50 protein-coding genes and 2 pseudogenes (1 of these 52 only partly in view) are annotated in these 57671 nt (G+C 48.3%); 46 read left to right on the top strand and 6 right to left on the bottom strand.

Translation table 11 applies throughout. The annotated features are described in order from the left end of the window. The 7 genes from WH37_RS13480 to WH37_RS13455 form a co-directional block, all read left to right on the top strand. Window positions 1-483, top strand: the 3' portion of a protein-coding gene (locus WH37_RS13480; protein ID WP_052736964.1) for an outer membrane protein assembly factor BamB family protein. Its footprint begins 873 nt before the window's first position; the window shows 483 of its 1356 coding nt (coding positions 874-1356); its start codon lies beyond the left edge, outside the window; it ends in the stop codon at window positions 481-483. A gap of 720 nt (window positions 484-1203) precedes the next feature. After that, window positions 1204-2823, top strand: a complete 1620-nt coding sequence (locus tag WH37_RS13475) for a response regulator (RefSeq protein WP_046231074.1) — start codon at window positions 1204-1206, stop codon at window positions 2821-2823. 33 nt (window positions 2824-2856) lie between these two features. Further along, window positions 2857-4701, top strand: a complete 1845-nt coding sequence (locus WH37_RS13470) for a cache domain-containing sensor histidine kinase (protein WP_046231073.1) — start codon at window positions 2857-2859, stop codon at window positions 4699-4701. Window positions 4702-4797: 96 nt separating this feature from the next. Further along, window positions 4798-5466, top strand: coding sequence for a VOC family protein (locus WH37_RS13465; RefSeq protein ID WP_046231072.1), 669 nt, complete (start codon window positions 4798-4800; stop codon window positions 5464-5466). A 156-nt stretch (window positions 5467-5622) separates the two neighbouring features. Continuing rightward, window positions 5623-5826, top strand: coding sequence for an HAD hydrolase-like protein (locus WH37_RS36425; protein ID WP_231594225.1), 204 nt, complete (start codon window positions 5623-5625; stop codon window positions 5824-5826). Beyond that, a complete protein-coding gene (locus tag WH37_RS13460; RefSeq protein ID WP_231594234.1) occupies window positions 5795-6118 on the top strand; it encodes an HAD family hydrolase in 324 nt (107 codons plus the stop codon). Before WH37_RS36425 ends, WH37_RS13460 begins: the two co-directional genes overlap by 32 nt. Before the next feature lie 14 nt (window positions 6119-6132). Continuing rightward, complete coding sequence (locus tag WH37_RS13455; protein ID WP_052736963.1) at window positions 6133-6963, top strand: GNAT family N-acetyltransferase; 831 nt, start codon at window positions 6133-6135, stop codon at window positions 6961-6963. Between the two features lie 96 nt (window positions 6964-7059). Here the strand turns inward: WH37_RS13455 and WH37_RS13450 are convergent, their stop codons facing one another. Then, window positions 7060-7239, bottom strand: coding sequence for a hypothetical protein (locus WH37_RS13450; protein ID WP_046231071.1), 180 nt, complete (start codon window positions 7237-7239; stop codon window positions 7060-7062). Window positions 7240-7461: 222 nt separating this feature from the next. Between WH37_RS13450 and fabI the strand changes: the two genes are divergently transcribed. The 22 genes from fabI (at window position 7462) to WH37_RS13345 (ending at window position 34359) form a co-directional block, all read left to right on the top strand. Continuing rightward, complete coding sequence (fabI, locus tag WH37_RS13445) at window positions 7462-8238, top strand: enoyl-ACP reductase FabI (protein ID WP_046231070.1); 777 nt, start codon at window positions 7462-7464, stop codon at window positions 8236-8238. Between the two features lie 29 nt (window positions 8239-8267). Continuing rightward, on the top strand, window positions 8268-8948 hold the full coding sequence (gene rpiA / locus WH37_RS13440; RefSeq protein ID WP_046231069.1) for a ribose-5-phosphate isomerase RpiA: 681 nt from the start codon (window positions 8268-8270) through the stop codon (window positions 8946-8948). 206 nt (window positions 8949-9154) lie between these two features. Continuing rightward, complete coding sequence (locus WH37_RS13435) at window positions 9155-10246, top strand: endospore germination permease (RefSeq protein WP_046231068.1); 1092 nt, start codon at window positions 9155-9157, stop codon at window positions 10244-10246. Next, window positions 10243-11718 carry a spore germination protein gene (locus WH37_RS13430; protein ID WP_046231067.1) on the top strand — a complete coding sequence of 492 codons (1476 nt, stop codon included), beginning with the start codon at window positions 10243-10245 and terminating at the stop codon, window positions 11716-11718. The genes WH37_RS13435 and WH37_RS13430 overlap by 4 nt, the downstream gene beginning before the upstream one ends. 1 nt (window position 11719) lies before the next feature. After that, window positions 11720-12868, top strand: coding sequence for a Ger(x)C family spore germination protein (locus WH37_RS13425; protein WP_046231066.1), 1149 nt, complete (start codon window positions 11720-11722; stop codon window positions 12866-12868). Between the two features lie 117 nt (window positions 12869-12985). Then, on the top strand, window positions 12986-13204 hold the full coding sequence (locus tag WH37_RS34645; protein ID WP_056040585.1) for a cold-inducible protein YdjO-related protein: 219 nt from the start codon (window positions 12986-12988) through the stop codon (window positions 13202-13204). Window positions 13205-13287: 83 nt separating this feature from the next. Beyond that, a complete protein-coding gene (locus tag WH37_RS13420) occupies window positions 13288-15243 on the top strand; it encodes an ATP-dependent DNA helicase (RefSeq protein WP_046231065.1) in 1956 nt (651 codons plus the stop codon). A 65-nt stretch (window positions 15244-15308) separates the two neighbouring features. Further along, entirely contained in the window at window positions 15309-16514 is a 1206-nt protein-coding gene (locus WH37_RS13415; protein WP_046231151.1) for a Bcr/CflA family multidrug efflux MFS transporter, read from the top strand. Window positions 16515-16940: 426 nt separating this feature from the next. After that, window positions 16941-18395 carry a spore germination protein gene (locus WH37_RS13410; protein ID WP_082110790.1) on the top strand — a complete coding sequence of 485 codons (1455 nt, stop codon included), beginning with the start codon at window positions 16941-16943 and terminating at the stop codon, window positions 18393-18395. A 4-nt stretch (window positions 18396-18399) separates the two neighbouring features. Further along, a complete protein-coding gene (locus WH37_RS13405; RefSeq protein WP_046231064.1) occupies window positions 18400-19524 on the top strand; it encodes a spore germination protein in 1125 nt (374 codons plus the stop codon). Further along, on the top strand, window positions 19508-20719 hold the full coding sequence (locus tag WH37_RS13400) for a Ger(x)C family spore germination protein (RefSeq protein ID WP_046231063.1): 1212 nt from the start codon (window positions 19508-19510) through the stop codon (window positions 20717-20719). Before WH37_RS13405 ends, WH37_RS13400 begins: the two co-directional genes overlap by 17 nt. A 170-nt stretch (window positions 20720-20889) precedes the next feature. Beyond that, window positions 20890-21819 carry a tyrosine-type recombinase/integrase gene (locus WH37_RS13395; RefSeq protein ID WP_046231062.1) on the top strand — a complete coding sequence of 310 codons (930 nt, stop codon included), beginning with the start codon at window positions 20890-20892 and terminating at the stop codon, window positions 21817-21819. 273 nt (window positions 21820-22092) lie between these two features. After that, entirely contained in the window at window positions 22093-22602 is a 510-nt protein-coding gene (locus WH37_RS13390) for a DoxX family membrane protein (protein ID WP_231594224.1), read from the top strand. 252 nt (window positions 22603-22854) lie between these two features. Next, window positions 22855-23232 carry a BlaI/MecI/CopY family transcriptional regulator gene (locus WH37_RS13385; RefSeq protein WP_046231060.1) on the top strand — a complete coding sequence of 126 codons (378 nt, stop codon included), beginning with the start codon at window positions 22855-22857 and terminating at the stop codon, window positions 23230-23232. A 65-nt stretch (window positions 23233-23297) separates the two neighbouring features. Next, window positions 23298-25475 (top strand): M56 family metallopeptidase, encoded by a 2178-nt coding sequence (locus WH37_RS34640; protein ID WP_082110788.1) that lies wholly within the window; start codon window positions 23298-23300, stop codon window positions 25473-25475. Window positions 25476-26327: 852 nt separating this feature from the next. Then, window positions 26328-26870: a DoxX family membrane protein gene (locus tag WH37_RS13375; RefSeq protein WP_046231059.1), complete on the top strand. Its 543-nt coding sequence runs from the start codon at window positions 26328-26330 to the stop codon at window positions 26868-26870. 190 nt (window positions 26871-27060) lie between these two features. Beyond that, window positions 27061-27816, top strand: coding sequence for a Crp/Fnr family transcriptional regulator (locus WH37_RS13370; protein WP_052736962.1), 756 nt, complete (start codon window positions 27061-27063; stop codon window positions 27814-27816). A 191-nt stretch (window positions 27817-28007) separates the two neighbouring features. Next, a complete protein-coding gene (locus WH37_RS13365; protein WP_046231058.1) occupies window positions 28008-28913 on the top strand; it encodes an SDR family oxidoreductase in 906 nt (301 codons plus the stop codon). A 19-nt stretch (window positions 28914-28932) separates the two neighbouring features. Beyond that, window positions 28933-29895 (top strand): helix-turn-helix transcriptional regulator, encoded by a 963-nt coding sequence (locus WH37_RS13360; protein ID WP_046231057.1) that lies wholly within the window; start codon window positions 28933-28935, stop codon window positions 29893-29895. A gap of 112 nt (window positions 29896-30007) precedes the next feature. Continuing rightward, window positions 30008-30481, top strand: a complete 474-nt coding sequence (locus tag WH37_RS13355) for a ferritin-like domain-containing protein (protein WP_046231056.1) — start codon at window positions 30008-30010, stop codon at window positions 30479-30481. Between the two features lie 188 nt (window positions 30482-30669). After that, window positions 30670-33384: a WG repeat-containing protein gene (locus tag WH37_RS13350; RefSeq protein ID WP_063838019.1), complete on the top strand. Its 2715-nt coding sequence runs from the start codon at window positions 30670-30672 to the stop codon at window positions 33382-33384. 90 nt (window positions 33385-33474) lie between these two features. Beyond that, window positions 33475-34359, top strand: a complete 885-nt coding sequence (locus WH37_RS13345) for a radical SAM/SPASM domain-containing protein (protein WP_046231055.1) — start codon at window positions 33475-33477, stop codon at window positions 34357-34359. Between the two features lie 783 nt (window positions 34360-35142). Here WH37_RS13345 and WH37_RS13340 read toward each other — a convergent pair. Then, a complete protein-coding gene (locus tag WH37_RS13340; protein WP_082110786.1) occupies window positions 35143-36387 on the bottom strand; it encodes a chloride channel protein in 1245 nt (414 codons plus the stop codon). 197 nt (window positions 36388-36584) lie between these two features. Between WH37_RS13340 and WH37_RS13335 the strand changes: the two genes are divergently transcribed. The 3 genes from WH37_RS13335 to WH37_RS13325 all read left to right on the top strand — a co-directional run bounded on the left by WH37_RS13335 (window position 36585) and on the right by WH37_RS13325 (window position 39515). Continuing rightward, window positions 36585-37367 (top strand): PhzF family phenazine biosynthesis protein, encoded by a 783-nt coding sequence (locus WH37_RS13335; protein WP_046231053.1) that lies wholly within the window; start codon window positions 36585-36587, stop codon window positions 37365-37367. Window positions 37368-37510: 143 nt separating this feature from the next. Then, the gene (locus WH37_RS13330; protein ID WP_046231147.1) at window positions 37511-38545 is read left to right on the top strand and encodes a M42 family metallopeptidase; all 1035 of its coding nucleotides are present in this window, start codon (window positions 37511-37513) and stop codon (window positions 38543-38545) included. A gap of 13 nt (window positions 38546-38558) precedes the next feature. Then, window positions 38559-39515, top strand: coding sequence for a phosphotransferase family protein (locus tag WH37_RS13325; RefSeq protein ID WP_052736961.1), 957 nt, complete (start codon window positions 38559-38561; stop codon window positions 39513-39515). Window positions 39516-39595: 80 nt separating this feature from the next. Here WH37_RS13325 and WH37_RS13320 read toward each other — a convergent pair whose 3' ends face one another. Next, window positions 39596-39802: an alpha/beta-type small acid-soluble spore protein gene (locus tag WH37_RS13320; protein WP_046231052.1), complete on the bottom strand. Its 207-nt coding sequence runs from the start codon at window positions 39800-39802 to the stop codon at window positions 39596-39598. 301 nt (window positions 39803-40103) lie between these two features. On the opposite strand from WH37_RS13320, the gene WH37_RS13315 reads away from it, so the two are divergent. Next, window positions 40104-40736, top strand: a complete 633-nt coding sequence (locus WH37_RS13315) for an ATP-dependent DNA ligase (RefSeq protein WP_052736960.1) — start codon at window positions 40104-40106, stop codon at window positions 40734-40736. 20 nt (window positions 40737-40756) lie between these two features. On the opposite strand, the gene WH37_RS13310 is transcribed toward WH37_RS13315, so the two are convergent. Together WH37_RS13310 and WH37_RS13305 are read right to left on the bottom strand one after the other, a co-directional pair. Then, a complete protein-coding gene (locus tag WH37_RS13310) occupies window positions 40757-41170 on the bottom strand; it encodes a ribosomal maturation YjgA family protein (protein WP_046231145.1) in 414 nt (137 codons plus the stop codon). A gap of 28 nt (window positions 41171-41198) precedes the next feature. Further along, window positions 41199-42026 (bottom strand): AraC family transcriptional regulator, encoded by an 828-nt coding sequence (locus WH37_RS13305; protein WP_046231051.1) that lies wholly within the window; start codon window positions 42024-42026, stop codon window positions 41199-41201. A gap of 138 nt (window positions 42027-42164) precedes the next feature. Between WH37_RS13305 and lacZ the strand changes: the two genes are divergently transcribed. The 13 genes and pseudogenes from lacZ to WH37_RS37385 form a co-directional block, all read left to right on the top strand. After that, window positions 42165-45293: a beta-galactosidase, LacZ type gene (lacZ, locus tag WH37_RS13300; protein WP_046231050.1), complete on the top strand. Its 3129-nt coding sequence runs from the start codon at window positions 42165-42167 to the stop codon at window positions 45291-45293. 241 nt (window positions 45294-45534) lie between these two features. Further along, a complete protein-coding gene (locus WH37_RS13295) occupies window positions 45535-46743 on the top strand; it encodes an MFS transporter (protein WP_046231049.1) in 1209 nt (402 codons plus the stop codon). A gap of 70 nt (window positions 46744-46813) precedes the next feature. Then, window positions 46814-48148 carry a sensor histidine kinase gene (locus WH37_RS13290; RefSeq protein WP_046231048.1) on the top strand — a complete coding sequence of 445 codons (1335 nt, stop codon included), beginning with the start codon at window positions 46814-46816 and terminating at the stop codon, window positions 48146-48148. Next, window positions 48145-48789, top strand: coding sequence for a response regulator transcription factor (locus WH37_RS13285; protein WP_046231047.1), 645 nt, complete (start codon window positions 48145-48147; stop codon window positions 48787-48789). The genes WH37_RS13290 and WH37_RS13285 overlap by 4 nt, the downstream gene beginning before the upstream one ends. 123 nt (window positions 48790-48912) lie before the next feature. Next, entirely contained in the window at window positions 48913-49365 is a 453-nt protein-coding gene (locus WH37_RS13280; RefSeq protein WP_046231046.1) for a thiol-disulfide oxidoreductase DCC family protein, read from the top strand. After that, a pseudogene (locus tag WH37_RS35545) lies at window positions 49355-49972 on the top strand (DoxX-like family protein); the annotation flags it as partial. The gene WH37_RS13280 and the pseudogene WH37_RS35545, both read left to right, overlap by 11 nt. A gap of 10 nt (window positions 49973-49982) precedes the next feature. Further along, window positions 49983-50561: a DUF4166 domain-containing protein gene (locus WH37_RS34635; protein WP_074904649.1), complete on the top strand. Its 579-nt coding sequence runs from the start codon at window positions 49983-49985 to the stop codon at window positions 50559-50561. Between the two features lie 96 nt (window positions 50562-50657). Then, entirely contained in the window at window positions 50658-50951 is a 294-nt protein-coding gene (locus WH37_RS13265) for a DUF3817 domain-containing protein (RefSeq protein ID WP_046231044.1), read from the top strand. 729 nt (window positions 50952-51680) lie between these two features. Next, a complete protein-coding gene (locus tag WH37_RS35995) occupies window positions 51681-52307 on the top strand; it encodes an HD-GYP domain-containing protein (RefSeq protein ID WP_197091364.1) in 627 nt (208 codons plus the stop codon). Between the two features lie 29 nt (window positions 52308-52336). After that, window positions 52337-53227, top strand: coding sequence for a GGDEF domain-containing response regulator (locus tag WH37_RS13255; RefSeq protein WP_046231043.1), 891 nt, complete (start codon window positions 52337-52339; stop codon window positions 53225-53227). Between the two features lie 27 nt (window positions 53228-53254). Then, entirely contained in the window at window positions 53255-55054 is a 1800-nt protein-coding gene (locus tag WH37_RS13250) for a sensor histidine kinase (RefSeq protein ID WP_046231042.1), read from the top strand. Continuing rightward, a complete protein-coding gene (locus WH37_RS13245) occupies window positions 55054-56736 on the top strand; it encodes a thiamine pyrophosphate-binding protein (protein WP_046231041.1) in 1683 nt (560 codons plus the stop codon). Before WH37_RS13250 ends, WH37_RS13245 begins: the two co-directional genes overlap by 1 nt. A gap of 132 nt (window positions 56737-56868) precedes the next feature. Continuing rightward, window positions 56869-56967 (top strand): annotated as a pseudogene (locus tag WH37_RS37385) (MBL fold metallo-hydrolase); the annotation flags it as partial. Between the two features lie 156 nt (window positions 56968-57123). Here WH37_RS37385 and WH37_RS36420 read toward each other — a convergent pair. Next, window positions 57124-57486: a hypothetical protein gene (locus WH37_RS36420; RefSeq protein ID WP_143088382.1), complete on the bottom strand. Its 363-nt coding sequence runs from the start codon at window positions 57484-57486 to the stop codon at window positions 57124-57126. Window positions 57487-57671 lie beyond the last annotated feature (185 nt).

The raw sequence follows: 57671 nt of genomic DNA, 5'->3' as shown, positions 1-57671 counted from the left end.
CAATCCGGCGGCGCTTATGGCTCAGCATTTCTGGATGGGAATGACCTGTATATTTATCAGGGAAATGCGGTTGCCAAATACAATTTCTCCTCGTATACCCCAAACGGTAAAGCCGTTCAGCGGTGGAATGCGCCAAATCCGAAAGAATTTCAACCGCTCTATAGCATTCATGGAGGCAAGCTGCTCTACCAGAGCTTCAGCGATAATTCCATTCTCGCTTTAAAGACGACGAGCGGGCAAGGAATCCATTTCCCAAGCGGTATTAAGCCCGTACAGACGGATTTATTCGCCAATGGCCTGTTTGTCGCACGCGCAGATGGGACGCTGGATGCGTATAATTTTGCAACTACAAAGCCCGTTTTCAGCGTGAAAACCGGTTCGCGCGAGTTTGATTCGACGTTGAAGTCTGGCGATATGATATATGTTCGCTCTGGCGGCACGCTGCTTGCCGTAAAGCTGCCTGCAGGCCTGATAAAAAATTAAATAGAGATAGGTTAATAGACGCCTCGTTGAGAGAGCGTCTATTTAGGGTGTGTATGCAAACCGGAGTCGGCATGTCGAGCCTTGCTTAGCGCTTAATCGAGGCAAATTTCCTCTTGCGATTCAAGGCTGGGAAACCGTAGCATGCGATTGTGGCTGAGAACACTGTGGCTGAGACCATGCAGCTTGGGACGCACACTCCTTTTTTGAAGGACTGAGGTTCCGCTATTCTGGCTTTTGAACCGATTTCAGGCCGCACGCGGACAGGAAATCCGTTATTGCCCTCCTCAACCCGTCAAAATGGCTTTTGGCAGCGCATTAGCGGCTCCTGAGTCCGCAGCCTGTCCCATAACCCGTGATTCTGTTGAAATAGCGGCTGCTGTGTCCACCAAGTCTATCTTTGAGCTATGAATAAGCCCCTGAAATGAAGAGCATGAAGCTGTCTTTCGATATGTATGTCCACATTCATGAAGGGTGACATTCCCGGTAGTAGCGGGCTTATGTTTGACGCTGAATTCGATCAGGATCTGGCTCGCTTACGTTTGCATACACGCCCTAGTCTATTATCGTTTTTGTTCATCTTTACTCCCGTTGTTCATCCTAGACTTTCCCTCCGCAAAATCAGTCATTTTTCTACAAAATCTCCGCTTGCAATCGGAAATCAGACAGAAGTACGATAAAGGTATTCTCATGCCCAAAATGAAACGAACAGGAGCGCTGTCCATGTACAACATTTTGCTTGTGGATGATGAACCGGGGCATTTGGCGGGGCTATCCAAAATGCTGCAAAAGCTCCGCCCTCAATATGCGATTTCTACAGCGCGCAATGGAAAGGAAGCGCTGTCAAAATGCCGGGAGCAGCCGTTTCAGCTGATCATTTCCGACATTCAAATGCCTTTGATGAACGGCCTTGATTTTCTGGAGCAGCTTCCCCCATCGAATCAGCCGCAGAAATTTATTTATTTGAGCGGCTATGACTATTTCGATTATGCCCAAAAAGCGATTGGGCTCGGCACCTTTGATTATTTGCTAAAGCCCGTCGATCAGGAAAAATTCGCGCTTGTGTTGGAGAAAGCCGAGCGAAGCCTAAAAACCGAGCAGGAGGCACAGCTTGAAAATAGCCGGCTCGCAGTAAAGCTGAACACGATTGCGCCATTGTATCGCAGCCGTGTAATGAAGGAATGGCTGCACAACCAGGCGTTATCCAAAGCTGAGAGCAAAGAGCTGGAAGAATTGCTCGGCTTCGGTGGACCCGGCATACTGCTGTTAACCGAAATTCGGCTGAACAGCAGGGCGACATCGCAGCCGGAGGAAAGGCTTTTACCCCGCATACAGCAGGAATTGGAAGCTTGCCTTGCGCCATCAGGCGGTGCTATCAGCAGCATTCCGCTGCATGAAGCAGAGGGAGGAAGGACTGGCAGGCTGATTACGGTCACGAATGCTTCAATAAGCGCGCAGCAGCTGCAAGCGATACAGCAGAAAATACAACAGGCTGTTCCCAGCTTCTATCAAATAACGATTGGCGTGAGCAGGCAGGAGGAGGATGTGCTAGCTTCCGCTTCGCAGATGTATGTAGAGGCAGGACTAGCCTTATCCGAAAGCTTTTATGACGAGGTGCAGACGGTATTCCATGCGTGGCAGACGAAGGTGAGTGCAGAGCTTACGATTAAGCCGGATGCTCGGCATGAGGCCATGCTACATGAGGCCGTTGTCCATGGACAGGAGCAAGGGCAGCTTAGGCTCACCGCAGGCGAGCTGCTGCACAAGCTGCTCGGGGAAGCGGGCAGCGGGCTTCCACGCCCAGAGCGGCTGACGCTTTCCGTCCAGAAGCTGCTTGCCCGGCTATCCGAAAGCTTGACCATGCCGGAGCATCAGACGGTGGAGGAGTGGGGGCTGCGCATGGAAAGGGCTTTGGGTGAAGCCGACAGTCTAGGCGCTCTGCAAACCGTAATCGCGGAACAGCTGGGCTTACTGGCATCCGCTCATGCTGAGGCCAAGCGGGAGCATAAGGAGCAGTTGATTTACAAATGCATCGCTTATATTGACGAGCATTATATGGACGATTTGTCACTGGAGTCGGTTGCGGCCGTCTTTCATTTTAATGCCAGCTATTTCTCCCAATATTTCAAAAGCAAGCTGAACATTAATTTCAGCCAATATGTCACGCAGGTTCGGCTCACAAAGGCGAGGCAGCTGCTGGAATCAAGCAACGATAAAATTTATCAGGTAGCTGGAAGCCTCGGCTATCATGATGTGAAATATTTTAATCGCGTGTTCAAAAAGGAATTTGGACTGACGCCAGAGGAATACCGGTCCATAGCCCGTCATATGAAGCGCTCCTGACCGTGTCAGAAGCCGGAGGAAGCAGGGAACATTTTGCGGAAAATTCGCGAGCGTGTACGGGATATGAAATTCAGAACGAGGCTCATTTTATTTTTTGTGCTTCTGATTACGCTGCCATCCGTACTAAACGGCATTTTGCATTACAACGCAAGCTCGGACATTATTGTCACGAATGCGCGCGACAGCATGCTGGAAATTGTGAAAAAAAACAATGAAATCGGCGATATCGTATTCAGCAATATTGAAGAGCGCACGGTTTCGCTCATTTCCGACCCGGACTTATATCGGCTGTTCAACCGCCCTAAGCCGCAAAACGATTACGAGCTGGTCCAGATGGACCGGCAGGCAACGGTTATTTTGAATAAATATTTTGGACATGATCAGGATTTATATACCGCTCAGCTCGTGACGAGCTATTTCAGCTTTGGATCGGGCAGCGGCATGTATACGTCTTCCTCCCCATTCGTCTCGGTAGATCCGCAGGGCTTCCTCCAGTCGGCCATTTACAAGGAAGTGCTGGCCAGCAAGGGCAGCCTTATTTGGGTGCCAACCTACGATTTAACCCGGGCATTCCGCCAGGAGGCGCTATATGACATGGATGCCAAGTTCCGGATGGTGTTTTCCTGCGCCCGCCTGCTCAATAGCTCGCCCATTATTGACGGTGCCAGCTACACTTGGCCGAGGCAAATCGAGCGTCCCGTACTGCTGCTTAATTTCAATGAATCGTTTTATCAGCGAAACCAGGAACAAAGCCTCTCTTCGGTGCAAGGCTCTTATTCTTATATTGTTTCGAAGGATGGCACAATCGTTACACACCCGGAAATAGCCAAGCTCGGAACGCTTGACAGCAATCATTGGTATGATACGGAATTTGGGCAGCCGTCCGGCACCTCGCTTGTAAAAGAAAAAGGGGAGGATGTGCTGATCAGCTATGATACGTCCGAGATTACGGGCTGGGTGACGGTGAATGTGACGCCTTACAAGCAATTGCTCGGCAATTTGCCAGCCATTCGCTATATGGATATATTTTCAGGCGTGGCGCTGCTCATTATATCCATCGTCATTGCTTCTTTCATTGCGGGCCGCCTGACCCAGCCGATCAAAAAAATGCTCGTTGCCATTCAAATGACCGGAGCAGGCGATTTTACGGCGAAAATTCCTGACCAGCCGCAGCTGGAATTCCGCATTTTAACGAAAAAATTTAATGTGATGAATGATAAAATTCGCGAGCTGATTCAAGAAAACTACGAAAGCCAGCTGCGGGAGAAGGAGGCGGAAATTATGGCGCTTAATCTCCAGCTGAACCCGCATTTTTTGTACAATACGCTTAACATTATGAACTGGATGGCGATTGACCGGGACCAGCCTGCCATTAGCCGAATGATCGTCAGCCTGTCTTCCATGCTGCAATACACGGTGAAAAACAAGCAGGAGATGGTGCGGCTGGGCGACGATTTAAATTGGTTGAAAAGCTACACGCATATTATGGAAAATCGCTTTGATGGCATTTTTAAAGTGGCCTATGATGTAGAGGGGCTGCCGGAGGATTGCCTCGTTCCGAAGCTTTTTCTCCAGCCGCTTGTAGAAAATGCGATGATTCATGGCTTTGAATCCGCTGAACCGGGCGAGCAGGGCGGTCTTGTGAAAATTAGCGGCCGGATGGCGGAAGGCCGATTGTTGTTCGAGGTAAGTGATAATGGCAAAGGCATGAGCCCGCAGCAGGAGGCAGATACACGGGGGAAGGAAGGCGCAGGAATAGGAATGAGCAATGTTATTTCCCGCCTGTCTTTGCTGTACGGAGAGCATGCTGAGCTTAGTGTGCGATCTGCAGCCGGTGCAGGCACGACGATAACCGTCGTCATTCCCTTGCAGCGTTAAAGCTAAAGGGCAGGCAGCGGACTATGGTAAGATAGACTATAGAAATGTTTGTTATATGCAGGCAATAATGCTTCGCTTTAGGGAGGAATAGGCACGATGAAATTTGAACAAATCACATTATGGACAAGCAGGCTGGACGCGCTGTATTCCTTTTATAACGAGCAGCTTGGTTTCCCGGTGCTAGATCGAAACGAGCAGTCCTTCACCACAGCTATTGGGAGCACGCAGCTCACTTTCCGAGCGACAACGGACCAGACCGAGCCCTTCTATCATTTTGCCGTCAATATACCGGAAAACAAGCTGGTGGAAGCGAAACGCTGGTTAAAGGGGAAAGTGACGCTTATTGAGGAGCAGGGCAGAGACGAGGTGTTTTTCGCTTCATGGGATGCAGGGGCCGTTTATTTCGCTGATCCTGCTGGAAATATAGTCGAGTTCATTGCCAGACATCAGTTGAAAAATAGTACCGCGCACCCGTTCGCCATCGCCGATTGCATCGAAATCAGTGAGCTTGGCATCGTCGCCGCAGAGGTCATCCCTGCCGTTCGGGAGCTAAATGCGCTTGGCGTTCCCAATTGGCGTGAGGATAGCGAGGGGCTAACTCCTGTCGGCGATGAGCACGGGCTATTTATTGTGGTGAAGCAAGCCCGGGAATGGTATTTCTCAGGCGGCAGACAGGCGCAATTTTATCCGGCAGAAGTGGTAGTCGCTTCAATAGGACGATTCGAGTTTCCGCGGATTTCGCACATTCACTTGCTGCAGACTTAAGCCCATTGTTTATAATCGGCTATCGCCGCAGTATACGATTTACTGTAGCATAAAGGGAATAGCAAGAGCGTATTTTCTGAATAGTCTGAAATCAATTATTAAGTTACATAAAAATAATTATGTAAACAAAAAATAAAACAGAATGGAAAGAGCGCGATGAAAGCATTTATTTTCGATATGGATGGTGTCATTATTGATAGTGAGCCATTGCATTTTGAAGTCGATATCGAGACGATGGAGTATTTGGGCTTCAAGGTCACGCAGGACGACTTGGAAAAATACGTTGGCATGACCAATCCGGCCATGTGGCGCCTCATTCGTGTGGAATATGGCCTCTTCCTCACCGCGGATTTTTATTGAAGAGGTGCTGCGCAAGTTTGATATTGCCGATTATTTTGCAAGTATCGTAAGCGGAGAAGAAGTGCCTAGCGGCAAGCCAGTGCCTGATGTTTATTTGGAGGCAGCTTTGCAGCTTGGCGTGTCTCCAGCAGATTGCGTCGTATTGGAGGATTCCCGCAACGGAGTAATCGCAGCTAAAGAGGCGGGCATGCGCTGCATTGGCTATATTAATATTCATTCCGGCGATCAGGATCTTTCCCGCGCAGATTGGATCATCAAAGAAATCAAGGATATTCCGTTATTACGATTATAAGGAGGCTTTACTTGTTGAATACGTGGATGACTACCCCCGAGCTCGTGGAGCGCGTTGAGAACTCCGAGCTTGTATATATGCTGGATCGAATGAAAGCCATTCAGGAACGGGAAAATAACCCGATGGGAATAGCACTTCAGCGCTTCGGCTCAGCGCTGGCGCTCGCCAGCCGTCAAATGCCATGGCCGCAATTTAATACGGTTAAAGGCTTTGGCAGCGCAGGCGCAGCACAGCTGGATGAAGTGCTAAAGTGGTATAAAGAGCAGGGCGGGAGTCCGCAATTTGAAATCGTGCCGTCACGCACAGATGGGGAGACGCTGCTGGCGCTTGCCAAGCAAGGGTTTTACCAGTCGGGCTTTCATGCGAACATGGCAGGAAGCATCGCTGAACAAGCAGACGTGAAGCTGGAGCAGCGTCAGACGGGAATAGTCGTACGCAGGCTGAGTGAGAACGAGATTGATCTTTACGCGGAGCTGCATGCGTTTGGCAGCGGGCTGCCGATTGCTGGGAAAAATCATATTGCGGACAATAACCGCATGCTGTTCAGCCGGGAAGGCTGGCAGTTTTATGCTGCTGAGCTCGATCATGTCGCTGTTGGGGTCGGCGTCATGCATATACATGAACATACCGCATCCCTTACATTTGCCGCTACATTGCCGGAATATCGGCAGAGAGGTGTTCAAGCGGCGTTAATTGCATCCCGCTTACGTGCTGCTGCCCAAGCGGGATGCAGCCTCATTGTCGGACAAGCCGCCTATTGCTCTAGCAGTCATCGGAATATGGAACGCGCGGGCATGAGCCTTTGCTATACGCGCGGTACATGGAGCAGGCTGCCATTCTCTTAAATCTGCCTTCCATCTACCCTCAGTAGAGCAGACGAGCAGACGAACTGACGAGCTAAAAAAATAAGGCAGCAAACCGTTCATTGACGGTCTGCTGCCTTATCCTTTGTCCTTGGCTTCAAAGTTCAGGCAAGGCTTCCCGGAGGAAGCTAGCACAACCTGGCTTGGCATAGCCTGCGATTTAAAGCCGAATGCCCTGCAGCCTCTCGGTGCGCCGGGGTCCCAAGTCACATAATAATGGCGGCATTTCATGCAATTCATGCGCTCCTGCTCTATCATTATAATAAATCATCCTTCTATGAATAAGATGCTAACGTTCATTATAGCATTACTTAAGAGCAAGTATTTTAAAATATAAGAAAGTATAAGTTTTTGCCATACTGTGCTTCTATTTCTCGGACTGAAACGCGTCGCGCCGCCAAAGGACGACGACAGCCGTTTCACCTTGTTTTGTGCTATAATGGCAAAAGATTTATGGATTTAGCTAATGGAGGGATTATTTTGTCTGGAATGATGAACAACAAAAAAATCGTAGTAATGGGCGTCGCGAATGAGCGCAGCATTGCTTGGGGAATCGCCAAGTCGCTGCATCGGGAAGGGGCGCAGCTTATTTTTACATACAGGAAGGAACGTTCTTTCGAGAAGCTGAAGGGTTTGCTGGAACAGACAGGCATTACTCCGCTGCTAACGGTATCCTGCGATGTGTTGGATGATGAAAGCATAAGCGCAGCTTTTGCCCATATTAAAGAGCAGGCCGGTAGCATTGACGGAATCGTGCATTCCCTTGCTTTTTCGGATAAGGATGAGCTTAAGGGCGAGTACCTGGAAACATCGCGTGAAGGCTATCTGCTTGCACAAAATTCCAGTGCTTTTTCGCTTGTGGCGATCGCAAAGCAGGCGAAAGGCGTTATGTCCGAGGGCGGAAGCATCGTTACCCAATCGTATATCGGCGCAGAGCGCGTTGTGAAAAATTATAATGTCATGGGCGTTGCCAAGGCTGCGCTTGAAGCAAGCGTACGATATTTGGCAGAGGATCTTGGCAAATATAATATTCGTGTTAATGCTATTTCTGCAGGGCCGATCAAAACATTATCCGCAAAAGGCGTATCTGGCTTCAATGACATTATGCAGACGATTGAGGAGCGTGCGCCGCTTCGCCGCAACATCGACCAGGAAGAAGTCGGTGATGCGACGCTATTCCTTCTTAGCCATCTGTCACGCGGAATAACCGGCGAAGTGCTGCATGTCGATGCAGGCTATCACATATTAGGTTTATAGAACTTTTAGCAGAGAGTGGAGGGAATCGATTGAACGTCAAGCAATTGGCAGCAGAGAAAGCCGTCCAGCTTGTGCAGGATGGCATGCTTATTGGGCTTGGAACAGGCACGACGGCGTATTGGGCGATTTTGAAGCTGGCACAAAGAATGAAGCTGGAGGGACTGGACATTAAAGCCGTTGCCAGCTCCAAGCAGTCAGAGGATTTAGCGGCTGAGTATGGCATTCCGTTAGTTCCGCTCGCTGAAATTACGGCGATTGATTTAACGATTGACGGTGCGGACGAAGTAGACGGCGAGCTTCATCTGATTAAAGGTGGTGGCGGTGCGCTTTTGCGGGAAAAAATTCTTGCTGCCCACAGCAAAACATTTATCGTGATCGTGGACGAGTCCAAAAAAGTAAGCCAGCTTGGACATTTTCCGCTTCCGGTGGAAGTCGTGCCCTTCGCCTCTAATTTGACGCTACAAAAGCTGAGGGAGCTTGGCTGCACCGCTGAGCTGCGGGCATCGGCAGACGGCATCTTTGTAACGGATAATGGCAACTATATTGCCGATTGCCGTTTCGGCAAGATTGCTTCACCTTCCGAGCTGCATGAACAGCTGAATGCGATTCCCGGCGTGGTGGAGAATGGTTTGTTCATCTCTATGGCTAGCCAAGTTATCGTTGGCTTCAATACGGGTGAGACCGAGATTTTAGCTCCGGTTAAACGTTAAGACATTTACATGGGAATGCTGCCTTAAAGGTGGTGTTCCTTTTTTATGTCATCAGGGAGCAGGGGAATTATGGCTTTCAGTAAATCAGGGCAATTGGAGGATGGGAGCAGCATGCTTGCCGCATAATGATGCGTATAAAATTGGATCAATAAGGAAACCTATAAGCGCTATTATCGTTTAAATAAACGCTTTGGGTGGGATTTGAGATGGTTAAGACGCTTCATAAAGTAAGCTTCCTGCAAATTTGCATGATTCTCATGATGACGGTCGGTTTAATGAATCATGTCATTGTGAATCCTTTAATTTTGGATGCTTCCGGCAGGGATGCATGGATTTCCGTATTATTGGCAGGTATATTATTTCTTCCGTGGTGTTTTTTGCTGGTTCTATTTATGAAGAAATCTGGTCAACAGAAATTGCATCCTTGGCTGGCGTCCAAGACGAATCCGTTCATAGCTTGGCTGATGATTATCCCGATCTGTCTGCAATTGCTTTTCATCGGGGGATTTACATTGATTGATACGGTCAGATGGGCCACGACCAATTATATGCCTGGCACGCCCAGATCGGCATTAATTATCACCCTATGTCTAGTATGCTGCTATTTCGCAATATCCGGCATTCGCATGATTGCGATTGCTGCGGGCATTATGCTTCCCATTGTAATTGTGCTGGGTTACTTTGTGGCGATAGCCAATACGCCAGAGAAGGATTACCGTCTTTTGCAGCCGGTCCTTGAAAATGGCTGGCAGCCCGCCATTCATGGCATGATTTATGTCGGTGGAGGATTTGTAGAAATAATTATGGTTTTAGCTATCCAGCACCGCATCAAGTCCCGCGTTAAGGCATGGCAGCTTCTCATCTTGGCCGTTCTCTTAATTTATATTACACTTGGGCCTATTATCGGAGGTATTACGGAGTTCGGACATATAGAAGCGGCGAAACAGATGGAATCCCCTTTTGAGCAATGGAGGCTTGTAAAATTCGGCAACATTGAGCATGTGGATTTTTTATCGGAATTTCAATGGCTGTCTGGAGCCGTTATTCGTACAAGCTTTGCGATGTTTTTATTGGGAGAGCTCATACCCTTTCGGAAAAAGAAGGCGACGCGTCAACTCATTCAGTTGCTGACACTCGGTTATATTCTCTTAGGATTCATACCGATTAATGGTTATTCCTCGTATCTATGGCTCTATCACTATTACTTCCCTGTTACGCTGGCCACGGTTTTGGTTCTTTCGGCCTTATTCATTGCAATCGCTTTGCTGAAGCGGCAGAGGAAGGGGAGCTTGGCATGAACGAAACAAAGATTGAGCCTGCTGAGCCATGGAACCTGCAGTCGATTTCCGCCTTATTTCCTCATTCTGCAGATGTGTTAATCCAGCGATTTCAATTTGATGAAGATGTACGATCAGAGGTCATACTTGTATATAGCGAAGGATTATGCGATACCTCTCAAATTGGAAAATATATTCTTCCGGATCTAGAACAGCTATATCTTAAAAATGGGTTTGCTCATTTGCAAAAGGGTAAATTATACGGGACGCTGCCGCTCATTCCAGCAACTACGGACGCGCTGCCAGAGCAGCTTTGCGAGTGGATTTTTCAGGGTGATTTGCTGCTCCTGTTTAATGAGCCAAATGCGTTATTTCGAATGACGCTCGGCCATCACCCACATCGTACACCGGAGGAATCGACAACAGAAGTATCGATTAAAGGGCCTAGAGATGGCTTTGTGGAGGATGTTGGCATTAATGTGGCTCTCATTCGCAAACGAATTCGCAGCCAATCTTTATGCTATGAGACGGTAACACTTGGCAGGCGAACGAGAACGAAGGTTGGTTTATTGTACATCGACGACATGATTTCGCCAAATGTGCTGAGCGAGGTTAGGAATCGATTAAATAGCATTGATGTGGATGGGCTTTATAGCATTAACCATTTGGAAGAGATGATTGTTAAAGAGAAGTATAGCTTGTTTCCTTTGCTCGACTTTACGGGCCGACCGGATTATGCAGTAAGCAGCTTGCTGGCAGGCAGATTTATCGTTATCGTGGATGGCAATCCAATGGTCTTAATTGGGCCAAGCAACTTTTTACTCATGCTGAAATCACCAGAAGACTTGTATTTTAATTTTCAATACGTTTCGTTTGCGCGCTTGCTGCGCATTTTCAGTTTTTTTATTTCTATTTTGCTGCCGGGGCTGTGGATTGCGCTTTCCACGTTTCATCAAGATCAAATACCGTTTAGGCTGATGGCAACGATTGCTGCTGCACGAATTGGACTGCCCTTCTCTGGAGCATTGGAGTTTTTAATTTTGCTCCTGCTGCTGGAAATATTCAGAGAGGCCGGCGTTCGTCTACCAAGCTCCATCGGTCAAAGCCTAACCGTCATTGGAGGATTAATTATAGGGGATTCTGCTATTCGGGCAGGCTTTGTTTCGCCAAGTGTCGTCGTTGTGGGCGCGATTACGGCAGTAGCCGGAGCGACACTCGTTAACCAATCGTTAAGTACGACGGTGAGCGTCATCCGTTTTCTGCTGTTTATAGTTGCTTCACTACTGGGAATGTTCGGATTCATTCTAGGAATTGTCGTGCTTATCGGATATATGGGACGGCTCAGCTCCTTTGGAGTCCCTTATCTGTCGCCGTATTCTCCTCCTATTATGAAGGAGCTTCTTGCGGCTACGCTTCGGCTGCCCTGGGTAAAGCAGAAACAAAGGCCGGAAACATTGCATACGGTTGATTCGGATAAGCAAGGAGAAGATTAGCATGAATGTATGGATAAAATGGGGCCTTATTGCTGGTTTGTTGCTGCTAAGTCCAGGCTGCTTTGATTCAAAGCCGATACAAAACATGGCTTATGTTACAGCTATCGGACTTGATTATAAGGATGGACATTTTATTACTTACGCGCAGGTGCTGAACTTCTTAAATGTAGCCAAATCCGATAAAAACGAAATAGGGAAAAACATACCGGTATGGATCGGCCGCGGCACAGGAAAGACGGTGACAGAAGCATTGTCCTCGCTGTCCGAAACATCGCAGATCAGAATGTTCTGGGGGCATGTCAAAGCCATTGTAGTAGATGAGGAGCTTCTAAAATCGAAGGCGATTGTTCGCCAAAGTTACGAAGCGATCAATCGATATCGTGAAGTTCGTTATAATATATTGCTCTATTCAACGAAGACGCCGATGATAGACATTTTTAAGCAAAAATCTATTTTTAATCTGCCTGCATTGGATTCCATTTTGGATACCCCAGAAGATGTCCATGCCCAGCGCTCCAACATTGATCCCCAATATGGGTACAAATTTATTGCCGAATTTAATGAGCCGGGTATTACCGCCATGATTCCTACGATTGGCATAACGAAGGAGGTATGGAGGGAGGATGCGCAGAAAAAGCCGATGTTCAAAATTACTGGAGCCTTTTTCATTCGGCAAAACGAGAAAATAAGCTGGTTTTCTGAAACAGAATTGCTCGGAAGAAAATGGGTACAAAAAGAAAATAAACGCTCCATTCTTCTAATCGGAAATAAAGAAGAGCCGACTGCTACCCTCGTTATTATTAAACCGCACTACCGGATACGGCATGTTAGGAACAACAAACAATTGCAGTTTAAGGTTGAACTTAAGGCGAGAGCCTTTGTGGAGGAAATGATTAAAGATGCAACAGTAAAAGAGATGGAGGCTCTTGCGGCGAAAGCCATTCGCGATGAAATGATGGCTACATATGAGAAGGGCCTTGCGACTCAAACCGATCTATTAAATTTATTTGCCGAGCTTTATCGGAGTGACGCCAAGCTTTGGCATCAGCTGCACAACAGCAAACAGCTTCTGCTAAACCAAAATACACTAGGCCAAATCGACGTGAAAGTAACGATTTCCAATACTGGGAAATACAAAGGGAGGCTGTAACGTTTTTTGGTAAGAGAGGGGAAGCTGGCGGGTTTGAGAGTCTTGACTTAAGCGTCCATGAAGTGATATATTATGTCAGATTGCCTGAACGTGTAAATGAAAGGGATGTAAAATATATTGGCTACAAGCGAAGACATTACGAAACCGAAATTATTACCTACCAAAATTTTGAAATGTAAAAACCCCGAATGCAAAGCGTGGGTAAGAGATGAATTCGCTTCGGCAGAGCAAACCTGCCCGATATGCAAAGGACCGATGCTAAGAAGCATGAAGCATTTGCCAGCCGTGCAGAACAAGCCAAAGCCACAGCCTAGAAAACCGAAATCCGACTTTTAATTTCAATTTGAAAAAAAACCGCCCGAACGGCTGCGTGATTTTAGCGCAGCCGTTCGGGCGTCTATTTGGAGGCGCTGCAAAGTATGACACAACACCATTATCCGTTTGAATTTGACCCGTCGCAGCCTTACATGCAGCAGGCAAGCGACTGGATCGCGGATGTTTTTTACGAGAAGCTTCCTGAAGCCGGGCTTGAGCTGCGCGATGAGCAAATTTATATGGCGTTTCAGCTTGAGCGGGCTTATGCGGACAAGCAGACGATTTTCGCCGAGGCTGGCGTCGGCACAGGCAAAACCTTCGTTTATTTGCTTTATGCTATCAGCTACGCGCGTTATACCCGCAAGCCGGCTATTATTGCCTGCGCCGATGAATCGCTCATCGAGCAGCTGGTAAAGCCGGAAGGCGATATTGCCAAGCTGTCCCGCCATTTGGGGCTGACGATTGACAGCAGACTGGGAAGATCGCCTGATCAGTATGTCTGCTTGAACAAACTTGATGATGCACGGGGCGACGCTCAATTAGAGGGTGCGGAGCATTTTGACGACATTTACCGCAGCTTGCCGGATTTTGTTCATAAGCCGGAAACGATGCAAAGCTTTTACCCTTACGGCAACCGCAGAGATTACCCGGAGCTCAGCGATGAAGTATGGGACCATGTCGGTTGGGACGTCTTTCAGGATTGTATGGTATGCAGCCGCAGACATCGCTGTGGACAGACGCTGTCGCGTGATCATTACCGTAAATCGACGGATTTAATTATTTGCTCGCATGATTTTTATATGGAGCATGTATGGACCTATGAAGCACGCAAACGCGAGGGCCAGCTGCCCTTGCTGCCGGAGCATAGCTCAGTCGTATTCGACGAAGGGCATTTACTGGAGACAGCGGCGCAGCAGGCGTTAACGTATAAGCTCAACCACGCGGTATTTGAGAGCATTATTACGCGATTGCTGGAAGGGGAAATCCGCGAATCGCTGGCACTGGCAATTGAGGATGCGATTGTGCAAAGCGAACAGCTATTTGAACGTATCCAGCAAAGCAGCCGCGCTGTAGCAGCATCTGATCGTCGTGAGCTGCTGTGGGACAACACGCTTATACAGGAAGTGAACCGACTGCATCAGCTGCTTGATCTCATTGAAGAGGAGCTTGTATTCGAGAGCGGCTTGTTCACGCTTGATGAATATCAGCTCAAAATCGTCGAGGAGCATTTGGAGATGATCCAATATGCACTCTCGCTGTTCCGCAAACCCGAAAAACCGATTAGCTGGGTGATGGAGGACAAGTCGGGCATTTCACTCGTGATTATGCCTAAGCTGGTGAAAGAAGTGCTGGAAGAGCATGTGTTCTCTCGCAAAATGCCAATCGTGTTCTCATCCGCTACGCTGTCGGTTGACGGTTCTTTCGAATATACGATGGACAGCCTTGGCATTAAGCAGGCCGAGTCGTTCTCCGTTGCTTCGCCTTATGATTATGAAAATAAAATGCGGGTGCTTACTTCCGATTCTGAAGCATTGGACGAGTTTGTGAATCAGATGCAGGCAACGGTGAAGCTGCTTGGGGAAGCAGAGGGCGGCACCCTTGTGTTGTTCCCTTCTCGTGAAGAGCTCGCTCGCTTCAAGCAGGCGATGAATGACGAGCCGCTTGCGCAGCAAAGACGTTTTCTTTATGAAGGAACGTCGGAAATTAGCCATTTGATAGAGGCATTTCAAGCCGATGAGTCCAGCGTACTGTGTGCAGTGACGCTTTGGGAGGGGCTGGACATACCGGGGCCTTCTTTATCGCAGGTCATTGTATGGTCGCTGCCATTCCCTCCGAACGATCCAGTGTTTGCTGCAAGGCGTGCGGATGCCAAGCTGCCTTTCGAGGAAGTGGATATGCCTTATATGCTGCTGCGGTTAAGACAGGGCATGGGCCGTTTGATTCGTACAAGCAGCGACCAAGGTACGGTCGTCATTTTTGGCGAGGAAATGCGCCAGCCGGCTGTTAAAGAGCGGATTAGCGCCATTATGCCGAAAGGCGTTAAGCTTCAGGCTTTATAATCGTTTAAACCCATACCATTTTTATTTTCATACGACACCAGAGAGGAATTAAGCTCCAAATGAATATGAATATGAAACAGAACCATAATCGGCTCAGGCTCGCCTTGCTGCTCGGTTCTTTCTCGGCTTTGGGCCCGCTGACGATTGATATGTATTTGCCATCGTTTCCGCAAATAGCCGAGGATTTCGGTACGAAGGCTTCACTCGTGCAGTTGAGCTTGACCGCTTGTTTAGTCGGCCTTGGCCTCGGACAGCTGGTCATGGGACCGATGAGTGACGTTCATGGCAGGCGCAAGCCGCTGCTGCTGTCCTTGGTCGTTTATTTAATAGCTTCGCTAGCCTGTGCGCTGGCACCGAATATTACTTTGTTTATCGTCGCCCGTTTTATACAAGGCTTTGCTGCTTCATCGGGCATTGTTATTTCAAGGGCCATTGTCCGTGATCTGTATAGTGGACATGAGCTGACCAAATATTTTGCACTTATCATGCTTGTGAACAATGTTATGCCTTTGCTGGCACCTGTTGCCGGAAGCGGAATTATTTCCTTTACGACTTGGATCGGCGTGTTTATCGTACTCGGGGCGATTGGCCTTGCATTGGCGCTCATTGCAACGTGGCAGCTGGAGGAAACACTGCCGCGTGAAAAGCGAATTTCGAGTAATTTCGGCGAGCTGCTGCGCAATTTCGGGCAGCTGCTTAAGGATCGCGAGTTCACAGGTTATGCGTTGACGCAAGGACTGATGATCGGCGGCATTTTCGCTTATGTCTCAGGCACACCATTTATTTATCAGCATATTTATGGCACCTCGCCGCAAGTATTTGCCTTTTTGTTCGGCACCAATGGCCTCAGCCTTATTTTGGGCTCGCAGATCGTCGGACGGCTCAGCCACAAATGGTCGGAGCAGCAGTTTTTGCTGCTCGGGCTGCTGCTCTCTGGGGCATCGAGCGTTTCGTTGCTGATTGCAGTGCTTGTGGAGGGGCCGCTGTGGTCGCTCGTCGTTCCTTTATTTTTCTTTGTATGCTCGATCGGTATTACAGCTACTGCTTCGTTTTCGCTTGCTATGGAAAATCAGGCTCATATTGCTGGCAGTGCATCGGCCTTGCTTGGCCTGCTGCCGTTTGTGCTTGGCGCTGTAGCGGCTCCACTCGTCGGCATTGCCGGAGAGGAAACGGCTGTGCCGATGGGCGTTATTATTTTCACCGCCAGCATGCTCGGAATGGTTGCTTATTTCGGCCTTGTTCGCTCTAAGCAGCGTGCTTCAGGAAAATAAGCTGACGTACAAGGGAAGCTAGATTAGCAAGCAAAAAATAAAGCTAGCCTTATTAATGAGGTACCTATAGTCAGGACACTTTGAAAAAAGTGATCGGACTGTGGGTACCTTTTTTTTGAAATATAAGAAAGTATATGCTTTACCATACTTGTTCTTCTATTTCTCGGACTGAAACGCGCCGCGCAGCCAAAGGACGGCGCCAGCCATTTCACCTTGATTTTCACAGTTAGTGGTTAAAAACAGGGAAATCAGGAAAACATACACTTTATTCAATCAAGGGCAATACAAAAGGATGGCGGTGCAATGAAGGCATTTCTAGCCTATATACCAGAATACCCCGTGTTCCTTCAGGCGCTGGCCGTGCTTATCGTTCCGGTCATACTATCCGCCTTATTCACATGGGCTGAGTCGGAAAGGAATTGAGTCATGAATAGGGAAAACAGCATTGAAAGCCGTATAGAGGCCATAAGAGAGCAGATAAAGGAATATGGGGATGTCAACATACGGAAATTTGAACTGGGGCAGACAGCAGTCAAAGCGGCAATTATGTATTGTGATGGACTGACGGACAGGGAGCAAATTGATTTTCATGTATTAAAAGCATTAATGTCCTATTCGTTTGACCAACGGCCGATTTCGAAGGAGCTCATTCAAAACACGCTGTTATCAACAAGCGAAATTATTGAAGTGGAAACGCAGGAAGAGATGCTTTCCAAAGTGCTTACAGGATTTACGGCCTTAATGGTTGATGGGATTAATGAAATCACATTAATCCACGCGCTGGCGGGCAAAAGCCGCAGTATTGAAGAGCCTATTTCGGAAGCATTGGTTCGCGGGCCAAGGGCCGGATTCAATGAAAATATTTCCGACAATATCGCCTTACTGCGCAAACAGGGTGAAAATAAAGACTTGTGCTTGCTCAAGCTCCAAGTGGGCGAACGGGCAAAGAAGGATCTGTATATCGCTTATATGAAAGGAATCGCGAATCCCGCTCTAGTGGAAGAGGTACACCGGCGGGTAGCAAAAATCCGTATCGATAACGCGCTGGAGTCGGGCTATATCGAGCAGCTAATTGAAGATAATTATTTAAGCCCATTTCCGCAAATTCAAAACACAGAGAGGCCAGATAGAGTGACAGCGGCACTAATGGAGGGGAAGGTAGCGATTTTGCTTGACGGTACGCCATTTGCTCTAATCGCACCTGTAACCTTCAGCATGCTGCTGCAGTCGCCAGAGGATTATTATGAGCGCTGGCTGGCAGGAACGCTGCTAAGGATTATGCGCTTTTTCGCCGCAATCATGGCGTTGTTTGTTCCGGCTACTTATATTTCCTTTATCTCCTTTCACCCTGGCTTAATTCCAACTAAATTGGTCATTTCCATCATTGCTACGAGAGTTGGCGTGCCTTTCTCATCCCTGCTTGAAGCATTGATCATGGAAATTGCCATTGAAATTTTGCGGGAAGCGGGCCTCCGTCTGCCGAAACCGATTGGTCCGGCGATGGGAATCGTAGGCGGCCTCATCATTGGGGAAGCTGCTGTTCAGGCGGGAATCGTCAGCCCGATTCTCGTCATCGTCGTGGCACTGACCTCGATCTGCTCGTTTTCGATACCGCAGTATAGTGCTGGAATTTCTTTGCGGATGCTGCGCTTTCCAGCGATGTTTTGTGCAGCTGCCTTCGGCATGTATGGCGTTGTCTTGTATGCCCTGCTGCTTGGTGCGCATATTTCGAGGCTGCAAAGCTTTGGCGTCCCTTATGCCAGCCCGGCTGCTCCATACCGATTAGGGGAGTGGAAGGATTTCCTTATGCGCGCGCCGCTGCGGATGATGAAACGGAGGCCAAAGCTGCTTTATCCGCAGGATTCTACTAGAAAAAGGTGAGGCAATGAGCGGGACCCAACAGGCCAAAGGCGGCCTTCCCCAAGAAAAACTCACGACCATCCAGGTCGCGGTTATCATTTCTAACTTCATGCTAGGTTCCGGCATTTTATCGCTCCCCCGGGTATCAGCGGAAAAGGTGGGCACTCCGGACGCTTGGATATCGGTCTTATTGGGCGGGCTTGTAGCAATTGTGGCGGGGGTCATTATGGCGCTCTTATCGCAAGCTTATCCAGGTCAGACCTTTTATGAATATAGTCGAAAAATTGTAGGCTCGTGGCTGGGACATTTGCTAGGTCCAGTCATGATTTTATATTTTGCAGCGACTGCAGCTTTTCAAGTGCGCTCTTTATTCGAGGTTTCCGGCTTTATATTATTAGAGGGAACACCGCAATGGGCGATCACTTCCGTATTTTTGTGGGTGGGGCTGTATTTGATGCTAGGTGGACTTGGCGCTATTGCCCGCCTGTTTGAACTGATTTTACCACTGACTATTTTCATCTATTTACTGGTAACGTTAATGGGGTTTACTATATTTGATCTAGATAATTTGCGTCCTCTATTGGGGCAAGGCATCTGGCCCGTTCTAAAAGGGGTTCAGACGACCTCGCTCGCCTTTACAGGCTTTGAAGTCATTATCCTATTGACAGCCTATATGAAAAATCCTAATAAAAATATTAAAGCAGTGACCGCAGGAATAGCCATTCCGCTCGTCATTTATATCGTGACCGTTTTTATGGTCATTGGCGCATTGTCCGTTGATGGAACCTTAACGAAAAACTGGCCTACACTTGATATGGCCAGAAGCTTCGAATTGTCTGGCTTGATTTTTGAAAGATTCGAATTTCTGCTGTTGATTATTTGGATTATGCAAATTTTCTCCAGCTTCACAACCGCCTTTTATTTTTCAGCATTGGGCATTTCCCAGCTGTACAAGCGCAAAATGAAAACCTGCCTTTATGGGCTGCTTCCATTCGTATACATTTTCGTTGCTGTTCCGAGAAAATTAGATGACGTGTTTACACTGGGAGACTGGATTGGGAAAGTAGCGCTGTATTTGTTTGGGGTCATTCCGATTGTTTTATTGATTGTGACGAAATGGAGGTCGAGCAAGCATGCGAATCAGACATAAAGCCAAGCGCTCGCTCCTTATCGCTATATGTGCGCTAGCACTGCCCCTGCAAACGGGCTGCTGGAGCAAGGATGAGATCGAGGATCAAAGCATCTATGTCGGCATGGGCCTGGATCCAGCAAGTGAAACGAAACTGGAAAAAACATTTCGTAAAGAAGGAGACGACTACCGCAAGCGCAAGCTTCTAACCTATACCCTGCAGATTATTAATGTGCAATCTGAAAGCCAGCATGGCGGCGGACAGGCTCCAGTCTCAGAGAAGCCTTATTTTAATATTTCCGAAACCGGAGATTCCATGTTTCAGCTCATTCGTGAGTTTTCGGCGCGAATGGAACGTCCAGTCATTGGCCATCATTTGAAGGTCATTGTCATTAATGAGAAGCTTTCCCGAAAATACAGCATGAATGAGCTGCTCGATTTTTTCCTGCGTGACAATGAAATTCGGCCAAGTTGCCTCGTTCTGATTAGCAAAGGGAGTGCGCGCGGCACAATGGTAGCGAAAGACAATTCGATTATTCCGTCCTTTCGGCTTACAGGACTTGTGGACAATCGCTACCGGTCCTTGAAAATTTTGGAGCCGATGACATTATCAAAGTTGGAGGGGAAAATATATGGCAAGCAAAGCTATTTGCTGCAAAATGTCATTTCCGCAGAAGGCGAGGTCAAATTTTCCGGCGGGGCCGTTATTAAAGGCAAAACGCAAAAACTGCAAGGGTTATTGACCGAAGAAGAAACGATTGGCTGCGTATGGCTGACAGGGAAAGGACAAGGCGGCTTGGTCAAAAGCTATCATGAGGACAACCACCAGCCGATTGTCTATGAGGTCAAAAGCATGAAAAGCAAAATTGACGCCAAAGTAGCAGGGGATGAAATTTCCTTCCATGTCAGTATTAAGTCGAAGGGAAGGCTGACCGAAGAATGGTTGAATAATAATGAACCGATTGATCCTGCTTTCAAAAAACAGGCGGAGGCAGGCAGTCAGAAAGAAGTGCGGAGACTAACCAATTTGGCATTGAAAAAGCTTCAGAAGCAATATGGAACAGATGTGCTTGGCTTCGGCAAGCAGCTCAGTATTCAGCATCCTCGCAAGTGGGAGAAGATAAAAGACCGCTGGGAAGAGATGTTTCCTGAAATTCCGATTACGGTGAGTATCGATATGGAAATTACCGAATATGGGGCTAAAATTACGCGTTAGTACCGGATAAAGCAGCATTTTGGGCCTATTTAATCGCTAAAAAAACTGCGTGAAATACATATTTCACGCAGTTTCACTTTACGGGCATTATATTTATCAGCTATGATAAGGAATATATCAAATTTAAGCTTTAAAAGTTTGGATTTGAGGAGCTGGAGGTAGCAAGCAGCATGTGGCAGCATGAAATTATCGATACGTATACGCAGGAGCTAGAGCTGTTCTCCATCTGGATGAAAAACAAAGGGATGACGGCAGCGACGCAGCGGGCCTATTTGAGTGACACCCAGCATTTTTTACATATGGTACATCCGAAAGCACTGGATCAGGTTGGAAAATTGGATATGGTGCGATTTATGTCGGCTTGTCGTGAAAAAGGGGCAGGGGATGAAGCGCGCAATCGCAAGCTTTCTTCCTTGCGCTCATTTTATAAAGCGCTGATCGAGCTAGAGGCTCTCAGCGTTAATCCGGCTGCACTTATTGCTAAGTCGAAGCAGGAGAAAGGGCGCATCCCTGTCTACTTAGAGGAGGATGAGCTGGAGCAGCTTGTTTCTGCGGTCGGCGGAAAATATTATGAGCGAAATTTAGCGATTATGCTGCTCATGTGTTATGCGGGACTGCGGGTAGGCGAGGTCCATCGTCTGAACTTGCAGCATTTTCACTCCGATGGTTCGCTTCATATTCTCGGAAAAGGACGGAAATGGCGGGTTGTTCCGCTGCCAGCACCGCTTCAGGAGGTGCTTCGCCGAGCGCTGGAGGCGCGAAAGGCGCCGGGACAATTGAAGGAGCAGGCGATGTTCGTCTCGCAATTCGGCAGACGACTATCCATTCGCATGATTCAGACCGTTGCGGATGAGACGATTGAGCTGTTGAAGGAAAGACTGCCAGAGCTTGAGGGCAAAAAAATTTCCAGCCATAAGCTGCGGCATTCCTTTGCCACGCTGCAAATTCGCAGCGGTACGGATATTCGTACGCTGCAGGAGCTTATGGGCCACGCGAGTATAGCGACGACGCAAATTTATACGCATATAGACAACAAACAACTGCAAAATGCGATGAATAATATTGCGGGTAAAATGAAGATTGGCAGCAGAAAAGCTTAGTCGTCTGGTATAGCACAAGAAGGGAAGCGTTGCATCTTTGATGCAGCGTTTTTTATGGTGTGGATGTCGGTTGAAAATGAGCCGCTTATAGCTTGCGGTTTTCTACACCATTAAGTTTACATAATTAAAATTACGGTAACTAAAAGTAATATCCTCAAATTGTATTAAAAATCAATAAAATTCAATTTGTTTAATTTTTAATAAAATTACGTACATTATTCATAATTTCCTATATAATGAAAATATTCGACAAAATTAGACGAAAGGATGTTAATGATGATGGTACTAACATGGATGAAGGAGAGCCGGATTGCGGCGGGGATTTTCGTATTTCTTCGCTTGTATATTGGGGTGAAGTGGCTTTCGGCTGGCTGGGGCAAGCTGACTGGAGAAGGTTTTAGCTCGGCAGGCTTCATGGCGAATGCCGTCGAAAATCCGATCATGGATAAAGCGACAGGCCAGCTTGTTTATCCTATGTACACGGGGTTTTTGGAGAATTTCGCCTTGCCCAACGCAGGCCTATTTAATCTCATTATTCCCATTGGTGAATTTCTTGTGGGCCTGGGCCTAATTGTAGGTGCATTCACCACGACGGCCGTATTGTTCGGATTGCTCATGAATTTCATGTTTTTATTTGCAGGGTCTATATCCACCAATCCTTGGATGGTGCTGCTGGGCGGCATTATTCTAATCGGAGGAGCCAATGCGGGCAAGTTCGGGCTGGATTATTTCATCTTGCCCTACTTGGGGTACCGACAACAAAACGCGGAAAACGTACGCTAAGCAATTCGTTACATAAAAAAGCGAGCCCTCCCTTACTCTACAAGGGGGGGCTCGCTTTTAGTAAATCGTAGCTGAGCAAAGTTCAACTAACGTTCTTCGTTAGCGTAAAAGTAATCACTCTGTTAACTACTGATAGTCGTAACCATACTCTTCACTGCTGGGGACTTTTCCGCTTGACTTACTTTGTTTACAAGCATAAACTATAAATAACGTTTACGCTTGTAAACAAATCATATAAAAAAGGTGAAGAAGATGAGCAACTCTCCCCACATAACCGAAGCCGAAAGCCAAGTAATGAAGCTTCTATGGCAGAAGGAACCTTTGTCTGCTTATGATATCATTTCGAAGTTGTCGGATCAGATGAGCTGGACGGATCAGACGATCAAAACCTTCCTTAACCGCCTGCACAAGAAGAATGCGATCCGTTTTGAAAAGGCCGGCAGAAATTATCTCTATTATTCGTTGGTTTCACATGAAGAATACTTAAAAGCCGAGAACCGATCCTTTCTAGACAGAGTTTATAACGGGGCTGTAGGCATGCTTTGTACGAAATTTCTTGAGGAAGAGACTCTATCCGAGAAAGATATCGAGGAGCTTCAACAACTGCTGGAAAAGAAGAAGAACTCATGATATTCATGAAGACGATGTTCACCCTTATTTTGAATGCATCGTTGGCGTCGACGGCAATCATCTAGCTGCACCTCTTCATTCGGAAGTTGTTCCATCTGCGGCTTACACCTAGATTCATTCATGTCTTGTGGTTCCTTGTATTAATTAAACTGCTTGTACCTGTTGGTCCGTCGAGTTCTATCAGTTTGTTTAATCTGGTGCCGCAAGCGATAGCAGATAAATGGACAACCGATCAAAGCCATCCTGCTGACAATTCCGGATCCGTGAAGCAAAGAGAGGACACTTTCGAATCCGGCGACGAAACGAAGGCAGCCTTACAACAACGCGCAGAAGAAACTCTGCCTTCCGATTTATCGGCATCCCGGCTTGAGGATTCTGATTTGGTAACAGCAACTCCTCTCTCTCACAGCGGCGAGGAAAATCGGGGTGGGTCCAGTATACTTAAAATCGGCTTATTGATATGGCTTGGAGGATTAGTATTCCTCGGTATTTATTACCTGGTTGTGACACTAAGATTCAGAAAACAACTCCGATTCGCCCGCCGGATCAACAATGAAGAGGTACTTTCTGTTCTTAAAGCGTGCAGTGAACAACTGGGTATTAAACCAAACATTCCGGTTTATGAGATAAGCGGTTTTCAGAGCCCATGGATCTACGGAATGTTAAAGCCTAGAATTTATTTGCCGGAAGATATTGTTGTCATCGCAGATTCCCGGCAATTGAGACATGTTCTTCTACATGAGCTGGCACATTATAAACGCAAAGATTTATGGTTCAATTCCTTATGGACGTTAGCGGTATGGCTACATTGGTTTAATCCTTTGGTTTGGCTGGCGCGGCAAAAAATGGCCTCCGATCGGGAAATGGCCTGTGATGCGGTCGTGCTTGAAGCGCTGGGTGAGCGGGAATCTTCGTCATATGGCATGACACTTCTTATGCTGTCGCGTTTTTTTTCCCGAAGCTCTTCTCCACGGGTTAATCTTTCATATTTCTTCAACAACAAGAATGAGACGAAACGGAGAGTTATGATGATTACGAAGTTCAAACAAGGTTCATACAAGCTGTCTGCAACGGCTATTTTGTTGATATTAGTCTTGAGCGCAGTTTTGCTTACCAACGCCAATGTCGATTCAAATGCTTCTCAGGCAGCGGATTCAAAGGTTGAGAATACGGTTTCCTCCTTTCAGATCGACAGACTGATTCCATCGTCCAAATGGTTTCATAATCTGGACCGGGCGCTCGCTTTTTCAACATTTGACTTTAAAGCGCCTGATTATCTGCCCGAAGGGTATCGTCTAAGAAATGTGGATTTGAGTGAGAATTTCAGCAGAGCCAATAAAGCAGACTGGATTGAATTAGTTACGATCACTTTCGTATCGAACTTTGGCCAACAAGACGAGCAAAATTTTGAGATAAAAGCTTCCAAAGGAAACGGCACTTTGCTGGAGCATCAATTATTGTGGGGGGCTTCGTATTCCCAAGAACCGGGCCGTGCTCCTTCTTACCGGCAAGAAGACCTGACATTAGGCAGTATGAAAGGTATTATGTACACAACTACAAGGTCCAAGTATAAGAAAAAACCTGAAACAGCCAAAAGTTTTGTATGGCAGGAAAACGGTGTAACGTATTCGATCAATTATTATAGCGCTGATCTTACACAAGAAGAGCTGGTGAAAGTCGTTCAGTCATTTGCATTGCCAGAACAAGTTCAATATGTCGATTATAAGGGTGAGGGCAATTCATTCCCTTTATATGATGAGACGGATTTGCAGGAAGCAAAACATATTCTTGGCTTTCCAGTGAAATTCCCGTTTGCCATATCAGACTATGGTCTTAAACTTTCCGATTCGGTTATGCAGCAGGTTGACGATCAGAACACCGGGTTCTCCATTAGACCGGACACAGACGCCTTAAAGAATAGTTATCGCGTTCCTTACAATTCCTCCATTTATGAAATAAATGACACGATTGATTATTATCAGAGCAAAGCGCCTATTGTGGATGTGAACAAGTTGTCGTTCATGCACAAATTGGGGATTAACGGTATCGAAATATCGGCATATGCAGATAAGGATCATATCTATTGGGAGCCTATCCATTCGGATAACAATCAGTTGAAATTCAAAACTCAAACGTATTACGTGTGGAAGCAAGACGGTATTTATTATACGGCTTTTTTCCTTGGGGTGGACAAACACCAGGAAGAAAATCTTAAAGCTTTAGTACTCGCTCCTGTCCAATAACCAGGAAAATGAGGTCAACATCATGAGAATCAGATTAGCACATAAAGAGGATCAATTCGTCACGTCGGTCATTACGTTGAATTATGAGTATTGGAGCGGGGTGAGAGGGAATTGGACAAAGCGCAGCGCATCAACCGTCTGAGAGAAGCGGAGGTGTTCTGCTACCGGCTGTGCTACGCGCTGCTCGGCAGCGAGGCAATGGCCGCTGAAGCGGCGAAGGAGATGTTAATCCGGATTTGGAGGGACGACCCATTTTCGACGGCGGGGCGGACCAGGCGAAGCTCCTGAAGCGCCAGGCGTCCGAAGTATGCCTGACTTTTTTCGATCGCAAGAAGACCCACACCATCGAATCATCTTGTGTTGATGACGTCAAGAACTTGAGCCTGTAAATGACAAGAACTTGATCCCATTCCCGACGACATGTCTCCTAAACGCTGCAAATACAAACGCTGAATCCAATTAACCTAGGATTCAGCGTTTGTAGTCTATCCCGTTACTACAATGAAACAGGGAGCATTACCTACTTGAAAACAAGCTTTCAACGTATCGCTGGCAAAAGCCGGAGAGGCGGGAATAATCCATTTAAGCCGACGATTGGCTAGATGGTTGCCCCGTGATTCCAGCCAGTTGCTCTGCGCCACTTACATAATCAGCAACATCTGACATCGGATCAAAGGTGGCGCAGCGCAATGGTCGTTCAGCCCTGTGCATGCGTTCAAATAAACGACACAAATAGACGAAATCGGCCAATCTTTTTAGGTATTGTGAAAAAAATCACATATTAATGCTCTGCCATCCCTTATGATAAAGACAGAAACAAACAACACATAAACACTTAAGGAGTGAGTGGTCATGTTATACAAATGGCTGAGAGAAAATCGAATTGCGGCAGGTGCGCTGTTACTGCTTAGACTATATGTCGGGTACCACTGGCTGGAATCGGGCTGGGGCAAGCTGACAGGCGGTGGCTTCGATACGGCAGGATTTTTGAAAAATGCAGTTGAAAATCCAGTAGCTGACCGGGCGACAGGTCTCGCCGTCTACCCAACGTATACCGCATTCATTGAGCATTTCGCCCTACCTAATGCTAAGCTGTTCAATTTTTTAATCCCGCTCGGCGAATTTCTGGTTGGTTTAGGTCTCATCGTTGGTGCACTTACGACAACAGCTGTATTTTTCGGACTTCTCATGAACTTTATGTTCCTGTTCGCTGGAACGATCTCGGTTAACCCATGGATGGTGCTGCTGGGCGTCATAATCATCGTCGGTGGCGCGAATGCCGGCAAATACGGTCTTGACTACTACGTATTGCCACTGTTGCGTAAAGGCTACAACCGCCTCGTTCATCACAAAAATGATGGTGGAAGCACCGGACTGAAGCCCTCAGCGAGATGACGCTGAGCCCGAGCTCCATTAAATAAAAGCAACCTGCATCGCGCGAGTCATGGTTCTGAATGAACCTATGATGACTGTGATGCAGGTTTTTTGCGAAAAAGGCACTGTTTTTACAATTTCCTTCTTCATAAGTATGCACAAAGACGTCATATATTGGTATGATGTACAAAACGGGAGGGGGATGAGCCAGATGAGCGCAAATAGCTCCAACGAACAAGGCAGCTTCGCTCGCCCCGCTATTTCGCAAGGAGAAGGCATTGCGGCCTTTTTCGCCCCAGCTGATTTGGAGCGTTTAACCGAGCGGATGAGCATGCATCGTTACGAGGCGGGCAATCATTTATTTTGGGAAGGCGATGCAGCGAGCTATCATTATTTAATCGTTTCGGGAAGAATCAAGCTGACCCGGATGATGGCCGATGGAAAAAGCCTAACGCTGTCTTTTGCTGGGCATGGCGACTTTCTCGGTGAATATGGCGGTGAAGGACAGCTGCTGCATGGCATGAGCGCTGAAGCGACGGAGGACGTTGTTGCCGGGCTTATCGCCTCTGACGAATTGGAGCTGCTGCTTAATGCAAATGGGAGCATGGCGGTCAGCTTTGCCAAGTGGCTAGGAATGATGCAGCAAATTAGCCAGTCAAAGCTTCGTGATTTGACGCAGTTCGGCAAACTCGGGGCACTCGCCTCGACGCTGATCCGGCTTAGCAATATGTACGGGGTGCTGCGTCCGGAAGGGCTGCATCTCGATATTCGCCTGACCAATAACGAGCTTGCTGAGCTGATTGGAGCGACGCGTGAAAGTGTCAATCGAATGCTCGCGGCGCTTAAGGATGAAGAAGTAATTAAGGTCGTCCGGGGTGAAATTATAATTCTCAAGCTTGATGAGCTTCGGACCCACTGTGAATGTCCGACGGCACCGACCTGCGCCAAGGGCGTTTGCCGTCTGTAAAATAACGTATGACAATCGCTAATGGAAGTGCGGGGAAAGTGGCGCGCATGCTCCATTAGCGATTTTATTTTGCCCGTCCATTTCTGACTTTGTACTCTTAATCGTTCGATATATATGACAGTAGTTGTCATCTAGCGGACGTTATAATGAGTGAGATTGGAACAAGCAGATAAAAGGGAGCGTGGCTGGTAATGAAACCATTAGCCGGAAAAGTAGCTGTTGTAGCGGGAGCTACGAGAGGAGCAGGCAGAGGAATTGCCGTTAGTCTGGGGAGAGCCGGGGCAACGGTCTATTGTACAGGACGAAGTGTGAGAGGCAGCTTGTCGAATATGAATAGGCAGGAGACGATTGACGAAACGGCGGAGATGGTTACTGCAGCTGGGGGTATAGGCATTGCTGTGCGAGTAGATCATACGGTGGAGGCGGAAGTTCAGGCATTGTTCGAGCGAGTGAAGGCAGAGCAGAACGGACAGCTCGATTTGCTTGTGAATGATGTATGGGGCGGCGATCCATTAACCGAGTGGGGCAAGCCGTTTTGGGAGCATTCGCTGGAGGATGGCCTGCTTATGCAGCAGCGTGCTGTTTTTTCTCATATGATCACCAGTTATTATGGCGCGCCGCTTATGACGGCTAGAAAACAAGGGCTCATTATTGAAATTACAGACGGAGTAGACAACCAGTATCGGGGCAATTTGTATTATAGCTTGGCCAAAACGTCTGTTATTCATTTGGCTAAAGCGATGGCGGAGGATTTGCGCCCGTTTGGCGTAACCGCCTTTGCTTTAACACCGGGTTTTCTGCGTTCGGAGGCGATGCTGGAGCATTTTGGAGTAACGAAGGAGAATTGGCGGGATGCTGCTGCGCAGGAGCCGCATTTTCTCATGTCAGAGACGCCTGCCTATATTGGTAGAGCGGTTGCCGCGCTCGCATCTGATCCAGAAGTCCACCTCAAAACGGGGCAGGCGCTAAGCACTTGGGGGCTCTCGGAGGAATACGTGTTTGACGATGAAGATGGCAGCCGCCCGCATTGGGGAAACTATGCAGCTACCATCGGAATAGGCGCAAGTCCAGAATCGGACAACGGAGAAACGACATAAGAGGAAGGAGGGAAATCAACTGCGGGCAGATCGATTGATTGCAATATTGCTGCTGCTGCAAAACCGCGGCAGAATGACGTCGCAGGAGCTCGCGGGCCAGCTTGAAGTATCAGGAAGGACGATCCACCGCGACATGGAGGCGTTAAGCGCTGCGGGTATTCCTATCGTAGCCGAGCGCGGGACGAATGGTGGCTGGATGCTCACCGAAGGCTACCGTACGAATTTGACCGGCATGAAAAAGGAAGAAATTCAGTCGCTGCTGTTGTCCCAGCCTACGGGCATTGCCTTAGATTTGGGAATCAGCGATAACTTTGAATCTGCTTTTCAGAAGCTAGTCGCCGCGTTCCCGTCTATGTATCAGGAGGAAGCGGAAAAGGTTAGGCAGCGTATTCATATCGATGGCGCGGGCTGGCGGGAATCAAGCGAGCAGGTGCCGCTTCTCCCGCTGATTCAAGAAGCGATTTGGCTGGAGCGGAAGCTGCTCATTTTATACTCTCGCGGAGCGGAGCTGGCTGAGAGGCTAGTTCAACCACTTGGGCTCGTGGCGAAAAATAACGCTTGGTACTTGGTTGCTGACACGGTAGGAGGCATGCGAACGTATCGAATTTCTCGGCTGCATGAGGCTGCTATGCAGGGGGAAACGTTCGATCGGCCAGAACGGTTCGATTTAGCTTCCTACTGGCAGCAATCCATTATGGAGTTCAAGTCTGCGCTGCCGCGTTATCCGGCGAAAATCCGCATAAGGGAAGCAGAGCTGCCCCGATTTCGCCAGCAGTGGTATGTCACGCTTATGAAAGAAGGCGCTGTTTGTCATGGTGAGGTAGAGGCGGATGTGCTGTTCAATACGCTGGAATCCGCTTGCGAAATTTTGCTTAAATTCGGCTCAGCCGTTGAGGCTCTTGAGCCGTCAGAGCTGCGCCAGAAGCTGCTTCAAGAGGTGCAGGCAATGGTGTCGCTTTATGCGGCCAATCAAGAGGAATAGACAGGTTAGGCGATAGTGGGAGAACAAGCCGTCGAATAGACAACTGTAAACAAATGGGCTGCACACACATATGTTGATCTAAATAACGATCTTTATTTGTGGAGGCTAATAGATGAATTGGGTTAACCATCAATGGAGAAACACGATGTTTATGCCAGTATGGGCAACAACTCCGCAGCATGCGCTAACCTTGATAAAGGAGGCTGTACAAGGGGAACGAAATGACGAGTTGTTTTATGATGAGCTGATTAGGCTTGCGCCGAATGCCGAGCAGGCAGGGATAATTATGTCTATTCGCAATGATGAGCGCGGCCACAACCAAATGTTTCGCGGGATTTATAGACAACTTACCGGCCAGGAAATTACCGGAGTCAGCAATGAACCCCATCAGCCCGTGAGCTCCTATCTTGCCGGAGTAGAGGAAGCTTTATTAGGAGAGCTTGCTGCAGTTGAAAAATATCGCAGCATTTGGTTCGGCTTGCCCGTGGGTATATACAAAGATACGGTTTTTGGAATTATTTTAGACGAGCTGAAGCATGCAAGCAAATACAATTATTTGATTACTTTAAATCGAACGAATAATTAGTTAGAAAATAAAAGAAGCCGGATGCTCCTGATACGGGAAGCTACCGGCTTTCGTTTTTTTGTTTACATAAAAAATAATATGTTACCTTTTTTTGTTGTTGCCTCTCTAAACCCCTATCATATTCCCTTTTTTCCTGCATATGTTTAGTTTGTTAAGGATAAATTCCAGTCGTATACGGGTGGGGTGTGATGAAAATGAACGCGGATGGCATGCAGTGGGTCCGTTTGGCTGCCGCTCATTTGCCGGTTGGTGCGGAGCTTGCTGAAATTTCGTGCCCGTCACCACATTACGCAGTGGTTGTGGCGGATTTGAATGGGGACGGTTGCCCCGAGGTAGCAGCGGTGTATCGTTTGAATAACGAATATTTTGTTATGATTTTGCAGCATTGTCAGTTTGGCTGGGTTGTAGCCGCTTGTGCGAAAGGAAATGGGTATGGCGTAACGGTGATGACTGCCGCCCCGGTAACCAGCCGCTTATGCTGCAATTTAATCATTGGCTGGCAGGTTGGAGCGATATGGTCCACGCTGTCGGTGTATGCCTACAGCAATTTCAGCCTTTGTCCGGTGCTGCCGGATGGCATCAATTTCAGCTATTTGGATGTGGAGGATATGCCTGGCCCGAATGGAAGGGATGGGCAGGCGGAGCTGGCACTGTGGGCACATGATACGGTGGAAGCATATGATGTCCACGTTATGCGCTGGGCGCAAGGGGTGCTTATTCCGGCGCCAGATGTGTATCCGTATTACTTCCGCAAAGTCGTCCATTATTACGAACGAATGGTAGCCGAGCATCCCAATTATGGCTTCTATTGGTTCCATCTTGCGGACGCGCAATTTAAAGCATGCCAGCTGCAGGCGGCGCTTGCCTCTGTCCACAAGGCGCTTAGCTTCCCTGTGCCGTACCCATCGCTTGAGGTGCTGCAGCAATTAAAGCATGCTATATTGACAAGCGGCAGAGGGGAAACAGCTATAGGGACAGCGCAGCCAACACCAGGAATAACTGCGGATATTGATGGTTTTGATGGTTTTGGAGCTGCGGGAAAAATGTTGGAAACAGCTTCGCCAGCTGGGCTTGGCAAACCGGAAGCCTTGCAGCAAGGGCTAGATCGGGCCGATATCAACACGGCATGGTCGCATGATGGAACGCAGTATGTAGAAGCTGCATTAGATGCGGAGGATGTGGGTAACGAGCGCAGAGCGGTACTGCTTCCGGCAGCAGTAAAGACGACGAGCGGGACAAAATGGGGCTATATCAACGCTAAAGGCAGCTTCGTCATTGCGCCGCAATTCAGTCGCGCTGATGCTTTTCAGCCTAATGGGCTCGCTGTCGTGCAGCCAGGCAACAACAGCGGCCTAATTGACATGTCAGGCGCTTTCCGGGTACGGCCGATTTATGATTTTATTGGCCCGTTTTCGGAAGGTAGGGCGGTCATCATTGATAGCGCAGGCTTTAAAATCATTGACGAGCGGGGCAATGTGCTGACCCCGAAAGCTTATTCGTACATTTCTGCGTTTGCGGATGAACGGGCGATGTTCTACGTCATGAATGAAGCAGACGGCAGCTCGAAATATGGGTATCTGGATCGCAAAGGGGCGGAGGTTATTCCGGCGCAGTTCGAAAGCGCTGGCGATTTTGCCAAAGGAAAAGCCGTCGTAAAGCTGCATGATCAGGCCTTTGCGTTAATTGATCGAAACGGGCGCAAGCTCGCCGAATACCCGTTTTATGATGTAGGCCAGCTCGGAGAAGGGCTGCTTTCCTATCAGCCGGAACAAAACGGCAAATATGGCTACATCAATGAGCGCGGCCAATCGGTCATTTATCCGGCGTTTACAGCGGCTATGCCGTTTCAGGATGGCCGGGCGATTGTGAATACAGCGGAGGATTTTGGCGCGCTGTATGGCGTTATTGACAAGCGGGGCGGCTATGTCGTGCAGCCGGCCTATAATGATATTCGCCAGCTGGGCGAGCAGCGGCTGGCGCTGGGCAAGGCGAGAAACGCGGATCAGCCGTATCTCGGCTCGCTCTATGCGATTGCAGATCATGACGGCAAGCTGCTGACGGACTATTTTTTCACGGATGTGGCGGATTATAAGTATGGGCTGGCTTCAGTCACCGATGGGAAACAGACCTATTTTATAAATACAAAGGGGCTGCCTGCTCAGGGGTATCCGCGATTGTCCGGCAGAGGCGTGTTAACGATTATGGATGGCGTGGTGCAGGCTATAGTCGATAACCGGGAGTCCTACTATACACGGAATGGGCGACTCATTTGGCAAAGCAACACGGTCATTCCGCTTCGGGTCCCGCTGCGCGTCAAGGAGCATAAATATAAGCCAAACGTTGATTATTTGGTGTACTATCCAAGCGTTGAGGGCATGGCCAACAGGCAAGCTCAGCAGCAGGTGAACCGCAAGCTGGAGGAGCTGTCGCAGGTCAAGAGGGTCCCGGCGAATGTCCAGCTGGAATATTCGTATGACGGCGATTTTGACGTCACCTGGTTCCATAAAAACCTGCTCGTCCTGCAGCTAAACGGCTACCATTTCCCGTTCGGGGCTGCACATGGCATGCCGACGATGATTTACAGCCACATCAATGTCGTAGACGGAGCGATGTACGAGCTGCGGGATCTGTTCCAGCCAGGCAGCAACTATGTAAAGGTGCTTAGTGATATCGTTGGCGAGCAAATTAAGATGGATCCTCAGTACAGCTATGTGTTCCCGGACACGTATGCGGGAATTAAGCCGGATCAGCCTTTTTATGTGACGGAGGATGCGCTGCATCTTTATTTTAACCCGTATGATATTGCTCCATTTGCTGCTGGATTTCCGACCTTTCGCATTCCTTATGCCCAAATACGCTCCATTATTTCGACAGAAGGCGCTTTCTGGCGGTCCTTTCATTGAGAATAGGGGCTTTTATAGATAATGGTCGCATAAGCGGGGAGCATGCTATAATAGCAGGAAGGACTACCGAGCAGAATGGAGCAACGAGTAATGAAGAGGTTTAAGAAGTTTTATGTGGAAATTACGAGCATCTGCAATCTGGCTTGCACCTTCTGTCCCCAGACACAGCGGGCAAAAGGCTTTATCCAGGTCGAGGATTTTGAGAAGCGGCTGGAGCAGATTAAACCGTTTACGGACTATATTTATTTTCATCTAAAAGGCGAACCGCTGCTGCATCCGAAAATTGACGAGCTGCTGGATCTCAGCCAAAAGCACGGCTTTAAAGTCAATTTGACGTCGAACGGGACGCTGCTTCATAAAGTGAAGGAGAAAATTTTGACAAAGCCGGCGCTGCGCCAAATGAATTTCTCCTTGCATAGCTTTGACGGACACATTGGCTCCACGAATAAAGAAGGGTATATCAGAAGCGTGCTGGATTTTGCACGTGAAGCGGTTGAGCGGACGAATATGATTATTTCGCTGCGCCTTTGGAATCTGCATACCGACAATGCGACGAATGCGGAGCGCCAGCGCAATCGCGAGGTTTTGTCGATTATTGAACAGCAATTTGGGCTGGATTACTTCATTGAGGAGCGGGTTGCTCCTGGCAAAGGACTGAAAATTGCTGATCGTATTTACTTAAATCAGGATCATGAGTTTGAATGGCCGGATTTGAAGGCGGAAGAGGATGACGGCAAAGGCTTCTGCTATGGGCTGCGCAATCAGGCAGGCATTTTGGTCGATGGAACGGTCGTTCCATGCTGCCTCGACGGTGAAGGCGTCATTGATCTTGGAAACATTAACGATAAACCGTTCTCGGACATTATTGAGGATGATCGGGCGATTAAGCTGGTTGAAGGTTTCTCCCGCAGGGAAGCGGTCGAGGAGCTTTGCCGGAAATGCGGCTATCGCAAGCGCTTCGGAGCCGGGGCATAAGATAAGGGTCCGATGCAGCCAGATGGAGCCTGACACGGCGCATACGAACGTGAGCGTGACGAGCATCAAACAGAAAAACCGGAATCCTTGATTGAAGGAGACCGGTTTTTTCGACGTTCAGGCATCAAGGCGTCCAGATCTGAAGGCAAGTAGGTCTAGTTGTTCGAAGAAAATAAAGTGTTAGACTGAAAAATAATAAAATTGCCGCCTACAATTTCAGAAGCAAAAAAATTTGTTGAGGAAAATGCGGACTTTTCTTCAACAAACAATAGAATTATGTTTATCATTGCCTTGAAGCTAAACACTTCTTATTACAGAGTTCAAAGCAACGCCATCTTAATTCAGGATATGATTGCAGAATGGGGAATGGGGTTACTCAGACTTACATTAACTCGTACATTCCTGTACAAGAATATAAAAACTGTCACCTTGCTCCAGTAATTCAGACAATTCGAAAAGGAAAGAATTAACGATTCCTAACCAATTGCTAGTCAACTTGAGATTAGCATGGATGGCATTCAATTATTGCCGGAACTCTTTGAGGAAGGTTTGCATTACGATTGGGTATTTCGGCACGAAGGAGGATTTTTTATTTAGTACAGTAACAAGAGATAAAACGATACTAACGTCCATCGATTAAGCTATTGAGGAAAATTAGTTGAATAAAACAGTGGCAGTCTAGGGCGTTATTTTCTCGTCCATGGTTGCCACTGTTTTTATAATCCGGGATCATTCTAATACTATTTTTTACTTGAACACTAGTATTGAAAAAATGGGCTGACCTCACGTTGTTTCTTGGAGCGTCTTCTCCTGCTTTTGGCGCTTGAAACGAAGCTTCAGCTTATGTGTACGCCGAGACCAGTATATGCCTGTATGCCCGGAAAAAAGATAGCTAATGATGCAGCCCAGCAGCAAATAAGGAAAGGCTTCGATGCCGAACAGCTCCATGCCCATTACGGCAGCGGCGAGCGGGGTATTGGCGGAACTGCCAAATACAGCAACGAAGCCAATGCCTGCAAGCAATGGAACGGATACAGACAGCAGGCCGCCAAGCGCACTGCCCAGTGCAGAACCGATGACGAACAGCGGCGTTACTTCTCCCCCTTGAAATCCAGCGCCAAGCGTAACGGCGGTAAACAGTATTTTCAGTAAAAAAGCGAATGGAGACAGTGCCTCTTGAAAGGCTTGTTCCATTAATGGGAGCCCCAGGCCAACATAATCTCGCGTCCCTATGACGTAGACGAGCAAAATGATAAGCAGACCGCCGATGAAGCTTTTGATAGCCGGATTCGGGATATAATGGCTGAATAACGCTTTGAGCTTATGGGTAAGCATGACGAATAGCCGCGCTGTCAAGCCGAACAAAACCGCAGCGAGTACAATAGCGAGCAGCAGCTTTATATTGAAGCCTGGCAGGCTGCCGATGGCATAATGGCTATGATGCGTGCCTAACCCAAGGGCGACGGCGTGTCCAGTAAAGCCAGCTGCCAAAGCGGGCAGCAGCAGCCAGTAGGGGACAAGGCCTATTGCGAGCAGCTCTAAGCTGAATATGGCGCCAGCAAGCGGGGTACCGAAGACGGAACCGAAGCCGCCGCTTATGCCGCAGATGAGCAGCATCTTTCGCTCTAACCCACCGAGTCGACAAAGGCGTCCGATATAGCTAGCCATACTGCCGCCCATTTGCACGGCTGTCCCTTCACGTCCGGCAGAACCGCCGAATAGATGGGTGATCATCGTACCGAAAAGAACGAGCGGCGCCATGCGCAGCGGCACTCCGCCATCTTCTGCATGCAGCTGCTCCAGCACAAGGTTGTTCCCTTTGCCAGCATCTCCGCCGAGCTTTATATACAGACAGCTGACCAAAGCTCCGCCTAGTGGAAGAAGCCAGAGCAGCCATGGATGCGCCAGCCGCTGATTCGTTGCTGTATCCAAAAGCGCCAGCAGCAGCGCAGAAGCAGCTCCCGTGAGTACCCCAGTGGAGCCAGCAATTCCTAGCCAAATAAGGAAAATGCGTATTCGCTGCTTCATTAATTGTAATTCCCCTGACATAATAGGTTGATATTTAAGTCTATATCCCTTTTTCGGATGAGTCAATGAATTGCGATCTGAACATCTGAACCATAGCATCATATAATTGTACGTCATACAATTATTCCATTGATGTCATACAAGAGCTCTTGTTACAATGCATCTATTAGGAGCGTAATGTAGGAAGGTAGATGAATATGAAATATTATGTCGTTGATGCGTTTGCCAATAACCTTTTTGAAGGGAATCCAGCTGGTGTTTGCATTATGGATGCATGGCTGCCGGATGAGCTCATGCAGAAGATTGCTATCGAAAACAATTTATCCGAAACTGCGTTTGCGGTAAAGGTTGCTGATGATGGTTACCATATAAGGTGGTTCACACCAGGCGGGGAAATTGATCTGTGCGGTCATGCAACGTTGGCAACAGCTTATGTGCTTACGAACTATTACGATAAGGCCCTTATGCGTGTTCGTTTCACAACCCTAAGCGGCGACTTAATCGTTGTAAGGGACGGAGAGCTCTACGAAATGGACTTTCCGAACAAAATGCCCAAGCCCCATGTGCTCACACAGCAGATGGTTGAAGCGCTGGGAATTGTGCCCGTAGAAGCTTATCTTGATCGCGATTTAATGTTTGTACTGGAATCGGAGTCTGATGTCAGAAGCCTGAAGCCAGATTTCACTAAGCTCGCCGCGCTGCCAGAAGGACTGGGCGTACTGGTTACTGCTAAAGGGGAGCAGTATGATTTCGTATCCCGATGCTTTTTTCCAAAACTAAATGTAGAAGAAGATCCCGTATGTGGTTCAGCTCACTGCAATTTTATCCCTTATTGGGCAGAGCGTTTGAACAAGCAGGAAATGACAGCAAGACAGGTTTCTAAAAGGGGAGGCACCCTGTATTGCAAGCTTGCTGGTGATCGCGTGAAGATAAGCGGCCGAGCTGTATTGTATTCGATTGCTGACCTCTACGTCGTTTAAGATGATGAATATGGAGAACGGCATATTCATATTTTCATACAAAAATAAAAAAAGTTGCGCTATTCAAGCGAACCCTTTATTGCCTTTACTAATGGCTGTAAACAGAAATGGATAGAAAGAGGAGATTGGCATTGACTAACCCATTGCAATTACAACTGAACCGGGAATACATACTGGAATTTTTAAATCGCTTGCTTCAAACGCCAAGCCCCAGCGGCTACTGCATGGCAATTATGAAGCTGCTGGAGGAGGAAGCTCGCAAGCATGGCTTTGAGCTGGAGCTGACGCCGAAAGGCAACGGAATAATTACGATTCCGGGAACAGGAAATTCTACAGCGGGCTCGCTTGCTTTAACCGCTCATGTGGATACGCTTGGCGCGATGGTGCGAGCGATTAAGCCGAGTGGCATGCTGCGCTTTACGCCTATTGGCGGTTATGCGATGCATACAGTGGAAGGCGAATATTGCCTCGTCCATACGCGTGATGGCCGCCAGTATGAAGGAACCGTGCTGTCGACGAAAACGTCTGTCCATGTGTATCCGGAAGCACGGGACTGGAAGCGCAGCGAGGAAAACATGGAAATTCGTCTGGATGCGGATACGGCGTCCAAAGAACAGACGAAACAGCTTGGCATCGAGGTCGGCGATATCATTTCATGGGACCCACGTACAAAAATCATGGACAATGGCTGGGTAAAATCGCGGCATTTGGACGATAAAGCCAGTGTCGCTGCCTTATTCGGGCTGCTGGAGTGGTTTGGACGCGAAGGGAAGCGCCCAGAGCGCACGCTTAAGCTGATTTTTTCCACGTATGAAGAGGTAGGACATGGCAATGCTTATATGCCGCCGGATGTGACGGAGCTGATTGCGATTGATATGGGAGCTTTAGGAGATGATTTATCCGCAAGCGAGCGGGATGTATCGATTTGTGCCAAAGATTCCTCTGGTCCTTATGATTATGCTATGACCTCGAAGCTCATTGAGCTGGCAAAGGCTTCAGGCATTTCCTATGCGGTCGATATTTATCCGCAATATGGCTCGGACGCGTCGGCTGCGCTGCGAGGAGGCAGCAACATTCGGGCCGCGCTAATTGGACCAGGTGTGCATGCTTCACATGCAATGGAACGGACGCATGCAGATGCGATTATTAACACGGCAGTATTTTGTTATCCTACATAAGCGAGGGATATTCATGGACAACGAAATCAAGCTAAAGCTAGACTCGCAGCAGTTGGGACAGATTGCCCAGCATCATTTCGGCAGGGAGCTTGCGCATTCGCGTGAGCTTACCGATGGCTGGGCCAATACGGCGTATCAACTGACGCTTGTGGACGGCTTCCAGTCGGTTCTAAAAGTAGCGCCTACGGCGGTAGGGGCGCTGATGCGCTATGAGCAGGATATGATGAAAACCGAGGTGGAGGTTATGAGGCTCGTGTCTCAGGATCGCCGCATTCCAGTTCCTGAAGTGTACGCTTATGACCAATCGCGGTCGCTGGTACCGACTGATTATTTTATTATGCAGTGGCTGGAAGGAGAGTCTTATAACAAAGTAAAAGAAAGCTTTACCCAAGAAGAGCGCGAGCAAATTGAGCATCAGTTGGGAGAGTACAATGCCTGTATTAACGAATTCAGCGGGGAAAAGTTCGGTTATTATCCGCTTAACGAGGCGTTTGCGAGCTGGACGGATGCTTTTGGGGCGATGCTGCAAGGCGTGCTTGATGACGCAACGGATGCGGGCGTTACGCTTCCGGCAGAGCGCTATGTTATTGAACAGGAGGTAAAAGAGCGACTGCCTTATCTGCATGCGGTGACTAAACCAACGCTGCTGCACTGGGATTTATGGGATGGCAATATTTTTATTAAGGATAAGCGAATTTGCGGCATTATCGACTTTGAACGGGCGATGTGGGGCGATCCGTTGATGGAGCATTATTTTAGCCACTTTAACTTGTCGGAGACGTTTTTGCGGGGCTACGGTCGTGAAGCGCTGACGGCTGAGGAGCAGATACGGCGCGGGTTATACGATTTATATTTGGATTTGATTTTGCTAATTGAATGCGCTTTCCGCAAATATAGCGACCAAACGCATTTGGAGTGGGCAAGAAGCAATGCAACTGAAGGCTGGGAGCGGTTTTTGAAGCTGAAATGATCATAATAAGAGCCGAGCAAGGGAACGGAAGCTTGTAAAAAGCTTGCTTATCGTTCGCTTGGCCCGGCTCTTTGGTGCAATCAGCGTCCGGAGAGCTGCTGCTCCGCAATTTGAATAAGACGGCGCGTAATGTATCCTCCGATGGAGCCCATGTCACGCGTGGTCATGTGTCCATAATAACCATCCTGCGGCAATTGAATGCCAAGCTCCTGCGCAACTTCAAACTTCATTTGCTCAAGCGCTGCACGCGCCTGTGATACAACCAGCTGATTCGAACCTCTAGCCATAAGGGTGACCTCCTCAAGTAATGAGCGGCAGCATTTTTATAAGAAACCAAGCTTTCCCGGGACAAGGTGAAACGGCTGGCCGTCCTTTGGCGGAACGGCGCGTTTCATTCCGAGAAATATAGAGAAAGGATAGCGTTAGGATACCCTTTCCTATATTTTAAAGAAAAATGGCTTCCAAGCGCTGGCTTATTGCTATTATGTGGAGGAATGTACCCGATTATTCACTAATTTCTCCTGAATTTACCGCCGTCCAGCTGGACCTTTCCATGCTAAAATGATAGGACAGCGAGGGGGAATCGGCATGTTTAAGCGACCGATGCTGATGACTGCATGTGATCAGCCTTTTGATAACGAGCAATTTTTATTTGAGCCGCTCATTGATGGGCAGCGCTTGCTGCTTTCTTTTATCAACAGGAGGGCGCGTTTGTTCACAAAGCATGGCTATGAGGTCACGCGGCAGTATCCGGAGCTGCTCAAGCTGCCGCTGGCCCGGCCAATGGATGTCGTGCTGGATGGGGAGCTTTCCTATATGAACCCGGACACAGGACGACTTGAATTTGCCCCGCTCATCGACCGGTACAAGATGACGAAGGAAGCGCGCATTCGCGAAGGCGTGATAAAATGGCCTGTTCGTTATTATGTGTTTGATTTGCTTTATTATAACGGAGTGGACTTGCGCAGCAAGCCGCTGATTGAGCGTAAGAAGCTGCTATTTGAGCTACTTGAAGATAATGGTTTTTTTGTGAAGCTGCCATTTGTGACCGAATACGGCACGCAGCTGTGGGGACGAATTGCCGCTTACGAGCTGGAGGGCATGGCTGGAAAAAGAAGCGAGAGCCAATACCTTGCCGGGCGGAGCGCACATTGGCTGAAAATGACGAATGCGGCGTATTCCCGCATACATATGGACTCGGATACGGCTGCATTGCTCTGATTAAGGGCAATGTAGTTTTTTTATGAAGTAGTGCTGCTTTTATGTCTGTCTTCGTTCCATTTGTCTAGCCAGCGGTCCAGAGCGTAGGAAAGCAGCAGGCCGATGCTGTATCGGATTAAATCAATACCGCTGAAGCCTTGTCCTAGCACAAGACCTCCGAACGTCGTATGCCGGAGATTTCTAATCCAGTCTGCCTGATACAGCTGGCTGAATTCAATGCCGAAGCTGAAGGCCGCGCTGCAAGCGAGCGAGAGGAGCAAGGGATGTCTGACCTGCAGCATGCGAAAACCAAAGTAAACCATGCTTGCCCATAACATATCGCCAAAATGGGCGACAACGAATGACGGCAGGTGGCTAGCGAAATGCCGCGAGCTAAAGCCAAGCGCCATCGTAATGAGGACGGCTGCCGCATAATAAAATATTTTTTTAAGCATCGTTTGTGCTCCTTTATTTGCTTTGTAGTTATTTAAAACCATGCATCTGCTTGAACTCTCCAGGCGTACAGCCTACATAAGCTTTGAACAGCGTATTAAAATACGTCGGGTTTTCAAAGCCTACTTGGCGGGCGATTTCATACAGCTTCATGCCGCCGCCGCGAATGAGCAGCTCCTTGCCTTTATTAATTCGTTCTTTATTGACATATTCCATTGGGCGCAGCCGGAACGTTTTTTTGAAAAGCAGGCATAAATGCTGAGGCGTTACATGAAGCAGCTCCGCCAGCTCGGGCAAAGTAATCGGGCGATGCAGGTTGGCCTCGATATAGCGCAGCACAGGATGAAGCCGCTCATTCATTTGCTGCGTGGCAAGACTGCCTTCGGCAAGCTGCTGACGCAGACCAAGCAGCACGCTATAAATTTGCTTGGAGCCCAGCATGCCAAGACCCGGCTGCTTCTCCCGCATAAGGCGGAGCATATCGCTCATCATCTCTAAGACAGGGCGTGAGTCGTTAATCGTATAGATGCCAGGGCGGGTCAAGCCTGCCAGCTGGTTCAGCGATTCCGCGAGCGGACCGTCATACGTAAACCAATAAGCTTCCCAAGGCTCTTTGACCGCATAGTAGCTATGGGTAAGCCTGGGAGGGAGGAGGAAGCCATCGCCTTGCTTCACCAGAAAACGTTCCTGCTCGATAATAAGCTCGCCTTCGCCTGAGACGACCTGCGTCCACTGGTAGTCGGGAAAGCCTTCCGGGCGACGAATGCCCTCCTGATGGTCCCAATGTCCCACACCAGTTACATAGACAGGCAGCTGATAATCCGTCGTCGTCAGCGTCGTATAAATAATTTCATTCATGGGATGCATCCCCTCTTAGTTGCTAATATTCAAATCTTTAAGTAAAATACGAAAATAGTTTAATGATCTTTACTTTTCTAGCTTTTATAATGTGAATATTATAACTAAACTTATTCTGAGTTGAAAGAGGTGCCTTAAGTGTCGAAGAGCAAATTTACGTATCAGGCTCCAGCTAACGGATATCCAGAGTGGAATAACAACCCTACTATTTTTGAGCTTAATCGGTTGGATGCACATGCAACCCGTATTTCCTATACAAGCGTAGAGGAAGCGCTTCAAGGCGAGCGCACAGGCTCCGAGCGTTATTTTTCGCTGAATGGAGATTGGAAGTTTTCCTTTGCGGAAAATGCGGAAGCACGCATCGCTGATTTTTATAAATTGGATTATGACTGCAGCAGTTGGGCTTCGATTCCAGTGCCGAGCCACTGGCAGCTTCAAGGGTATGATTACCCGCAATATACGAATGTGACTTATCCATGGGTGGGCAAGGAGGATATCAAGCCGCCTTTCGCGCCTGTTAAATATAATCCGGTCGGCTCCTATGCGACGACCTTTACCGTTCCTGAGGGCTGGGATGGACAGCCTGTGTTTATCAGCTTCCAAGGTGTAGAGTCTGCCTTCTACGTTTGGGTAAACGGCGACCTTGTCGGCTATAGCGAAGATACGTTTACGCCGGCGGATTTTGATTTGACGCCTTATTTGCAAGAGGGTGAAAACAAGCTGGCGGTGGAAGTATACCGTTGGTGCGACGCAAGCTGGCTGGAGGATCAAGACTTTTGGCGGATGAGCGGTATTTTCCGTGAGGTGTATTTGTATACGGCGCCACAGGTCCATATTTATGACTTCTTCGCGAAGCCGACGCTGGATGCGAATTATGTAGATGGCGAGCTGACGGTAGAAGTGAAGGTTCGTTTCGAGGAGGAAGCTTTCGAGCAGCAAACGGCTGTAGAAGCGATGCTGTATTTTGCCTCCGGCGAGCCGGTATGGCAGCAGCCGCTGAGTGGCGAGGCGATTCGTCAGGAGAAGGGCGAAACCCTTGCATCATTAGCACTGAACACAAAGCTTGTGGAGCCGCTCAAATGGAGCGCTGAGGAGCCGCATTTATATACGCTTGTGCTGTCGCTGAAAGATGCAGAGGGCAAGCTAACAGAAGCCGTTAGCTGCAAAGTCGGTTTCCGCACGTTTGAAATTAAAGATGGCTTGATGCAAATTAACGGTCAGCGCATTCTTTTCAAGGGCGTCAATCGCCATGAGTTTTCCTGCGACACCGGACGTGCGCTCAGCTATGAGGATATGGTGACCGATGTTAAGCTGATGAAATCGCATAATGTCAACGCCGTGCGTACTTCGCATTATCCGAACCATCCGCTGTGGTATGATTTGTGCGATGAATATGGGCTTTATGTGATTGACGAAGTCAATATCGAAACCCATGGCTCATGGACATATGGGCAAAAAGAGGTCGGAGACGCCGTACCTGGAAACTTCCCAGAATGGACGGCAAATGTGCTCGACCGCAGCCGATCCATGCTAGAACGTGATAAAAACCATCCATCGATCATTATTTGGTCGCTTGGCAATGAATCGTTCGGCGGGGATAACTTCCTGAAAATGGCCGATTATTTCCGGGAGACAGATCCGTCCCGCGTCGTGCATTACGAGGGCGTGTTCCATTGCCGCGAAAGCGAAGCGGCTTCGGATATTGAGAGCCATATGTACACAAGTCCGGCAGGCGTAGAAGCCTATGCCAAAAATAATCCGCAAAAGCCGTTTATTCTTTGCGAATACAGCCATGCGATGGGCAACTCCTGCGGCGGCTTGCATAAATATTGGGAGCTATTTGATAAATATCCTATCCTTCAAGGCGCTTTCATCTGGGATTGGATCGATCAGGCCATTCGCACGCAAACACCGGACGGCATTACGTACATGGCCTATGGCGGCGATTATGGCGATAGCCCGAATGATGGCAATTTCTGCGGAAATGGTTTGATTTTTGCTGATCGCACCGTATCACCTAAGCTGCATGAGGTGAAGGCCTGCTACCAAAACATCAAAATTCATAGCCCGAACTGGGAAGCTGGAACAGTGCGCGTTGACAATAAAAACCTGTTCGTATCGCTGGATGCGTATGAGCTGCACTGGAAGCTGAACAGCAACGGCATTATTATGCAAAAAGGCGTGCTGACCGTAGATATCGCAGCAAACGCCTCTGCCGAGCTGGCCATTCCGTTCCAAATGCCAACAGAAGCAGGTCTGAATGAAGAAATTACGCTTACGGTAAGAGCTGTCCTTAAGGAAGCTGCGCCATGGGCGGAGCAAGGACATGAGGTGGCCTTCGGTCAATTTATTGCGCCTGCACTGCCTGTCTCGCCTGTTGCTGTAGAGATTGCATCGCCGCAGTATGGCGCAATAGCGGTTAAAGCTGTGTCTAATGGAGCCCTTGTGTTAACGGGCGAAGGCTTTGACATTCGCTTCAATCAGGCGAGCGGCGAGCTGGAGTCCTATCAAATTGGCGGTTCTGAGCTGCTGTCTTCGCCGATTGTCCCTAATTTCTGGCGTGCGTATACCGATAATGACCGCGGAAATGGACATGTCGAGCGCTGTGCGCCTTGGCAGGCTGCTTCGAAGGAGCGCCAATTGATCCGATTCAGCTGGGAAGCGCTTGGAGACCGCGTTAGAGTAAGATCGCAATACCGCTTAAGCGCTGCTGCTGAAACGCGCTGCGAACTAGCCTATACGATTTATGGCGATGGGCTGATTGAAGCCGAGCTGCTGCTGCAGCCTGGTGAAGGTTTGCCGGAAATACCAGAAATCGGCCTGCTTTTCACAATGAATGAAACGTTTGATTCTATTGCCTGGTATGGCAATGGCCCTCATGAATCGTATTGGGACCGCCAAACAAGTGCGCGTCTAGGGCGCTTCGGCGGCAAGGTGAAGGATCAGCTGATGCCTTACATTCGTCCGCAGGAATGCGGCAACAAAACCGAAGTGCGCTTCGCAGCAGTAACCGATGCAAACGGAAGCGGCATTTCGCTTCAGGGAGAGCCGCGCTTTGAGTTAAATGTGCTGCCTTATACAGCCGATGAGCTGGAAGGGCATGATCATCCTTACAAGCTGCCCGTCAGCGATAAAACAGTCGTTCGCGTCAATTATCGTCAAATGGGCGTTGGCGGGGACGACAGCTGGGGAGCGCGGGTTCATCCGGAATATACGCTTCCAGCGAATCGCGATTACCGTTTCCGTGTCTCGTTGCGCGGACAATAATAGAGCACCAACGCTATCTATTAATGTGTGCTAATCATATAGCCACGCTACTGCAAACTGCCGCTGTGACCGAACGGGTCACAGCGGCAGTTTTTTGCATTTAGCGGGAATATTTGAGGAGCCATGGGATAAAGCGTTGAAACAAAATCATTGACTAAAACCAAACGAAATAATATTATGTCTAAATAAAAGACAAACAAATTCAATTTTTGTCTAATTAAAAACTAGAGGAGTTGCCAAGATGTTTAGCAATCGTTTTTTTCGTACGATCATCCTATCCAGAATTTTTCTTCAATTGGGTATTTGGATTAGGAACTTTGCGATCTTGCTGTATGTGACGGAGGCCACGAACAACGATCCATCTGCTGTATCGCTTATTTCTGTGGCAGAGTTTGCGCCGATTTTTGTATTTGCCATCATTGGCGGCACGTTTGCTGACCGTTGGAAGCCTAAACGGACGATGATCGGCTGCGATTTTTTGTCTGCATTGTCCGTGCTCGGCGTCTGGGTTGCTTTGCAGAGTGGATCATGGCAAGGATTGCTGTTGACAACGCTGGTTTCGTCCATCCTGTCACAATTTTCCCAGCCTTCCGGCATGAAGCTGTTTAAGCAGCATGTGCCGGAAGATCAGCTGCAAGGCATGATGGGCATGTATCAAACCGTAATGGCTGTATTTATGGTCATTGGGCCGCTGCTTGGCACATTTGTATATCAGCATTATGGCATTGAGGTGGCGGTTATTGTTGCAGCTATGCTGTTTTGCGGCTCAGCAGCTATATTGATGCTGCTGCCGCGCGATGCCGAGCCAGAGCGCACTCAGCATGCAGCGAGCTTTAGGCAGGAGCTCACAGCGGGACTTCATTATGTATGGGGCCAGCATGCCCTGCGCTCTCTGGGCCTTACATTTGCGGCAACTGGCCTCGCTTCTGGGCTTACTCAACCGCTATCTTTGTTTATTGCCATTGATAATTTAGGACAGGATAAGTCGTTTTTACAGTATTTATTAATGGTTAGCGGGGCAGCGATGCTAGTTGGCGGAGGCGTGGTTATGTCGATCGGGAAAAAGGCAAGTCCGCGCAGGCTGCTCCTGTTCGGCTTGTCGGCAAGTGCACTGGCTACGCTGGGCACTGGATGGTCGGAGAGCATTCCGCTGACGCTTACGCTGCTCATGATCGGCGGCTTCAGTGTTCCGCTTATTCAGGTGGGCATTAACACCATTATTCTTCAAAACACCGATGCAGCCTTCATCGGTCGGGTAGGAGGAACGATTACGCCAATGTTTACTGGCATGATGGTCATCGGAATGTCGCTATCCGGCGTATTAATGGCAGCATGGACGCTACCCATTGTTTTCAGCTTAAGCGCGCTCATATTTGCTATTGCTGTTTTTACGGTAAAACTCGGGAGCAGGGCAAGGTCAAGCGCCTCTAAAGCATCGCCGCAGGTTTGAAAATACGGCCTTAATCGCTGAATTATGGTAAAATAAAGCGATCACACGCTTTTTTGGGGAAGGATACCGTATGCTTTATTATTTTGCAGCGCTGCTTGCCGCTGCTTTGCTGCTGCTGCTGACAAATCCTCGGAGCGAGTCGAATCGCTGGGCCGCTTTTTTTCTCGGATTTGCGTCTATAGGCGGGCTGGCAGACACGCTAGCCGCAGTGCAAATGAATGTTTTAGCTCATCTCGTTCAAGTGATGAATCACACATTCACGCCTTACGGTGTGCTGGTGTTTAGTATTGTGTATTCCGATAAAGTGGCAAACGAGAGGATGCGTCTGCTGCTTAAAGGGCTGCTGCTGCTTCCGGTAGTTGGCATGCTGTTGCTAACGCCGATTGCACCGAGGCTGGAACTGGATTATCGGATATTGCTTGCCTGGACGGCTCCCTATTATTTAGCCTCCTGCTATTTGCTGCTCGTCTCATTATGGAGTGAGGAAAATAGCCGGAGGAAGCGAAATCGCTTTATTATTGCCCTTATTATGGTACCGACGCTGCTAGCGGTGCTTATTCTTATTAATGTAGCGAATGTTATTTCGCCTGCATTCGATTATTTTCGCTATATTTCGTTATTCATCTTTTATTCGCTTACTGTAGCTGTGCTGTGTACTTTTGCTTACGGCGTGCTCGGCGTCAAGCTGCGTTTCGAACGCGATCAATGGGAAAGCACCCGCAAGGCGGTCAGTTCCGGGACGACGATTCTTAATCATACGATTAAGAACGAAATCGGAAAAATTGCGATCAGCACGGAAAATTTAAAAAGCGAGTTGTCGGCCCAATCGCCTGAGGCAGCAGAGCAGCTGCGCATCATTGAAACGGCTTCGAGCCATATGCTTGCGATGGTCACTAGCATTCACAGCCAAACCAGAAGCATTGTGCTTCGCGAGCAGTCTATCCGTTTAGATGAGCTTGTGGAGCGCTGTTTCCAGCAGCAGCAGTTGGAAAGTAAGCAGATTGTTCTTACGCTGCGTCCATTATGCCGGCCAATTGTTGTATGCGATCCATTACACATGCTGGAAGCGATTAATAATTTGGTGCAAAATGCGATCGAAGCGATTCCGGAAGGCACAGCTGGAGAAGTAACCGTGACGCTGATCTCGCACAAAAAAGCGGTGCGTCTCCTTGTGAGCGACACAGGCAAAGGGATGAATGAGGAGCAGCTGAAGCAAGCGTTGGAGCCTTTTTATAGTACGAAAAATCGCAGCCGCAACTTTGGACTGGGGCTCGCTTATGTGTATAATGTCGTACATCAGAGCGGCTGGACGATCGAGCTGTCCAGCGTTATTAATGAAGGGACAGAAGTGCTGCTGCATGTTCCTGCCCGCAAAGTGATGGAAATCAAGGAGGGAATTGGATGAGCCATATTCGGGTGCTGCTCGTGGAGGATGATCCCGATTGGGTCAAGGCGATGACGCTCTTTTTGAACAAGGAAGCGGATTTGCTCGTAGTCGGAGCAGCTTCAACGGCGGAAGAAGCGCTGAGCCTCGCTCGAACCTTGTCGTTTGATGTCGCCTTGCTCGATATTCAATTGGCTGACCATCAGCAAAATGGGATTTATACGGCCGTAGAAATGCATCGCATACACGCAGCCAAAATCATCATGTTAACCTCCATGAGCGAGGAGGAAGTGATGACCCAGGCGTTCACGGCTGGCGCCATCAATTATATTGAAAAAACAAATTTTCGCCAGCTGCCGGAAGCGATCCGGAGCGCCTACCATCATCCTGCACCGATGGAAGCGCTGCTTAAGGAATTTGCCAGATTAAAGCGCGAGGAGCAATTGAAGGATTTAACGTCTGCGGAACGGGAAGTCTTCGAGCTGATCGAGCAGGGTTACACGCAGACGCAAATCGAACAGAAGCTGTATAAGGCGGAAAGCACGCTGAAAAATCAAGTGAACAAAATGCTCAAGAAGCTAGGCGTCCGCAGCCGCAAGGAAGCGATTGAGAAGGTACGGCGCAAAGGACTGACCGCTGGCATAGAGGAAAATAAACAATAACCGCATAAGCGAGGGGAGGGTACTACGAATTGTAGTACCCTTTTTCGCATGCCTGCTACAAAAGTTAGCACTGATCAAACTTCGCTTTTCCCGCTACAATTAAGGAAAGAACGGAGGAGCACGATGCAGGCGACTAGGAAAAAACAACAAGGACGAGCGCTTCTGCTTGTTGACGGACAATGCCAGCTATGCAGCAAAATCTCACAATTTGTTATTGCGCGTGATCAGGCAGCCTGCTTTCGATTTGCTACGCTGCAATCGCCCGCAGGACAATATGTGCTGGAACAGCATTTGCTGTCTACGAGCGACTCGGACACCTTCGTCATGATCGAAGATGGCTGCTGCTATACGAAATCGGAAGCAGCACTGCGCGTCTTGCGGCAATTAAAGGGGCTTTGGCCGCTATTATATGGTCTAATGATCGTCCCTGCCTTACTGAGAAACGTTGTTTACGATTGGATTGCGGCTAAGCGCTATGGCTGGTTTGGACAAGTGGAGCACTGTCTGCTCCCAAACGCAGATCAGCAAATCCTTTTAATAGAAGAAAGAGAGGAGGCAGCTCCCTATGTCAAGTAAACGGAGAGATCGGTCGATTTATGTCGAAACGACGATCCATACCGATCTGGACACGCTCTGGAATTACACGCAAATTCCGAGCAAGCATGTACAGTGGGATATGCGCTTCACAGCGATTGAATATATGCCTCGCCATACGGAAGAGGAGATTCAGAGGTTTCATTACCAAACACGCATCGGCTTTGGGCTTGCGATAGCGGGCACAGGGGCGACTCGTGCAGAATGGCTGAAAAAAGAAGGAAAGCAATCCCGTCTGTCTACCCTTTCCTTCAGCTCGGAGCAGAAACTGTCGCTGATTAGCAGGGGGAGAGGCTACTGGCGGTATACCGAGCAAGGGGACGACGTTATTTTTCTCACTCGCTATGATTATAAAACACGCTTTGGCGCTGCCGGAAAAGCATTCGATCGCCTTCTATTTCGCCCGATATTCGGGTGGGCAACGGCATGGAGCTTCGATGTGCTCAAAATATGGCTGGAGCAGCATATTCCACCTGCGGCAACGATTCAGCGCGCACTCATTCATTATGTGAGCCTGGCGCTGCTCGCTGTACTATGGCTTTATCAGGGCATCGTGCCCAAGCTGCTCTACCCGGAGACGGGAGAGCTTGCGCAGCTGCATGCCTCGGGGCTATTTTCAGGCTGGGAGGAGCAGGCGCTTGTATTTTGCAATCCCGCTTTATATTGGCAGCTCGCGCCATATTATGTTCCCGCAGGGAGGCAGCCAAATTCCGTTCACGATTGGGAACTATGCTTATGCAGACCAGTTTGGACGGGAAACGGTAACATGGATCAGAACCTTCAAATTTCCCCAAAAAATACGAAGATTCGACGCGACGATGATTTATAGTCGAAAACACAATAAAATTGTCGATTATCTAGGGACGAAACAGCATCTAGCTGTAGACCTTGATATTTCTGCCGTACCAGGAGGAGGCATTCGCATCCGTTCGGGCCAGCAGCGCTTCTATGAGCGCTTCTTGCAATTCCGCTTTCCTAGACTGTTGACGGGCGAAGCCGACGTGACGGAATGGTATGATGACGCTCAGGAAAAATACCGGATTTCGGTTCAGGTGAACAATCCGCTGCTCGGTACGATTTTTCGCTATGCGGGTTCCTTTCAAGCCTATTTCATCGATACCGGCAAGCAGCCGATCCCGCTTGATGTGAAGCCATTGCGCGAAGAGCGCAGGGAGTAGATTCACAACTTGTTCAAAGTATGATTGCGTATTTTGCCCACCTTGCTGGTATGATTAGGATGTGTTTGAAGATCATTTCGCCAGGAGGTAACACAGATGTCAACCCATACGATGAAAACAGCGATCGGCCGGCTGCGCCTGTTCGGCATAACGGAAGGAATTTCATTTTTGGTGCTGCTCTTTATTGCAATGCCGTTGAAGTACGGCGCTGGCATTGACGAGGCGGTCGCGATTACAGGGATGCTGCATGGCTGGCTATTTGTCATCTATCTAATCGGCATAGCCAATGCATTTTTCGTCAAGCAATTATCCTTCTTTCATTCTTTTTTGGCACTCCTTGCTGCTTTTGTACCATTTGGTCCATTTCTACTGGATCGCAAGCTGCGTTAACAGAGGTAAATGTGATAAATGTCTCAATTGCTCAAGCAGTCTGGAGCCCCGTATTCGGGGAGCCAGACTTTTTCTTATATTGCGTGCACTTTCAGTAAAATTTTTTTGAAAAACGGTGTCTTAAGCACTAGTACGATTAAACCGAGATATGCTATGTTATTTCTATGATTCATCCGACTCCCGATAGAGAACGAAGAAGTATTTTTTGGGATTTTATCCAAAAGAAGAGGATTTCTCCAAATCGTGTGGAAACTTACTTAACCAGTATTTGAGACATGACGAATAAGAATCCGAGGTAAATGAATGCAAAATTCAGTATTTTTCAAAAGTGTTATTAACTCTGATTCGATCTTGGATTCTATTGGGTTGTTAGGACAATACCTGGAGACATTGATCGGTTGCCAGCATATTTGTTTGTTGCTGCCGCACGATAATGGGCGAAATGAGCTTATACCATATTCTTTCAAAATCAATCAAACGGATCTGAAGGTTCTGCAGCAAATGGCGATAGACACCGATTTATTTTCAGACATGTCCTCGGGCATGCACCTCTGTATAACGATGAGCAGCGCCAAACCTGCGATTAAACTCCTGTCCATGACAACTTTCCAATCGCTATATACCTTTCACTTAAACCGTTCTGTCTATGGTGCGATTTTATTGTGCTTTCGTTCCCGAGTCCAATTGACAGACGAGCAGCTGCATATCTGCCAGATGGTTACAATGCAAATGGAACAGTTAATCGAGAAAATTTATTTTCGCAAACAGGTGTTGAAGCAGCAATCCTACGAGAATTTGGTCAACACATTGCGGATGAAGGATGGCTTTACGCTTAATCACTGTTATAATGTGGCCTTCTACGCTTCTTTGTTGGGCGCCAAAGTAGGGGTTGATGCTGAGCAGCTGGAGCAGCTCAAAATCTCGGCACTGCTGCATGACATTGGGAAAATAGCTATACCGGATTCGATATTGCTCAAGCCTGATCGACTGACGGATGATGAATTTTCGGTCATTAAACAGCATCCTGCAATCGGTTACGAGCTGCTCAAGGATTTGCCCGATGTTCAGAAAATATTGCCTGTCGTTCGCTGGCATCATGAGCGTATTGATGGCAGAGGTTATCCGGACGGACTTAGCGGGGATGAAATTCCTTTGCTCGTGCGGATTGTCAGTCTGGCAGACGCCTTCGACGCCATGACTTCTACGAGAGTGTACCGGCATTCCCTGCCTGTCTTCGAGGTGCGGAGGCAGCTGGAAATCAACGGGGGGAAGCAGTTTGACGGGCGGCTTGTGCAGGCATTTCTGCAAATGCTTGATGATCATATGATTATGGACAGATTGGTTTGGGATGAGTGATTTTATAGTGAAGAAGGTTGGGGACATATATGCGCAAGAGGATTTTTATTGTCGACGATGAGCCTCACAACATCCATATACTCCGTGTTTTCTTGACATCGCTGAATTATGATATTTATGTAGCCGAGAACGGCAGGCAGGCGGTGGAAATGATTGACGCTGTTGCGCCGGACTTGATTTTACTGGATGTTATGATGCCGGATTTGTCGGGATTTGAGGTTTTTAAACGTTGGCTGGACAAAGATGATTTTGACGTGCCGATCATTTTCCTGTCCGCTAATGTGCAGAAGAAGGCGATGCTGGAAGGCCTTCAGCTTGGCGCATTCGATTATTTGACCAAGCCCTATGATCTCGATTTGCTGGAGATGAAGGTGTCGATTGCCCTGCAGCAAAAAATGAAGCTGTCCAACTTGAAAAAGGATAATGAGCAGCTTGCAGAGCTGGCTTATGTGGACGCGCTAACGGGACTTTACAACCGTACATATTTGGAAGTCGTAGCTCAGCAAATTAACGACGGATATAAGCATTATGAGTCCGTTCTGATGATAGACATGGATAATTTCAAAACGATTAACGATACCTTCGGTCATATGATTGGCGACCAGACGCTTCGCGACATTGGAAACATCCTTTTTCAGGTGCTGTCTCCTTATGTGCATGTGACTTTCCGTTATGGGGGAGACGAGTTTCTCGTTATATTACAGGATAGCGGGGTAGCGCTTGCGGCGGCAGAAGCCATTATTGCGGCTGTTGATCAAATGCAGGTCGGCCATCCTTCTCAAAAGCAGATTCAAGTTTCCGTTAGCATTGGAGTGTCTCACAGCTTAGACTGCAACACCCTTCATCAGATGATATCGCAAGCGGACTCTGCATTATTAGGCTCGAAACGAGGCGGCAGGCACCAAATAACGGTGAAGTAATCTACGATGAATGGATGATGTGAAGTGATGGAATTAAAGAGCTTCAAGAAGCTTTTTCATATGACCAAAATTATTAACTCGCAATATGAGCAATCCGAGATTTTACAAGTGTTCGTTGATGCAATAGCAAGTGAAATTACCCAGGCCGACCTTGTTGGCTTTTTTCTCAAGCAGCCGGATGGAACCTATAAGGGCTACAAAGGCAATAAAATGCCTGTCGATATCACAGAGCTAATCATTGATCCATCGAAAGATGCTTTCGTTCACAATATTATGGAAAATCGAACGATTGGCTATATCCCCGATACGAGCAAAGACAATCGCATTGACGATACGAAAAAAAATCTGCTGAGCATCAAGTCGATTCTCGGGATTCCGGTTATTGTCGATGATAAAATATTCGGCCTTGTGTTCGTTCATGACTTTGGCAAGCCAATGAATTTAACGCAGGAGCAAATGGACGTAACGGAAGCGTTCGTCAATATGGCGAGCGTGGCGATCCGTAATTTGCAAATGTTAGAGCAGTCGCAGGAGCTGCTGGAGAAGCAGCAATTGCTGCTTGATGCCACGAAGTCGCTGTCCAAGTCGCTTTCCGTGCGTGAAGTTTTGAAAACCTGTTTTTATTATATGCAGCGTGCCAGCGGCTCGGATGATATTGGCATTCATCTGTTCAACGAGAAGGATAGGACGGTCGAGCCTTTCCATCTCTCTTCTCTGAATGTCAAGGAGGAGGACTGGCGTGGGAAGCATCGTGATGTTATTAAGCTGAGCATCGACAATGACAAGCTGTTTTACGAAGTCATTATGCAAAAGAAGGCGATTTTCATTCCGGATGTTTATGCGGACGAGCGCCCTAATCATAAAGCATGTGAAATGTTCGGAATTAAAAGCTTGCTCGCCATACCGCTGGTTGCCAAGGGCAGCGTATTCGGTATTATAGCTATTCCGTCGATTAATAAACCTACAGAGTACGAGGAAGGCAAAATAGAATTTTGCCATTCCATTGCCGACGTAACAGCAACGGCCTTGTCTAATGCCCTGCATACTGAGCATTTGGATCAGGCAGTCAGCGAGCGCTCAATGGAGCTGCAGCAGGCCAACTTCAAGCTGGAAGGGCTTGTCAAGGAGCTGGAATATTTAAACGAGCTGAAAAATGATTTCATTGCAACGCTGTCGCATGAACTGAGAACGCCAATCACGGCAATCAAGGGAACCGTCGATATTTTGGGCAAAGGGCTGCTTGGCCAATTAAATGATGCGCAGCATGATTTGCTCGATACGGCAGGCAGATCCATTGAGCGCTTATTGAACCAGGTAAACGAGCTGCTTGATTTTGCCAAGATGGAAAATGGGAAATTTGAGCTCTGCTACAAGGTTGTCGATTTCAACGATCTCATTCATGAGGCTGCACGTATCGTTCAGTCGCTGGTCAACAAGAAGAAAATCCACTTGGAAGTGGAAATCGAAGAGACGGCAGATATGATTATTCAGGCTGATCGGGAACGGATTTTGCAAATATTGCTGAATTTGCTGTCCAATTCGGTGAAATTCACGCCGCAGCAAGGGCAAATTACGATTCGTGCTTCTTCTGACGATGATTATTTAAAACTGGAAGTATGCGACAATGGCATCGGCATACCGCTAGAGAAGCAAAAGAACATTTTCACGAAATTTTATCAGGTTAACAATCAAATTAATGGTACGGGGCTTGGGCTTGCCATCTCCAAGCAGCTAATTGAGCTGCATGGCGGTCAAATCTGGTTTGAAAGCAATGAGGGAGCGGGCTCCGTATTTACGTTTATGCTGCCAAAAAGGGGGCGGAAATAATGCGTGCTATCGAAGCGGGTCTGCGCTTTTTGATCAAGCAGGGGGTTAAATATATCTTCGGCATTCCTGCGGGTTCGATTAATGCCCTTTACGATTGTTTATATGATTTGCCAGAGCTGCAGGCGGTAGTCGCCAAGCATGAGACAAGCTCTGGCTATATGGCCGCGGCTTATACACGCATCACTGGCATTCCGTCGGTTTGCGTAGGCTCCAGCGGCCCGGGCGCTACTAATTTGGTGACGCCAGCCGCTAACGCCTGGAAAGAGAAGCTGCCAGTCATCTTCATCTCCGGCTCGGTACCATCGTCGAAACTTGGCAAAGGAGGCGCACAGGAGCTTAGAGCTGATCCGATTTTTGCGCCTGTCACGAAGCTCAGCCGAATGGTAATGAATGCTGAGGAGCTGCCGGCAGCTATTGCCGAGGCGTATTGGACGGCGATTAGCGGGGTGCCAGGACCGGTGCACCTATCGATACCTATCGACCTGCAAATGACCGACATAGGCGAAATGGAGCTGCCTGAGCTTCCGTTGATACAAGAGCAGATGGCTCTGGTAGATAAAACGCTCATGGAAGCGACATTGGGAGCGGTGCTGCAAGCTGGCGAGCGAGGGGCCATTTTGCTCGGACATGGAGCGAAAAGCGCTCAGGCTGACGTTCTCGCATTTGCGGAGCGGACAGGCTGGATGGTCGCAACGACGCCGCGTGGAAAGGGCGCTTTCCCTGAAGATCATCCGCAATCGCTTGGCGTCTATGGACTGTCCGGCAATGATAAAGCGATTGAATTTCTAAACAGCGATGGGCATAAGCTTATTATGGTGCTGGGCTCAAGCCTTGGTGAACTGGCAACCTGCAATTGGGAAGCGAGACTGACGGCAGGCAAGCAATTCGTTCATATCGATTATGATGAGCGGGAGCTTGGGCGCTGCTACGAGGCGGACTTTGCCCTGCACGGTGAAATTGCGCCTGTACTGCGCCAGCTGAGCGCGGGGCTTGCGCAGGCAGGAAGCGGCTTGACCGCAGAGCGAAAAATGCTGCTGGAGCAGCTGCATCTTGCCCGCTTAGAGGCGGCGGCTGATGCTTCGGCGATGGAGACGTGGAATACACGTACAGCGATCCGTCTGCTTGGGGCAAATGCGCCGGATCAGACTCGCTTTTATATTGATATAGGCGAATTTATGACGTATTCGATTCAAAATTTGCTCATTCGTGAGCAGCAGCAATTCGATATTAATATTAATTTTGGCGGTATGGGCTCGGGCATAGCGGGCTCGCTGGGTGCGAAGCTCGCGGAACCGGAGCGCCCCGTGATGTGCATAACAGGTGACGGCTGCTTTTTCATGCATGGACTTGAGGTAATGACGGCTAAGGAATACGGTTTGCCGATCGTTTTCGTTGTCATTAACAACGCCCGTCTGGGCATGGTATATCACGGACATATGCTGCAATACGAGCGCTGTCTCAGCGATTTCTCGCAGCAGCGCGTCAGCATTGCAGCGGTCGCACAGTCGCTTGGCATCCGCCATGTGCAAGTTGAATCCGCTGAGCAGCTTCAAGCTAAGCACGTTCAGCAGTGGTTTGCAGAAGGCCAAAGTGGACCCATCGTTGTAGAAGTTGTTGTGGATGGCAATGAAATTCCGCCAATGGGCGAACGAGTGAAGTTTTTGCAAGGAGCGACGTATTAACGCCCCAACAGGGAGCCGGCCAATAGGATAATAAAAAACGCTAAGCCATCGGATGATCTGGGCTTAGCGTTTTTATTTTGTGCTAATACAGTTCGTAAGTTTAAACTAATTAACAGAAGTGCTGAAAATGACCTTCCAGTCTCTGCCTATTTAATCGAGCATCCAAAGGGGCTTGTCTTGATCGATACCGGCTGGCATACTGAAAACGAAATGGACGGTTTGTACTCCTTGCCAACGATACTGGCTATGCATTATGCATTATGCATAAAAGTCTTGGGAGGAAATGATTCTCCCGGGTTTGGTCGTTAGCAAACAGCAAGCTTTTGAGTAACTGCAATGGGTAAAGAGCATGAGCTTAAAGCCTAACTGTGCAGAGGCTATAACCAATCATGACCCTAATATTAAGCCGCATACCATTGAGCTATGATGAGACGGGGAGTGAGCAGCTTTTATCCATGAACCATCTAAACCAATTTCTTCAGTCGAAGCTGTGCTTTGCTGCGACATGGCGGCTACACTTGCGATGACTTCAGAAATTTTGCCGGCGTCGATGGATTGTTGAATCCGCTCGAACGAATCCCGCGTCTCATTAACCGCTGTTATTCGCTGCTGGCAGGGGCATATTGGGCAAAGCCGCCGCATACATATAAAGTGGGAGCGAAGTTTCAAGCCACTTGAAGAGGAGAAGCCGGAACGAAGGAGCATTTTGAACAGCAATGGAGGTATGAAAATGAGCGCTGAGCTACTCATTCAATTACTCGTGCTTATCATCATGATCATCGGACTGGCGAACAAATCGGGAAACTCCTGAAAGCAAAACGTTTAAGGAGGACGGAAAGCCGGAGCATGCGAACGTGCAGCTCCGGCTTTTTGGCGTGTTTGTTAGCAAGCTGGCAAGGACAGCGGGGAAGGCTTGCTTTTCGAATGGAAAGGTT

Origin of the sequence: Paenibacillus algorifonticola, assembly GCF_000971975.1 — a bacterium.
Lineage (GTDB): Bacteria > Bacillota > Bacilli > Paenibacillales > Paenibacillaceae > Pristimantibacillus > Pristimantibacillus algorifonticola.
This window is presented reverse-complemented; position numbering and strand designations above follow the sequence as displayed.

What these genes read in the sequence shown, in the direction of transcription:
- WH37_RS13400 (WP_046231063.1), top strand. Translation starts at nt 19,508, where the DNA reads ATGCGAATCAGACATAAAGCCAAGCGCTCGCTCCTTATCGCTATATGT.
- WH37_RS36420 (WP_143088382.1), bottom strand. Translation starts at nt 57,486, where the DNA reads ATGAGTAGCTCAGCGCTCATTTTCATACCTCCATTGCTGTTCAAAATG.
- WH37_RS13450 (WP_046231071.1), bottom strand. Translation starts at nt 7,239, where the DNA reads ATGATAGAGCAGGAGCGCATGAATTGCATGAAATGCCGCCATTATTAT.
- WH37_RS13310 (WP_046231145.1), bottom strand. Translation starts at nt 41,170, where the DNA reads ATGCTTAAAAAAATATTTTATTATGCGGCAGCCGTCCTCATTACGATG.
- WH37_RS13265 (WP_046231044.1), top strand. Translation starts at nt 50,658, where the DNA reads ATGTCAACCCATACGATGAAAACAGCGATCGGCCGGCTGCGCCTGTTC.
- WH37_RS13345 (WP_046231055.1), top strand. Translation starts at nt 33,475, where the DNA reads ATGAAGAGGTTTAAGAAGTTTTATGTGGAAATTACGAGCATCTGCAAT.
- WH37_RS13335 (WP_046231053.1), top strand. Translation starts at nt 36,585, where the DNA reads ATGAAATATTATGTCGTTGATGCGTTTGCCAATAACCTTTTTGAAGGG.
- WH37_RS36425 (WP_231594225.1), top strand. Translation starts at nt 5,623, where the DNA reads ATGAAAGCATTTATTTTCGATATGGATGGTGTCATTATTGATAGTGAG.
- WH37_RS13250 (WP_046231042.1), top strand. Translation starts at nt 53,255, where the DNA reads ATGGAATTAAAGAGCTTCAAGAAGCTTTTTCATATGACCAAAATTATT.
- WH37_RS34635 (WP_074904649.1), top strand. Translation starts at nt 49,983, where the DNA reads ATGCCTCGGGGCTATTTTCAGGCTGGGAGGAGCAGGCGCTTGTATTTT.
- WH37_RS13295 (WP_046231049.1), top strand. Translation starts at nt 45,535, where the DNA reads ATGTTTAGCAATCGTTTTTTTCGTACGATCATCCTATCCAGAATTTTT.
- WH37_RS13285 (WP_046231047.1), top strand. Translation starts at nt 48,145, where the DNA reads ATGAGCCATATTCGGGTGCTGCTCGTGGAGGATGATCCCGATTGGGTC.
- WH37_RS13305 (WP_046231051.1), bottom strand. Translation starts at nt 42,026, where the DNA reads ATGAATGAAATTATTTATACGACGCTGACGACGACGGATTATCAGCTG.
- WH37_RS13370 (WP_052736962.1), top strand. Translation starts at nt 27,061, where the DNA reads ATGAGCGCAAATAGCTCCAACGAACAAGGCAGCTTCGCTCGCCCCGCT.
- WH37_RS13405 (WP_046231064.1), top strand. Translation starts at nt 18,400, where the DNA reads ATGAGCGGGACCCAACAGGCCAAAGGCGGCCTTCCCCAAGAAAAACTC.
- WH37_RS13375 (WP_046231059.1), top strand. Translation starts at nt 26,328, where the DNA reads ATGTTATACAAATGGCTGAGAGAAAATCGAATTGCGGCAGGTGCGCTG.
- WH37_RS13320 (WP_046231052.1), bottom strand. Translation starts at nt 39,802, where the DNA reads ATGGCTAGAGGTTCGAATCAGCTGGTTGTATCACAGGCGCGTGCAGCG.
- WH37_RS13390 (WP_231594224.1), top strand. Translation starts at nt 22,093, where the DNA reads ATGATGATGGTACTAACATGGATGAAGGAGAGCCGGATTGCGGCGGGG.
- WH37_RS13245 (WP_046231041.1), top strand. Translation starts at nt 55,054, where the DNA reads ATGCGTGCTATCGAAGCGGGTCTGCGCTTTTTGATCAAGCAGGGGGTT.
- WH37_RS13385 (WP_046231060.1), top strand. Translation starts at nt 22,855, where the DNA reads ATGAGCAACTCTCCCCACATAACCGAAGCCGAAAGCCAAGTAATGAAG.
- WH37_RS13340 (WP_082110786.1), bottom strand. Translation starts at nt 36,387, where the DNA reads ATGAAGCAGCGAATACGCATTTTCCTTATTTGGCTAGGAATTGCTGGC.
- WH37_RS13325 (WP_052736961.1), top strand. Translation starts at nt 38,559, where the DNA reads ATGGACAACGAAATCAAGCTAAAGCTAGACTCGCAGCAGTTGGGACAG.
- WH37_RS13315 (WP_052736960.1), top strand. Translation starts at nt 40,104, where the DNA reads ATGTTTAAGCGACCGATGCTGATGACTGCATGTGATCAGCCTTTTGAT.
- WH37_RS13355 (WP_046231056.1), top strand. Translation starts at nt 30,008, where the DNA reads ATGAATTGGGTTAACCATCAATGGAGAAACACGATGTTTATGCCAGTA.
- WH37_RS13475 (WP_046231074.1), top strand. Translation starts at nt 1,204, where the DNA reads ATGTACAACATTTTGCTTGTGGATGATGAACCGGGGCATTTGGCGGGG.
- WH37_RS13415 (WP_046231151.1), top strand. Translation starts at nt 15,309, where the DNA reads ATGAATATGAAACAGAACCATAATCGGCTCAGGCTCGCCTTGCTGCTC.
- WH37_RS13460 (WP_231594234.1), top strand. Translation starts at nt 5,795, where the DNA reads ATGGCCTCTTCCTCACCGCGGATTTTTATTGAAGAGGTGCTGCGCAAG.
- WH37_RS13395 (WP_046231062.1), top strand. Translation starts at nt 20,890, where the DNA reads ATGTGGCAGCATGAAATTATCGATACGTATACGCAGGAGCTAGAGCTG.
- WH37_RS13420 (WP_046231065.1), top strand. Translation starts at nt 13,288, where the DNA reads ATGACACAACACCATTATCCGTTTGAATTTGACCCGTCGCAGCCTTAC.
- WH37_RS13465 (WP_046231072.1), top strand. Translation starts at nt 4,798, where the DNA reads ATGAAATTTGAACAAATCACATTATGGACAAGCAGGCTGGACGCGCTG.
- WH37_RS13255 (WP_046231043.1), top strand. Translation starts at nt 52,337, where the DNA reads ATGCGCAAGAGGATTTTTATTGTCGACGATGAGCCTCACAACATCCAT.
- WH37_RS13365 (WP_046231058.1), top strand. Translation starts at nt 28,008, where the DNA reads ATGAAACCATTAGCCGGAAAAGTAGCTGTTGTAGCGGGAGCTACGAGA.
- WH37_RS13435 (WP_046231068.1), top strand. Translation starts at nt 9,155, where the DNA reads ATGGTTAAGACGCTTCATAAAGTAAGCTTCCTGCAAATTTGCATGATT.
- WH37_RS13425 (WP_046231066.1), top strand. Translation starts at nt 11,720, where the DNA reads ATGAATGTATGGATAAAATGGGGCCTTATTGCTGGTTTGTTGCTGCTA.
- WH37_RS13350 (WP_063838019.1), top strand. Translation starts at nt 30,670, where the DNA reads ATGAAAATGAACGCGGATGGCATGCAGTGGGTCCGTTTGGCTGCCGCT.
- WH37_RS13280 (WP_046231046.1), top strand. Translation starts at nt 48,913, where the DNA reads ATGCAGGCGACTAGGAAAAAACAACAAGGACGAGCGCTTCTGCTTGTT.
- WH37_RS13430 (WP_046231067.1), top strand. Translation starts at nt 10,243, where the DNA reads ATGAACGAAACAAAGATTGAGCCTGCTGAGCCATGGAACCTGCAGTCG.
- WH37_RS13410 (WP_082110790.1), top strand. Translation starts at nt 16,941, where the DNA reads ATGAATAGGGAAAACAGCATTGAAAGCCGTATAGAGGCCATAAGAGAG.
- WH37_RS35995 (WP_197091364.1), top strand. Translation starts at nt 51,681, where the DNA reads ATGGAACAGTTAATCGAGAAAATTTATTTTCGCAAACAGGTGTTGAAG.
- WH37_RS13290 (WP_046231048.1), top strand. Translation starts at nt 46,814, where the DNA reads ATGCTTTATTATTTTGCAGCGCTGCTTGCCGCTGCTTTGCTGCTGCTG.